This is a genomic window from Limosilactobacillus portuensis, from assembly GCF_014838735.1.
Classification (GTDB): domain Bacteria; phylum Bacillota; class Bacilli; order Lactobacillales; family Lactobacillaceae; genus Limosilactobacillus; species Limosilactobacillus portuensis.
The window spans coordinates 1-57671 of sequence record NZ_JABUXQ010000003.1 but is presented as its reverse complement, the minus strand read 5'-3'; the positions used below and the strand labels follow the sequence as shown (position 1 = coordinate 57671).

At 41.7% G+C, this 57671-nt stretch carries 44 protein-coding genes, 1 tRNA gene and 3 pseudogenes (1 of these 48 running past the window's edge); 9 read left to right on the top strand and 39 right to left on the bottom strand.

Going from position 1 to position 57671, the window contains the following annotated elements:
- The 9 genes from rnmV to trpS form a co-directional block, all read right to left on the bottom strand.
- On the bottom strand, positions 1–436 hold the 5' portion of the coding sequence (rnmV, locus tag HUK49_RS01570) for a ribonuclease M5 (RefSeq protein ID WP_191912401.1). 125 nt of this gene lie to the left of the window's left edge; 436 of the gene's 561 nt are visible here — the first part of the coding sequence; its start codon is at positions 434–436; its stop codon lies off the left edge, out of view.
- Positions 423–1241, bottom strand: coding sequence for a TatD family hydrolase (locus HUK49_RS01565; protein ID WP_191912400.1), 819 nt, complete (start codon positions 1239–1241; stop codon positions 423–425). Before HUK49_RS01565 ends, rnmV begins: the two co-directional genes overlap by 14 nt.
- Positions 1242–1253: 12 nt before the next feature.
- A complete protein-coding gene (metG, locus tag HUK49_RS01560) occupies positions 1254–3281 on the bottom strand; it encodes a methionine--tRNA ligase (RefSeq protein WP_191912399.1) in 2028 nt (675 codons plus the stop codon).
- Between the two features lie 77 nt (positions 3282–3358).
- Positions 3359–4207, bottom strand: coding sequence for a DUF72 domain-containing protein (locus tag HUK49_RS01555; RefSeq protein WP_191912398.1), 849 nt, complete (start codon positions 4205–4207; stop codon positions 3359–3361).
- 441 nt (positions 4208–4648) lie between these two features.
- A complete protein-coding gene (locus HUK49_RS01550) occupies positions 4649–5350 on the bottom strand; it encodes an NAD-dependent protein deacylase (RefSeq protein WP_102168269.1) in 702 nt (233 codons plus the stop codon).
- Between the two features lie 4 nt (positions 5351–5354).
- Positions 5355–6308 (bottom strand): IpaB/EvcA family protein, encoded by a 954-nt coding sequence (locus tag HUK49_RS01545; protein ID WP_191912397.1) that lies wholly within the window; start codon positions 6306–6308, stop codon positions 5355–5357.
- Positions 6301–7569: a hydroxymethylglutaryl-CoA reductase, degradative gene (locus HUK49_RS01540; protein WP_191912396.1), complete on the bottom strand. Its 1269-nt coding sequence runs from the start codon at positions 7567–7569 to the stop codon at positions 6301–6303. Before HUK49_RS01540 ends, HUK49_RS01545 begins: the two co-directional genes overlap by 8 nt.
- Complete coding sequence (locus HUK49_RS01535) at positions 7562–8512, bottom strand: Ppx/GppA family phosphatase (protein WP_191912395.1); 951 nt, start codon at positions 8510–8512, stop codon at positions 7562–7564. The genes HUK49_RS01540 and HUK49_RS01535 overlap by 8 nt, the downstream gene beginning before the upstream one ends.
- 592 nt (positions 8513–9104) lie before the next feature.
- The gene (trpS, locus tag HUK49_RS01530) at positions 9105–10130 is read right to left on the bottom strand and encodes a tryptophan--tRNA ligase (protein WP_148444475.1); all 1026 of its coding nucleotides are present in this window, start codon (positions 10128–10130) and stop codon (positions 9105–9107) included.
- Positions 10131–10476: 346 nt separating this feature from the next.
- Between trpS and HUK49_RS01525 the strand changes: the two genes are divergently transcribed.
- The gene (locus HUK49_RS01525) at positions 10477–11385 is read left to right on the top strand and encodes a DNA-methyltransferase (RefSeq protein ID WP_206705585.1); all 909 of its coding nucleotides are present in this window, start codon (positions 10477–10479) and stop codon (positions 11383–11385) included.
- Between the two features lie 119 nt (positions 11386–11504).
- On the opposite strand, the gene HUK49_RS01520 is transcribed toward HUK49_RS01525, so the two are convergent.
- Positions 11505–12845: an FAD-dependent oxidoreductase gene (locus HUK49_RS01520; protein ID WP_191912393.1), complete on the bottom strand. Its 1341-nt coding sequence runs from the start codon at positions 12843–12845 to the stop codon at positions 11505–11507.
- Between the two features lie 125 nt (positions 12846–12970).
- Between HUK49_RS01520 and HUK49_RS01515 the strand changes: the two genes are divergently transcribed.
- Positions 12971–13621, top strand: coding sequence for a Crp/Fnr family transcriptional regulator (locus HUK49_RS01515; RefSeq protein WP_191912392.1), 651 nt, complete (start codon positions 12971–12973; stop codon positions 13619–13621).
- A gap of 226 nt (positions 13622–13847) precedes the next feature.
- Here the strand turns inward: HUK49_RS01515 and HUK49_RS01510 are convergent, their stop codons facing one another.
- Together HUK49_RS01510 and HUK49_RS01505 are read right to left on the bottom strand one after the other, a co-directional pair.
- Complete coding sequence (locus HUK49_RS01510; protein ID WP_191912391.1) at positions 13848–16073, bottom strand: alpha-galactosidase; 2226 nt, start codon at positions 16071–16073, stop codon at positions 13848–13850.
- A gap of 58 nt (positions 16074–16131) precedes the next feature.
- A pseudogene (locus tag HUK49_RS01505) lies at positions 16132–18096 on the bottom strand (glycoside-pentoside-hexuronide (GPH):cation symporter).
- Between the two features lie 257 nt (positions 18097–18353).
- Between HUK49_RS01505 and HUK49_RS01500 the strand changes: the two are divergent.
- Positions 18354–19190 (top strand): AraC family transcriptional regulator, encoded by an 837-nt coding sequence (locus HUK49_RS01500; protein WP_102168260.1) that lies wholly within the window; start codon positions 18354–18356, stop codon positions 19188–19190.
- A gap of 355 nt (positions 19191–19545) precedes the next feature.
- Here HUK49_RS01500 and ndk read toward each other — a convergent pair whose 3' ends face one another.
- The 4 genes from ndk to HUK49_RS01480 form a co-directional block, all read right to left on the bottom strand.
- On the bottom strand, positions 19546–19986 hold the full coding sequence (gene ndk, locus HUK49_RS01495; RefSeq protein ID WP_102168259.1) for a nucleoside-diphosphate kinase: 441 nt from the start codon (positions 19984–19986) through the stop codon (positions 19546–19548).
- 94 nt (positions 19987–20080) lie between these two features.
- Entirely contained in the window at positions 20081–22393 is a 2313-nt protein-coding gene (gene helD, locus HUK49_RS01490; RefSeq protein WP_413230859.1) for an RNA polymerase recycling motor HelD, read from the bottom strand.
- Positions 22394–22435: 42 nt separating this feature from the next.
- Positions 22436–23980, bottom strand: a complete 1545-nt coding sequence (locus HUK49_RS01485; RefSeq protein ID WP_191912390.1) for a gluconokinase — start codon at positions 23978–23980, stop codon at positions 22436–22438.
- 80 nt (positions 23981–24060) lie between these two features.
- Entirely contained in the window at positions 24061–25224 is a 1164-nt protein-coding gene (locus tag HUK49_RS01480) for a cation:proton antiporter (protein ID WP_102168257.1), read from the bottom strand.
- Positions 25225–25360: 136 nt separating this feature from the next.
- Here HUK49_RS01480 and HUK49_RS01475 point away from each other — a divergent pair.
- Positions 25361–26713: pseudogene (locus tag HUK49_RS01475) on the top strand (ClC family H(+)/Cl(-) exchange transporter).
- A gap of 494 nt (positions 26714–27207) precedes the next feature.
- Here the strand turns inward: HUK49_RS01475 and HUK49_RS01470 are convergent.
- The 7 genes from HUK49_RS01470 to HUK49_RS01440 all read right to left on the bottom strand — a co-directional run bounded on the left by HUK49_RS01470 (position 27208) and on the right by HUK49_RS01440 (position 34843).
- A complete protein-coding gene (locus tag HUK49_RS01470; protein WP_191912389.1) occupies positions 27208–28326 on the bottom strand; it encodes a trans-sulfuration enzyme family protein in 1119 nt (372 codons plus the stop codon).
- A gap of 12 nt (positions 28327–28338) precedes the next feature.
- Positions 28339–29487: a trans-sulfuration enzyme family protein gene (locus tag HUK49_RS01465; RefSeq protein ID WP_191912388.1), complete on the bottom strand. Its 1149-nt coding sequence runs from the start codon at positions 29485–29487 to the stop codon at positions 28339–28341.
- Between the two features lie 360 nt (positions 29488–29847).
- Positions 29848–29920 (bottom strand) — tRNA-Thr (locus HUK49_RS01460).
- 41 nt (positions 29921–29961) lie between these two features.
- Positions 29962–31344 (bottom strand): MFS transporter, encoded by a 1383-nt coding sequence (locus tag HUK49_RS01455; protein WP_191912387.1) that lies wholly within the window; start codon positions 31342–31344, stop codon positions 29962–29964.
- The gene (locus HUK49_RS01450; RefSeq protein WP_191912386.1) at positions 31331–31762 is read right to left on the bottom strand and encodes a MarR family winged helix-turn-helix transcriptional regulator; all 432 of its coding nucleotides are present in this window, start codon (positions 31760–31762) and stop codon (positions 31331–31333) included. The genes HUK49_RS01455 and HUK49_RS01450 overlap by 14 nt, the downstream gene beginning before the upstream one ends.
- Before the next feature lie 86 nt (positions 31763–31848).
- The gene (locus HUK49_RS01445; RefSeq protein WP_191912385.1) at positions 31849–33195 is read right to left on the bottom strand and encodes an aspartate aminotransferase family protein; all 1347 of its coding nucleotides are present in this window, start codon (positions 33193–33195) and stop codon (positions 31849–31851) included.
- A gap of 220 nt (positions 33196–33415) precedes the next feature.
- Positions 33416–34843: an APC family permease gene (locus HUK49_RS01440; RefSeq protein ID WP_191912384.1), complete on the bottom strand. Its 1428-nt coding sequence runs from the start codon at positions 34841–34843 to the stop codon at positions 33416–33418.
- Positions 34844–35598: 755 nt separating this feature from the next.
- Between HUK49_RS01440 and nth the strand changes: the two genes are divergently transcribed.
- Both nth and HUK49_RS01430 read left to right on the top strand, forming a co-directional pair.
- On the top strand, positions 35599–36240 hold the full coding sequence (nth, locus tag HUK49_RS01435) for an endonuclease III (protein ID WP_191912383.1): 642 nt from the start codon (positions 35599–35601) through the stop codon (positions 36238–36240).
- A 258-nt stretch (positions 36241–36498) separates the two neighbouring features.
- Entirely contained in the window at positions 36499–37671 is a 1173-nt protein-coding gene (locus HUK49_RS01430) for a mandelate racemase/muconate lactonizing enzyme family protein (RefSeq protein WP_191912382.1), read from the top strand.
- Between the two features lie 53 nt (positions 37672–37724).
- On the opposite strand, the gene HUK49_RS01425 is transcribed toward HUK49_RS01430, so the two are convergent.
- The 12 genes from HUK49_RS01425 to HUK49_RS01370 form a co-directional block, all read right to left on the bottom strand.
- Positions 37725–39050: an MFS transporter gene (locus tag HUK49_RS01425; RefSeq protein WP_191912381.1), complete on the bottom strand. Its 1326-nt coding sequence runs from the start codon at positions 39048–39050 to the stop codon at positions 37725–37727.
- Between the two features lie 149 nt (positions 39051–39199).
- Complete coding sequence (locus HUK49_RS01420; RefSeq protein ID WP_191912380.1) at positions 39200–40042, bottom strand: zinc ribbon domain-containing protein; 843 nt, start codon at positions 40040–40042, stop codon at positions 39200–39202.
- Between the two features lie 78 nt (positions 40043–40120).
- Complete coding sequence (locus HUK49_RS01415) at positions 40121–40987, bottom strand: PPK2 family polyphosphate kinase (RefSeq protein ID WP_191912379.1); 867 nt, start codon at positions 40985–40987, stop codon at positions 40121–40123.
- Positions 40988–41040: 53 nt separating this feature from the next.
- Positions 41041–42228: an MFS transporter gene (locus HUK49_RS01410; RefSeq protein WP_191912378.1), complete on the bottom strand. Its 1188-nt coding sequence runs from the start codon at positions 42226–42228 to the stop codon at positions 41041–41043.
- 147 nt (positions 42229–42375) lie between these two features.
- Positions 42376–42642 (bottom strand): SemiSWEET family transporter, encoded by a 267-nt coding sequence (locus HUK49_RS01405; protein ID WP_102168244.1) that lies wholly within the window; start codon positions 42640–42642, stop codon positions 42376–42378.
- A 151-nt stretch (positions 42643–42793) separates the two neighbouring features.
- Positions 42794–43813 carry a zinc-dependent alcohol dehydrogenase family protein gene (locus HUK49_RS01400; protein ID WP_191912377.1) on the bottom strand — a complete coding sequence of 340 codons (1020 nt, stop codon included), beginning with the start codon at positions 43811–43813 and terminating at the stop codon, positions 42794–42796.
- 71 nt (positions 43814–43884) lie between these two features.
- Positions 43885–44295, bottom strand: coding sequence for a VOC family protein (locus HUK49_RS01395; RefSeq protein ID WP_191911820.1), 411 nt, complete (start codon positions 44293–44295; stop codon positions 43885–43887).
- Positions 44296–44522: 227 nt separating this feature from the next.
- Complete coding sequence (scrK, locus tag HUK49_RS01390; RefSeq protein WP_191912376.1) at positions 44523–45401, bottom strand: fructokinase ScrK; 879 nt, start codon at positions 45399–45401, stop codon at positions 44523–44525.
- A gap of 12 nt (positions 45402–45413) precedes the next feature.
- The gene (locus HUK49_RS01385) at positions 45414–46772 is read right to left on the bottom strand and encodes a glucose-6-phosphate isomerase (RefSeq protein WP_191912375.1); all 1359 of its coding nucleotides are present in this window, start codon (positions 46770–46772) and stop codon (positions 45414–45416) included.
- 222 nt (positions 46773–46994) lie between these two features.
- Positions 46995–48272 (bottom strand): MFS transporter, encoded by a 1278-nt coding sequence (locus HUK49_RS01380; protein ID WP_191912374.1) that lies wholly within the window; start codon positions 48270–48272, stop codon positions 46995–46997.
- Positions 48273–48688: 416 nt separating this feature from the next.
- Positions 48689–49678: a LacI family DNA-binding transcriptional regulator gene (locus tag HUK49_RS01375; RefSeq protein ID WP_102169523.1), complete on the bottom strand. Its 990-nt coding sequence runs from the start codon at positions 49676–49678 to the stop codon at positions 48689–48691.
- A 154-nt stretch (positions 49679–49832) separates the two neighbouring features.
- Positions 49833–51224, bottom strand: coding sequence for an MFS transporter (locus HUK49_RS01370; protein ID WP_102169522.1), 1392 nt, complete (start codon positions 51222–51224; stop codon positions 49833–49835).
- 244 nt (positions 51225–51468) lie between these two features.
- Here HUK49_RS01370 and HUK49_RS01365 point away from each other — a divergent pair, with 244 nt between their 5' ends.
- From HUK49_RS01365 to HUK49_RS01355, 3 genes are read left to right on the top strand one after another with little or no spacing between them, the layout of a single operon-like run.
- On the top strand, positions 51469–52437 hold the full coding sequence (locus HUK49_RS01365) for an efflux RND transporter periplasmic adaptor subunit (RefSeq protein WP_191912373.1): 969 nt from the start codon (positions 51469–51471) through the stop codon (positions 52435–52437).
- 1 nt (position 52438) lies between these two features.
- A complete protein-coding gene (locus tag HUK49_RS01360) occupies positions 52439–53122 on the top strand; it encodes an ABC transporter ATP-binding protein (protein ID WP_191912372.1) in 684 nt (227 codons plus the stop codon).
- A 1-nt stretch (position 53123) separates the two neighbouring features.
- A complete protein-coding gene (locus tag HUK49_RS01355; protein WP_191912371.1) occupies positions 53124–54359 on the top strand; it encodes an ABC transporter permease in 1236 nt (411 codons plus the stop codon).
- Positions 54360–54451: 92 nt separating this feature from the next.
- On the opposite strand, the gene HUK49_RS01350 is transcribed toward HUK49_RS01355, so the two are convergent.
- The 4 genes and pseudogenes from HUK49_RS01350 to HUK49_RS11120 form a co-directional block, all read right to left on the bottom strand.
- Entirely contained in the window at positions 54452–55384 is a 933-nt protein-coding gene (locus HUK49_RS01350; RefSeq protein ID WP_191912370.1) for a DMT family transporter, read from the bottom strand.
- A 482-nt stretch (positions 55385–55866) separates the two neighbouring features.
- Entirely contained in the window at positions 55867–56367 is a 501-nt protein-coding gene (locus tag HUK49_RS01345) for a phosphatase PAP2 family protein (protein ID WP_191912369.1), read from the bottom strand.
- A 7-nt stretch (positions 56368–56374) separates the two neighbouring features.
- Positions 56375–57328, bottom strand: a complete 954-nt coding sequence (locus HUK49_RS01340) for an aldo/keto reductase (RefSeq protein WP_191912368.1) — start codon at positions 57326–57328, stop codon at positions 56375–56377.
- 221 nt (positions 57329–57549) lie between these two features.
- A pseudogene (locus HUK49_RS11120) lies at positions 57550–57671 on the bottom strand (IS3 family transposase); the annotation flags it as partial.

Below are 57671 nucleotides of genomic sequence, written 5' to 3'. Positions count from 1 at the left end.
CAAGACGCTCACGCCGGTAACGAGAATTTTGCTTCCCGGTTAAGCCAGCTGCTTTTAAATCAGCGCTAGTAATCTCGGCATCCGCTACTGTTCCCTGAGTATAAAGTTTTTCTAGGGCACTCCTAATCACTTCCGGTGTTGCATGCTCAACGCCAAGACTTCCCTTAAATTCAGGAACGCCCTGATCACGACGAATAAAGGCATGCTTAACCCCTGGGATTGCGTTGCTAATCATTTTACGAATTCGTTCGCCATTAAAGTCTGGATCAGTAAACACGATTAATCCTCTTGTTTCCTGAAGCTTTTTCAACCGGTCAATATCAGCTGCCGATAATGCCGACCCGTTAGTCTCATAGGTATCGGCATTAACCGCTTTTAGGATTTGCTTGGTATCGTCCTTTCCTTCAACGACGATTACTTCTTTAATCTTCTTCATTTGGCTCTCTCTTCGTTAAAAATAGTCTTTCAGCATTATGAAAAGTTTTGTAAGCAACCAATTCCGCATCAACATTCTTTAACTTTGCAATTGCGTCAACCACAAACTTATTAAAGCCGGGCTCGTTTTCCTTTCCCCGGTACGGAATCGGTGTTAGGTAAGGAGCATCGGTTTCAACCATCAACCGATCTAACGGAACCGCTAATGCAGCTTGGTGAACCTCTTCAGCTGTTTTGAAACTAACAACCCCGCTAAAAGAGATTGCCATCCCTAATTCCATGAACTTTTCTGCCATTTCAGGCGAACCATTAAAGCTATGCATTACCCCGCCAAATTCATCAATATGAGAATCACGAAGGATTGCATAAGCATCTTCAAGAGCGTCCCGGACATGGATTGAAACCGGGAGCTTCAATTGACGGGCAATTTCTAACTGTCGGGCAAAAATTTCTTGTTGACGATCATGGGGTGATTTTTGGTCATTAAAGTAGTCCAACCCAATTTCACCAATTCCCACAACTAGAGGATCCTGCAATTGCTCAATTAGTTTTTTCTCAGTCTGATCAGTATATGAACGAATATCTTCTGGGTGCCAGCCGATAATTGCATGAAGATTATCGTATTCATGGGCCAGCTTAATCGCCCGTTCATTCAAGACGGTATTTGAACCTACAATATTCATTTGGGTGACCCCATAATGGGCAGCTCGGGCTTCAAATGCTGGAACATCATCATAAAAGGCGTCATCGTTTAGATGCGTATGCGAATCATAAACTTGACGCCAGTTTTTATGTTGTTTACTCATTGGGTAACCTGATTATTCAACGCCCATCCCAGGAACGAGTGAGTCAGGAACAGTCACAACAGTTACGTTACCATCCTTTTCCGCAGATAGAAGCATTCCTTGGCTAACTTCTCCACGCATCTTCCGTGGCTTCAAATTAGCAACAATCAGAACCTTCTTGCCAACAAGAACAGATGGATCTGGATACCATTCGGCAATTCCCGAAAGAATTTGCCGGCCATCTTCAGTCCCATCATCCATGTGGAACTTCAACAGCTTGTCTGCTCCTTCAACATGATCTGCTGAAGTAATTTGAGCAACCTTTAATTCAACCTTATCAAAAACATCAATCCGAATTTGCTTCTTACCAGTTGTTTCTTCTTCACTCATTGTTTTTTGCGCTTCTTTCTTTGCTTGTTCCATTGCTTTACGTCCCTTTTGCTTTTGGTTAGCACTCATTTGGCTCTTAATGAACTCAACTTCTTTCTTAACATCAAGTCGAGGGAAGATTGGTGTTCCCTTAGCAACCACTTGGGCAGTTTCAGGGAAATCGTTAAATTGTAAGTCAGTCAATTCAAGGTTCGTTCCTTCAAGGCCGAGCTGGGTCACAATCTCCTTTGGTGCGTGGGTCATTACTGGTTGAATTAATGCAGCGATTATCCGTAAACTCTTGGCAAGGTGAGTCATAACATCAGATAACTCAGCCTTCTTACTTTCGTCCTTAGCTAATACCCATGGCTCAGTCTCGTCAATGTACTTGTTAGCCCGAGCAACTAATTTCCAAACAGCTGATAAGGCATCGGCAAAGTGAACCCGATCCATTTCTGCTTTAAATTCAGCAATTGCATTAGCGGCAGTTTGTTCAAGATCATCATCATATTCAGTTGTGGCGTCATTTTGAGCAACTAGCTTACCATCTTGATACTTATTAATCATGGCAACGGTCCGGTTCAGTAAGTTCCCCAAATCGTTAGCTAGATCGTAATTGACCTTATCAACAAAGTCTTCTGGACTGAAGACCCCATCATTACCAAATGGCATTGCTTTTAAGAGGTAGTAACGGGTAGCATCCAGGCCGTAACGATCAACTAACGTTTCAGGATAAATGACGTTTCCCTTTGACTTAGACATCTTCCCGTCTTTCATCGTCAACCAGCCGTGGCCGATAACATGCTTGGGTAGCGGTAGTCCAAGAGCATGGAGCATGATTGGCCAATAAATCGTATGGAAACGAACGATTTCTTTTCCAACCATGTGAACATCAGCTGGCCAGTACTTCTTAAAGAGGCTGTCATCATCAGAACCATAGCCTAAAGCTGTAATATAGTTGGATAACGCATCAATCCAAACATAAACGACGTGCTTAAGATCATTAGGCACCTTAACTCCCCAGTTAAAGGAGGTCCGGGTAACAGCAAGGTCTTCAAGGCCCGGCTTTAAGAAGTTATTAACCATTTCGTTAACCCGAGTGTGCGGTTCAATAAAGTCAGGGTGTTCTTTATAATAGTTCATCAACCAGTCAGAATACTTGCTCATCTTAAAGAAGTATGATTCTTCTTCAACCAGTTGAACTTCGTGACCAGAAGGAGCCTTCCCCCCGATTACATTACCATCGTCATCACGGTAAACTTCAGCTAATTGGCTTTCAGTGAAGTATTCTTCATCATCAACTGAATACCAGCCCTTATATTTACCCTTATAAATATCGCCCTGGTCAATAAACTTTTGGAAGATTTTTTGGACAGCTTTCTCATGATAGTCATCCGTTGTCCGAATAAACTTATCATTAGTGATCTCCATTGTCTTCCAAAGCTTCTTAATTCCGGCAGCCATTTCATCCACGTATTCTTGTGGCTGTTTGCCCAGTTTTTCAGCTTTCTGTTCAATCTTTAACCCGTGTTCATCAGTTCCGGTTAAGTAGAAAACATCATAGCCCATTAAACGCTTATAACGCGCTTCAGCGTCACAAGCAACGGTCGTATATGTATTACCAATATGTAATTTACCAGATGGATAGTAAATTGGCGTTGTAATGTAATAAGTTGGTTTTTGTTCAGCCATATGAGGCCCCTCTTTCTTATTAATTCCTAATTTTTAATTAATCTTTAGTATAGCATTATCCGCAACCCACTCCAACCTCAAAAGAGATCTAGTTGTTGAGGATCCCGCGGGGCAAGGTCGCTAAATTTAACTCCCATTAACTTTTGCAATTGAAGAGCATTAGGTGCGGCATCCCCACCAGAATTGTTATTAAAGATTACGCAGAGTTCCTGCGGTTGAGGATTAACCTGACTAATCTTTTGAGCAAAACCGGCTAGCTCTTCTTGCGTATAACGATAAAGCGTCCGCGTCTTCCGCCATTCTTTTCCCGCGTTATCCCAGCCTTTTCTGTTACGGCCATGTAGCCTAATCATTGCTAGTTTAGGATTGGTCGTTGCGAGGTAAAACGGAACGGACGTAACTGTATCATGAGGTTCATCCGCGGCAACTAGGGTAAATTGCAGATCCTGGCAATATGAGACTAACGAATCAACCACTCCCGGTCGATACCACGAATTGTTACGGAGCTCAATTGCAATTGGTAAGTCACCAAGCCAGTCACGAACCAGCTTTAAATATTCAATATCCTTTACTTCCGCATCGAAGTACGGTGGAAATTGGAAAAGAATTGTTTTTAACTGCCCAGTAGCAATCAATGGCGCAATCGTTCGTCGATACTGCTGAAATAATAGTGCTAATTCACCCTTTTCCTGATTTCGCTGATGGAGAGTCATTCCCTGATGAGCCTTAATAATGAACTGAAACTCACTTGGTACTTGGGAAAGCCAGTTCTGAATCGTCGCCATTTGGGGCAACGCGTAGAAAAAAGTATCAATTTCAACCGTTGGCAGGTGTTGGGCATACTCGTTTAGCGTCACTGGCCGTTGCTCGCCATTGATTAACGCTGGGTGTTCAGTCCATGTTGTCAACCCCATTGTAATTTTCATTTATTTTCCCTCCCTTGTATTCTCAGCGATTTCTTATTTTCTCAAAAATAAATCTATACTCATTTATTCTGGCAATTAATTGCCGCCATCATCACTTTTATGCACAATTTCCACTAATTCCACGCAAAATATACAAAAATAGCCTTTTAAGAAATGAGACGTCTTCTTAGAGTTGTTCCATTCTGTGATCGTTCATGATATCTTGAAGGTGGAAACAATGAGTGTCCAAAAATGAAAGGAGCGATCAAAATGTCATTAACTACAAAGACTATTCGGAACGTATTTTCACTAAAGAAGAGTGGTAACGAAAAACGTCATCAGGGGATGCCATTTAAGGTCGCTGGCAAAGTGATCTACTTCAATTAATTACCTCGTTTCAATAAAAAGAAGCTGCTAGTTTGCGTTTAGTCTTGTTGATTTGCGCACGGCAGCTTCATTTTTTTATTTTACTTGTAATTCCTTGAAGAATTCAGTTGCATCAGTCTGGATCATTTCAAAATCACACGGTAACTGAAGGGCTTCCTGATTAATCGCTACTACCTTGGCAGTTGGGTTTCGGTATTCAAGAAGGCCAGCAAATGGGTAAACCTTCATTGAAGTTCCAACAATGACAACCAGATCTGCCTGTTGCATTGCGCGAACGGAATTAATAATGTTTTCCTGCTTAATCCCTTCATCGTAAAGAACAATATCAGGACGCAGTGCCCCGCCATCCTTTTGGTGAAGCCGACTCTTTAAATACTCGTCTACCGAAACAGTTTCATGGCATTTTTCACAGTAGACATTAAAAAGGTTCCCGTGAAAGTCGATCAAGTGTTTAGTTCCTGCTTCTTCGTACAGGTTGTCAATGTTTTGAGTGATTACCGTAGCCCGATCTTGCTGGGTTAAGGCTGCCTGTTTTTGGTGAATGATATTCGGCTTAGCATCAGGGAAATATAAATTTTCCTTGCAAAACTGATAAAAGCCTTCTGGATCACTGACAAAATAACGGTGACTTAAATAATACTCCGCATTCCGGTCCTTAGTATACAATCCATTTGCAGAACGAAAATCCGGAATCCCGGAGGCAGTTGAAACCCCTGCTCCAGTTAAAAACACAATCCGTTGAGCATTATCAAATAATTGCTGTACTGCTTGTTCCATTAAATTACTTCCTTATGATATATGGAATATGATTTTGTTCTAAGAATTTCTTTACGGGCTGATCATAAATCTGCTTAAACTCTTCTGGCGAATGCTTAGCAGTAGTAAATGAATTTTGACCAATATTCCGTCGAAGGCCAACATAGGCGGGCTTCCCGGTCTTCCGGTCCTTCATTCCAGAATTAAAAATTTCAAATACCTGACGAACTTCAAGACGTAATTGACGTTCACTTAATACTGGTGAAAGGGTCGTAAATTTATCATTATTTAATGCTGGAAGACCCCATTCTTCCATTTGCTGATCATACAAGGAATAAATTTTGACAATCGATCGCCACATGTCAAAGGCGTTCTTTATTGGCTTTTTTGTAATTTCAGCATATATCTTTTTGGCTGCTGCCAATGCCTTAGGATAATTATTCTGTAATTGTTCCTCGTATCTTGCCAAGTGGTCACCAAAGAATACTAATGCATCAAGCAAGGTCAATAACCGCAAAGCTCGTTCATCATCGTCTTCGCTTTCAGGAGTTAATGTATGTTCAACCCCCTTAAGATACTCTTCTTCTACCCGCTCATTAATGAAGCCATGCTTCCGTTGTTCCGCAACCACAACCCGGTGCATTGCAACGTTATACAGATCCGTCGACATGATCATCATTTGTTCATCAAGTTCTCGGTCACCTAAAGAAAGCTGGAAGAAAATTTGCGGAAATCCCCGAAGAAGCATTAATAGGTGCAGCAATTCGTGGGAAGCTGTATAGTTTGGTTCCGTTAAATCAGTTACTAAAATTACCAAAGCACCTGGAATCGTCTGCTGGGTAGCTTGATCATGGCGAACATAACCAGCCCGCTTGCCCTTAAATTGAACAAAGACTGACCCCTCTGGATACAGTTCATTAACCTGGTCGAGGAGGGCTTTATTTGCATCATTTAACTTGATTTCTTGTTCTTCACTCATTGGTGGACCCCTTTCGTAACGTTGTCAATAATTGTTTAGCAACTTCACGGTCAACATATGGTTGCTGCCGAAGTTCTTTTACTAGTTGTTCGATTTCTGATTGTTTTGCGCCAACGCTAATCGCCAAAGACCGGTATTGAAGTTTCATATGGCCTGCTTGAATCCCAGTAGTAGCTAATGCCCGGATCGCTGCCAGATTCTGTGCTAACCCTAAGCTAGTAATCACAGCGGCTAATTCTTGAGCAGTCCGAATTCCACTCAAATGGTAATTGAGGCTCGTCAAAGGATTCAGCCCGATTGAACCACCAACTACACCAACGGGCATTGGCAGAGTTAATTTCCCTTCAAGGTGATTATCACTAATTTGCCATGTGCTCAGGCCGCGATACTGGCCATCACGACTAGCATAAGCATGAGCGCCGCTTTCAATTGCCCGCCAATCATTTCCACTCGCAATCAACGCAGCGTCAATTCCGTTCATGATGCCCTTATTATGGGTTGCTGCCCTGTATGGATCGACCTGAGCCAAATCACTTAAATCAGCGATCCGCTTGGCAACTCCTTCGCCCCTCATCTGCTTCGTCGCTAATTCCGCGTAATCAACACTACAAGTTACGGTTTGCAAACTATCCGTGGCGTAATTACTGAGAATAGCAGTAACAACATGAACACCATTTTCACGCAAGTAATGGGCAACTGCTTCTGCCATCGTATTAACTGTATTTGCGCCCATTGCCTGACAAACGTCAATCAGCAAATCAATACTAATGAACCGTCCAACTTGACGAATACGAACTTGCTTAGCACCGCCGCCCCGCTTTTGCATTGATGGGTGAGCGGCATTTGCAATTGTAATTAATGTTGATTCCTGATTCTTTAGCCAGTTAATTTTAGCTTCTGGATCATTAGGCAACTCAACAACTACTTGGCCTACCAGCGCTCGTGAAGCTTTTTCTGCCTTAAAGCCACCAGACTTAGCTATCCGCTGCGCCCCATTATTAGCTGCCGCAATTACTGAAGGTTCCTCAATAACAAGCGGTACAGTATAATCCTTGCCATTAACTACTAGATTAGTAACTATCCCCTCTGGCAATGGGTAATCAGTAATGTAATTTTCAACCAAGTCATTTCCTAAATCACTTGTATGCTGTTCGAGTAATTCCTGTTCCGACCGGGAAAGCCGATAACGATCGGCAAGTATTTGCCGTCGTTGTTCAGGCGTTAGCCGATAAAAGCCGTGTGCCCATTGCATTTTACTCATGATGTTTCTTCCTTTGGTTAACGTACTCGGTGATAATTCCTTCACGAACACCACTTTCGGAGAAGATCACCCGGCCATCACTATTCCGTTGCAAGAGTGAAACAAGTGGCAGCATCCCGCCGATAATAATGTCTGCCCGTTCTGGTTCTAATCCTGGCATACGTTTGCGTTGGGCAAGGTTCTTACTTAAAAGTTCCCGATAAGTTGCAAAAACAACTCGTGAAGACAATTGATATCCATGAATCGACCCTGAAGAATGGCGCCGTCCATGATGATGGTAGGCCCGAGTCATTCGTGCAAGCGTTCGGTTAGCACCACCCAAGAGGACAATTGGTACCCGAGTAGCATAACGAAGCCACGGAATTTTCGTCAACCGTTCATTCATCGAAACCTGTGCCCGAAACAGGTCAGTGGCGCGAACATACCCTCCTAAGTGGAATTGTTCGGATAAGTTAACTGCACCAACAGGAAGTGAGATCAGGTCCCGTGCCCGCCGCTGCTGAACTAAAATCAACTCACAACTTGCGCCACCAACATCTAAAATTAAACAGTGGTTGAGTTTGAGTGTCCGAATGACACCCAGGTAATCGTAATATGCTTCTTTTTTCCCCGAAAGAACTTGCAAGTGAATACCAACTTCATTTTCGACCCGGTTTAAGAATTCTTGACGATTCTTTGCCTGACGAACTGCTGCCGTTGAAATTGCTCGTACCTGAATATTAGGTACCGTCGAATAAATTTTCTTGAACCTTTTTAAGGCAGCAATCGTTCGATCCATTGCATTTTTCTGAAGCACTTTCTCCCGGCCCATTCCTTCTGAAAGACGAGTATTCTCTTTGACCCGTTTGATTTCACGAAAACGACCATCAGGTGCAATTTCGGTAATTGCCATCCTTGTCGAATTGGAACCAAGATCAACAATCGCGAGGTTTTCTTCCACCATTTTCACCTCCGATAATCTGTATTTTATTTAGAAAAAAGCGAAATTTAATATCCTCTTAATAATACCATGTTCTTCAACAGAGTGTGAACCCGTTAACTATCGGAAGGACGGAAGATTATTTTTTATGGTTAGTTCTTGGTGAAATTTGACCAGATAAAAAACGACCCATATTTGTTAGGGGCTGGGACTAACAATTATGGGTCGTGTTTGAATGTAAATGTGGCTAACTTATTCACTCGGGACTTGTTAGAATTAGTGTTCTAGGTAAAACTGAGCTGAAATGTGTTCGCCGTGACCGCAACTTCCGCCTAGATGACATCCTACTACAACATTCGCCAGGAACTTGCTAGAGCTAACAGCCTCTCTGCTAGGCAACTTAGTTGAAACGTGCTCGCCCTAACCTTCCTCGAGCTAACGACCTCCGACTCCGACGGCAAGACGTCGTTCGTCGGAGAAATCGTTATTAATGCAACATAGCCAAAATCGGTTCGCCGTGACCGCAACTTCCGCCTAGCTATCCCGTCCTTGATTGTAAACAATCATCGTCCGGGATTTTCTAGTGCTCAGTTGCTAATTCGTCACGGCTCACACTCTAATCAAAATAATTAATCCCAATTGCGTCGCGGACTTGTTTGAGGGTTTGGTTAGCGACTTCATTGGCGTGGGCGGATCCTTCTTGAAGGATTTGGTCGACGTAATCAAGGTTCTTTGCGTATTCTTCACGACGCTTTCGGATTGGTTCAAGTTCGGTTTCAAGAACATCGTTTAAGTAACGCTTGATCTTAACATCGCCAAGGCCACCAGCTTGATACTGTTCCTTTAATTCAGCAACCTTTTCCTTATCCGGATCAAAAATATCAAGGTAGGTAAAGACAGTGTTTCCTTCAATATGACCTGGATCGCTCACCTTAATGTGTGTTGGGTCGGTATACATGGACATTACTTTCTTTTGAACCGTATCAGCATCGTCTGAAAGATAAATTGCGTTACCAAGTGACTTACTCATCTTTGCATTACCGTCAAGACCCGGGATCCGTCCTTCACCCTTTGGCGGAAAGACTCCTTGTGGTTCAACCAGAATGTCTTCATTGTAAATCCGGTTGAATGACCGAACGATTTCCCGCGTCTGTTCAAGCATTGGTTCTTGATCATCCCCAACCGGAACCGTATCCGCCTTAAAGGCAGTGATGTCTGCTGCTTGACTCACCGGATAAATAAAGAAACCAGCTGGAACACTCTCACCAAACTTTTTCTGTTGAATTTCGGTCTTAACAGTTGGATTCCGGTGAAGACGGGCAATCGTTACTAAGTTAAGGTAGTGCATCGTTAATTCACTTAAAGCAGGAATTTGTGATTGAACAAAAATTGTTGCCTTTTTAGGGTCAATGCCAACTGCCAAGTAATCTAACGCCACTTCATGAAGACTCTTCCGGATTTTTTCTGGATCACGGGCATTATCAGTCAACGCCTGTTGGTCAGCGATCATGATAAAGGTATTGTAATCACCAGTATTTTGTAAACGGACCCGATTCTTTAATGAGCCAACATAGTGACCAATATGAAGCTTCCCGGTTGGTCGGTCACCCGTTAAGATTGTGTGCTTTTTTTCTTCAGCCATTGTATTTCCTCCTTAAATCAAAAACGCCCTACTAGCTATTCAAACTAATAGGACGCATCAACTGCGCGGTACCACCTAAATTGCAGCGAACCACTGCCACTTTAATATCATTTTTAATTGTAACCAGTTCGTGCTTTGGGGATCTTTTCATCAACCATCCCTCGCTGTTACTCACACTACTTATTTACCGACTATTTTAAGCTATTCTCCCAGGAAAAATCAAGATTAGGTCATGGGATCTTGTATAATGGAACTATGATTTAACATTAGTACGGGAGTGAGAGTCGTGAAATCAAAGCGCAATAAAACGATTGATTTTAGCCTAGCGGACGCACCAGCAGATGTGATGGCAAAGATCATTCAATCTAAAAAGGAAGAACCTTTTTCTCTTGATCAGGTTACCGATAAGGTGATCAACGGCGATTCATTTCGGGTAATGGACCAACTGCCAAGTCATTCAATCGATCTTGCGCTTGTCGATCCTCCGTATAACCTAAATAAAAAGTACGATGGCATGACGTTTAAACAAATGAAGCCAGCTGAATACCAACAATACACTGAGGGCTGGATTAATAAGCTAAAGCCACTATTAAAGGCTAGTGCTAGCGTCTACGTCTTTGCGGATTGGGAAACCAGTATCGTCCTCGCTCCAGTATTAGAGCAGCACTTCACGGTCAAAAATCGAATTACTTGGCAACGGGAAAAGGGTCGGGGCGCGCTAACCAACTGGAAGAACAGTTCCGAGGATATCTGGTTCTTAACCGTCAACCCCCATAACTATGTATTTAACGTTGATCAGGTTAAACAGCGACGACCAGTAGTAGCACCATATAAGGAAGATGGTCACGCTAAAGATTGGCAGGCAACTAAAGCCGGCAACTTTCGTGATACCATGCCCAGCAACCTTTGGGATGATATTTCAATTCCTTATTGGTCAATGCCTGAGAATACAGATCACCCGACCCAAAAACCCGAAAAACTAATGGCCAAAGTTATCCTTGCTAGTTCTAATCCTGGTGACCTAATTCTTGACCCCTTTGCTGGTGCTGGTTCAAGTCTGGTTACGGCTAAAAAACTGGGACGTCATTTTATTGGTATTGAGCAAAGTCTTCTCTACTGTGCATGGGGACAATATCGGCTTAACAAGGCTAATAATGATTCACATATCCAAGGATACGCTGATGGCGTGTTTTGGCCACGAAACAGTTTATCTCTCCAAAAAAAATATTTGAAGGAAAAAGATAATTTAAAATAAAGAAAGAGTCCAGGGAAAAGCAAAATGCTTTCTCCTGGACTCTAATTATTATTAATAGTTTCAGTCTAATCACGGCTTGCTTCGAGTTGTCAGCAAAGCACAAGTGCTAGTTCTCGTTCCTACTTATTTGCCTTAGCGACAGCAGCTTGAGCTAAAATGTTCAGATAATTAAATGGTCGATCAAAGTTTGGTTGGAAGAGCATGTCAACAAAAGCGAGGTAATCAATTGTGTGCTTATCTTGAATGCATAATGACAAGACACCAGCTGACTGAGCAACATCATACTTACTCATCAATTGACCACCAATGATTTGCCGAGTCTTCTTATCCCAAACAAGGGTCATCAAAACTTTTTCAGTCGTTGGCATAAATTCCGGACGGTAATTATCTTCAATCGTTACTGAGTCCGCATCAATTCCTGCTTCCTTAGCATTTTCCAACGTTAAGCCTGAAGAAACCATTGTCGTCCCATAGAGGTTCAAGCCAGAGCTAGACTGGGTTCCCATGTCACGCATCTTGTTGCCAAAAATGTTAACACCGACCATCGTTCCCTGACGAATTGCGTTGGTTGCCAACGGAATGTAAGCATCCTTACCAGTTGGGTTGTAGTGAACACTGGTAGAATCTCCAGCAGCATAAATATCGGGATCGGATGATTGCATGTATTCGTTAGTTACGATTGCTCCATTATCATGCATCTTAACTTTGCCCTTGAGAAGATCAGTGTTTGGTCGGAAGCCAACACAAAGAATCGCAATATCAGCATCAAAACTTCCCTTATCCGTCTTCACGGTTACCCCATCGTCATGTTCTTCAAAGGCAGTTACTCGCTGATTAAAAGCTAGGGTTGCTCCATGATCCTTAAATTGCTGTTCAATTCGGTCGGTATATTCCTGATCGAAGTACTTGTGAAGCATCCGTGGTGCCCCATCAATCAATGTTACATTCTTGTTCTGGCGAGTATAAGCTTCAACCAATTCAACACCGATATAACCACCACCAATAACGACTACTCGTTGGGCATCCTTAGCAGCACTAAATAGTTTCTTAGCATGATGGTAATTCTTGCATAAGTATACATGCTCACCGTCAACACCCTCAATTGGCGGAATAACTGGCCATGAACCAGTGGTATCAACTAACTTATCGTAGTGGTCGATCTTTTCTTCACCAGTTACTAAATCAGTTACCTTAACCGTCTTTGTTTCGGGATCAATGCTGGTAACATTATGTTGCATGTGAACTTCAGCACCTAGTTGACTTAATTGCTCAGGACTGGAGTAAAACATTGCATCTGGATCACCAACATCCCCGCTTAGGTAAACAGCAATTCCGCATGACAAGAATGAAACATTATCGTTCCGCTCATAGATAGTCACATCAGTCTCCGGATGATCCTTTAAAATCTGGGTAGCAGTAATCGTTCCGGCATGGGTACAACCAACAATAATAACCTTCATTTTGATAGCCTCGCTTTGTTCAATAATTAACTTAAATATTTAAACAAGTACCAAAACTTGTTGCTTTGATTATATGCAGAAGTATGTATAATTAAATTGATTTAAATCAAGAAAGGATGGTTAATTTGTCTAAACATTCTGAAGTTGCCTGTCTAAGCAAAGCCTCAATTTTTAAGAATTTGCCACTCTCCCTTAAAAAGAAGTTAGTGACAATCACCTCTCACCAAGACTTTTTTCCGAAAGGAAGTCTAATCCGTCAACCATTAGACGGTCAGGATGGAATGATCGTGATTGATTCAGGACACGCCAAAATCTATTCATTAAACGAAGATGGTAAAGAAACGGTCCTCGGCGTCTTGGCAAAGGGTGATTCGACCGGGCAAGAAAATCTATTTAGCCAAAAAGATCACGAAAACTTCATCCAGGCGACAGAAGATTGTCTGGTGTGTTCTATGAACCGACAAGATTTTCAAAAGATGTTAAATGAAACACCCGATCTTTCCTTGACGCTTTTAAATGATTTTGGTCAGCGCTTAATAATGGCAGAGAAGAATACCATTCGGCGAAACTCAATGAACGCTCAGGATCGGGTCCTTGATTACCTTAAGGAAGAAGGAACCCGAGCAGGAAGCGTCTCATTTACCCTCCCCTTTAAGAAAAAGGACTTAGCTAATTTTCTCGGATTAACTCCAGAGACGTTAAGTCGACAACTAAACTCACTTCAGTCGGCTGGAAAAATTACCGTTAACGGCCAACAAATAACGCTGAATAATTAAAAAGATACGAAGCTGGGAATTAACTTTCTCGGAGGGACGGTTGACTAACCTAGAACGATGAATGATGATGAAATCATCAGAGTCGTTCGTAGTTAGGCTCGAGTCCCTCAGTTAATTCCCGCGATTAGACTCTCTAAGTTCGGAGATTAATAAGTATATATAGAGGGCGGGAAAAAACTTAACGTTTTTCCCGTCCTCTCATCTTTAAATTTTAACTATGTTAATCCTATTTAACTTTCTTCGCGATGAACAGCCGACTGCTAAAGTCTGACGGATCCTTTTCGGGCTTCGTGCGGTCCATAATCCGCGGAACAAAGTAACCAGCATTCATTAACTCAGCTCCAGAGATCCGTTCTTGACCATCATTAACAGTGTAGGTAGCTTCTGGATCTAGTCCAGCAAAGTATACCCGAATATAAGCAGGGTTAGCACCGTTGAGGATTTGGAACCGGGCAAGAATTGCTTCACTCCGGTCCTCGTTAACTACTTGCCAACCATAGACATTATCATTATTGGTGTCTGGATTATCAAGTCGGTAGAACTTCCCGAATTGGAAGAGGTGCCGGTACTGCTTGTAGAAAGCCACCTGCTTCTTAATCGTGGCTAGTTCATCTGCAGCCATCTTGGTAATGTCCAATTCATAACCAAAGTCACCAAAGTAAGCAACCGCTACCCGCGTATCAAGCGACGTTAACCGCCCAACTTGATCATTTGGAACAGCCGAAACATGGGCTCCCCACATATTCTGGGTATAACCATATGAAGTTCCATCCTGAATTTTAATCCGTTCAATGGCATCAGTATCATCACTGCACCAAGCTTGTGGAGCATAGTACATCATTCCAAGATCGAACCGGCCACCACCTGAAGCACATGATTCAAAAAGAACCTTTGGAAAGGCCTCGGTTAACCGAGCATATAATTGATAAACACCCAGGATATACCGGTGAGGGAATTCAAGTTGCTGGTCAGCAGGTAACTTTGCACCGTACATTTCAGTGATGTTGCGGTTCATGTCCCACTTAATGTAGTCGAGCTTCGTTTGCTTAATAATTGCACTCATATGCTCGAATAAGTAGTCAACGACTTCTTGCCTGGTCATATCAAGGACATACTGGTTTCGGGCAGGAGTCCCTTGACGACCAGGAGTTGCAATCATCCAATCAGGGTGCTTTTCATAAAGCTTACTATCAACTGAAATCATTTCTGGTTCAAACCAGAGACCAAATTTCATCCCCTTGTCGTGAACCCGATCAGCAAAGCCACTGATTCCATTACTAAACTTCTTTTGATCAACAAACCAGTCACCTAAACTTGATTTATCATCGTCCCGGTGGCCAAACCAGCCATCATCAAGGACAAACATTTCGATCCCAAGCTTGTCAGCCTGCTCAACGATCTTCATTAATTTTGCTTCGTTAAAGTCCATGAAAGTAGCTTCCCAGTTGTTGATCAGAATCGGCCGATCTTGGTGGGCAAAATGCTGGTTAATCAGGTGATCTTGATAGAAAGCACCTAACTGCTGACTCATTTGGTTTAAGCCATCGCTAGTATAAGTCATCACGGCTTCTGGAGTTTGGAAACTTTCACCATTTGCTAACTTCCATCCAAAATCATCTGGATTAATTCCCACTAATACCCGAGTGGTGTCAAATTGATCGACCTCAACCGAGTCAATGAAGTTACCAGAATAAATGAAGTTAAACCCAAATGCTGCTCCCTGATGGTTATCAGTATGTGGTCGGGCCAAAGCAAAGAATGGGTTTTGTTGGTGGCTTGAGGCAACCCGCAAGCTACCAATACTTTGAATTCCGGAACGGAGCGGTGTCCGAATTAAGTGGCGTTCCCGAGCCCAACTTCCTGAGAATTGAAGCATGTCATAATCATGATCTGGCAAGTCTAATTGGAGACTGAGAGCTCGATCAAGAGTTACGGCTTCTTGGCCACGATTAATGAAGGTTGCACTCCGAACGATGACATCTTCTTTTTCAAAGACGGTGTAGTGAAGTTGGAGAACAAGGTTAGCTAACTCATCTTTAAAAGTTACTGTCAGAGTTTGTGAATCATCACCCTGGTCATCAAATGCTGATGGCATATTCTTAAGTCGTTCCTTGCCATCTGCAACTTCATAACCTGTATATTCAAATTCTGAAGTTCGTGAACCGTTTGGATAGGTAATTTGGTAAGCAGGATAACGGTAATCCCCTTTTCCAAGGCCCGCATATTCCTGCTTAATGAGTTCCAACTGGAAGTCGCTTTGGTCAACAGTTAACGTGTTTGTACAATCATGTTCTTCACGACTGGCAAGGTTAGGGTAATCCTTTTTTACAGGAATCTGGGGACCGTAATATAATTGTCCCGCATTCCCATTTTCCAGAATTTTGAAGATGTAACTTGTCTTTGCCGTTTGCAAATGGAATAACTTGTGCTCTTCATTAACGTGGATACTCATTGTAGATAACTCCTTTAATTAGTATTGTAAGCATTTACATTATCAATTATAACCTTGTTTACGCTGGATCACTAGTCAATTTCAACGCTGATGGATCGTTTTCTGGTTTAGGATCTGTTAGATCAACTTCTATAACTGGGTCCCCTGAATTAACCTGCTTACCCGCTTTTTTCATGATTGTAATTGGCCCAAGCTTCTTAGCATTCGTAACCGTAACAATCACCGTATCATCAAGCCCAGCTTTCTTAATCACTGGATCCCAAAATTCGATTAACTCTTGACCCTTGTGAACTCGCTGACCATTTTCTACATATGAAACAAAGCCAGTACCTTTTAGTTTAACCGTCCCAATTCCGACGTGAATCAAGAGGGCGACCCCGTCATCACTTACAAGACCAACCGCATGACGAGTCGTAAATACCTGTTTAACGGTTGCATCAAATGGAGCAAATACCCGACCATCAGTTGGCTTAATTGCAAAGCCATCACCAGCCGCTCCAGATGAGAACGTCTCATCGTTAACATCAGCGAGCTTAATTAGCTGACCACTAATTGGTGCTGGAACAACAACCTGGTTTGGTGTTTCTTCCCCTTTATCCAAGTGTTTTCCCCAAGTCTTTTCGAGCTGAGCAACGATCTCCGCGTGCTTTTCTTCACTCAAGAAAACTTTCTTACCAAAAACAAAGATTGAAATAACAACTAGGACTGCGGGAACCGCAAACATCAGTAATTTAAAATTGTGGGCCTGAGTAACCGTAATGGTTGATGCTGATGCACCGGTTGTCATTCACGCAATGATCGCTACTTGACCAACAACACCATTAGCTACGGCACCACCAAACTTATCCAATAGTGGCCGCACAGACAGGGCAAGCGATTCATCACGGTGTCCCAGCTTTAATTGGCCGTATTCAACGGAATCTGTAATTACCATTAGAACAATTAAGAAAACAATTTGCTGTGGTAAACCAAATAATGAAGCTGCTAAGAGAACTAATGCCAAGTTATCACCGGCAACAGCAAAGAGGCCAAGTCCACATAAAAGGCAAACTAACGCACATGTGAATAACGTTTTTCGGCTAAACTTCTTTGAGAGAATCGGAAATAGTGATGTTGCAACAATCCCTAAGGCAATATTAATCGTTGAAAAAATTGAGAATGCCTTCGGTCGTCCCATAATATATGTAAAATAGTACACTTCCAGCGAGTTAACGATATTAATTGCAACACAGTAAAAGAGGTATGCGCAGCCAACCCACATTAATTGATCGTTCCCCGAAAGGACTTTGAAGATGCCAACAATCCCAACTGTATCCTGCTTGTTCTTTCGAATTGACGAATTAACTTCACGGGTAAAGATCCCAACGCCCCATGCTGAAATCAGGGCAAGAAAACAGATAATTAGTGCAAACATGAACCACCCACGGTCATCTCCCGTGCTAGTTCCCTTAGCAGAAAAGAAAAGGACGGCTGGCATAACCAAGATACCAACTAATCCACCACCAATTGCGGAACCAACTCGTGCATAGGTCGCTGTTTTTTCCCGCTCACGAGAACTGGTGGTTAACGATGGCAACATTGACCAAAAGCCAACGTCCTTAAATGAATAGAAGATATCCATTGTGATGTACAATACCGCGAAGAGAACCAAATAACCGATCGCGCTCTTTTTATATAGGCCACCCATATTGGTGAAAAGCAATAGAAGAATTACCGCTGAAACAGTCCCACCAATTACAACCCATGGGCGAAAATGTCCCCAGCGTGTCTTCGTCCGGTCAATTGCATTTCCAATAAAGGGATCAATGAATAATTCAATAAAGCGAAGACACATAATGATTAGCGTTACCGCACTAATCATTTTGTTATCTAATGCCTTGTTACCAGTATCAAAAAGGTGCGAAGTAATAAACATGATTAGGTACCCACACAGCAGCCCATAAAACGAATCATTACCAAATGCACCAAAACTATAGGCAAGACGCTCGCGCATCGTCATTTTGCCATTATTACTAGTACTCATAATTCTTCCTTCTCTCTAGTTATAATAAAAGCGTTTTCTGTATCCGCTTTCAGAATTTGCATTCATTATATTTGATAAGCGTTTATCATTCCATGGTTAAGTGTACGAAAAAAATGCCATTTATCTTATAAGACAAATTGACATTTAATATTGATAAATTGTATTATAGTACTAATTCTTTTGGCTTTTTTTATCAACAAATTACCATGTCATATAAAAGTTTTAACAATTCAAAGTAGCTTTAAAGGAGTGTCAGGATGGACGGAGAATATAAAAGCTTAACCGGGAAGAGTTTGGAAAGTAACATTCTTTTTATTGGACAGTATAATTGTCCACCAAATTACTTTTTCCGAGGAAATAATGTTCGGGATAATTACGTTATCCACTATATTCAAGATGGCTGTGGGAGCTTTTCATCTGCAAACCATCCTGCAGTAACCTTAAAAAAAGGGGATATTTTTATTCTTCCAAAAGGCGTCCCCTGCTTTTACCAGGCCGATGGTCAGGATCCGTGGAAATACTTTTGGATCGGTTTTTCTGGTACCAAGATAAAAACAATGCTTGCTGGCTCGGAATTGAATAAAAAGCGTTATTTACGTCAAGTCCAGGATAGTCAATTCTACTCCAGCCTACACAAATTATTTACCACCCTAAAAAAGCCGAGTTCGCTTGGAAATGATATCCTAGTTGAAGCACTTACCTATCAAATGTTTTACCAGCTTGTTACTGAGTACCCTGATAAAGCGCCCCACGCTAACACTAAGGCTCAGCAAAGACTCCAGCTTGCTAATTACTATTTAAGAGAACATTACCAGGATAGTAACTGCAACATCGAAGATCTTTGCCATCACCTTAATATCTCCCGAAGCTACCTATATAACCTGTTCAAATCACAAATGAACGTTTCACCGCAAAAGTTCCTTACCCAGTTACGAATGGAAGATGCCCAACAGCAGCTTGTAAATACCGATGATCCTATTCAGGTAATTTCCCGTCGTGTTGGTTACAAAGACGAATTCACCTTTTCTAAAGCATTCAAACGTTATAGTGGTTTCAGCCCAAAGTTATACCGAGCAGGATCACACTCTAATTAGTTTCGTAAATAAAAATGGACCGGAAATTCCAGTCCATTTTTATTTATGAAGATTTTTGTGAAATTATCAGATTAGCTAATGGTTTAGGCAACCGAGTCGAGATCTGCGCAGTAGCTGATTGACTTCTTTTATCAACAAGTTGATAGCAAGAAGTCTAATCAGCCTTGCGAGGGTTCACAGACGAAAACAAGTTTTCTGGTTCACTCCTTCGTCAGGAACTTGCATGTTCTACTGCAGCATAGTCGAAACGTGTTCGCCCTAACCTTCCTCAAGCTAACGACCTCCACCTCCGACGGCATACCGCCGTTCGGTGGAGAAATCGTTAGCCACCGGAAGGTTTTAACAGGCTCACACTCTAGCCCTGTGTAAATTCAAATTCTGGGAACCAGATTTTGATTTCTTTAGTAGCAGAGGAAGGTTCGTCGGAAGTGTGAACAATATTCCGGAGGTTACCATCTGGCCATTCACGACCGTAGTCACCACGAATAGTTCCCCATTCGGCTTCAACTGGGTTGGTAGCACCAGCCATGTTGTGAATTGCCTTGATAACATTTGTTCCAGAAACGACAATTCCCACGATTGGCCCTTCTGTCATGTATTCAAGCAATTCAGGGAAGAATGGCTTATCAACCTTATCAGCATAGTGTTGACGGAGCAATTCTTCAGTTGGTTGAATCATCTTTAAGGCTTCAATCTTGTAGCCTTTTCGTTCAATTCGGGTAATAATTTCCCCAATATGGCGGGTCTTAACACCATCGGGTTTTACTAAAACTAATGTGTATTCGTCTTTTACCATGGCGAAACATCTCCTCACATATCAATCTAACATACCTAGACTAACATAAGTCGTTTTATAATGAAATCGCTTTTTCAATTATTTTACTAGTCTTTTACCTTATTAATTCATGTTCAATCGTTAGTTGTTGACTAGCCTTTTCGTTAATTGCCGTACTTACTTGCCCATTACTAATCATCGTCAGATCATGCATTGCCCGAGTAGCCATTGTGTAGAGCATCCCAATTTCATCGGTGCCCTTAAGGTTTGCTTGCGAAACATCATAGGCAATCACTGAATCAAATTCAAGTCCCTTAGCCAGATAAACAGGAAGAACTAAGATTCCGCTCGGCAGTTCTGTATCATTCATATCCAGCAAATAAACATTGGAAAATTGACGATGTAACTGACGGTAGGCTTGCTGAGCTTGCTCCTGATCCTTAGTAAGGATCGCAACTGTTTCATATTGTTCATGATACTTTTCAACACTGTCTTGTAGCGCCTGTTCAACAGCATCAGCTGAAGAACGAACCAGAAGCGTTGGCCGTTGTCCATGACGGGTAAATGACACTATCTGATCACCATCAGGCAACAGCGCTTTAGCGAAGTCCGTAATTTCCTTTGTTGATCTGTAGCTTCGGCGTAACGAAATTAGATTAGGATGCTTAGCTACTAGCGTTTTGCTCAGACGTGCCAATAATTGCTCAGGTAGTTCCAATGGTTTAAACAGTGCCTGTTCGCTATCACCGAGAACAGTAAACTTGGCTCCTGGAAAAGCGTGACGCAGGTAGATCATCATTGCCACTGAATAATCCTGCATTTCATCAATAAAGACATACTTAAACGAATGGTTCTGCCCACTCCCCATTAATAAATCGCGCAAGTACATCAGCGGGGCCGCGTGCATCATTGCCAAACGGTGCATTTCTAATTCATTACTATAATTATCAATCATCCGTCGCCACTCTTCCCGGTGAATCTCTTCAGGCAATGGCAACTGTCGCAGCCAATTTGCGTACTGACTATAAATATCAATGAAATAGTCATTATAAATTGCGTCAGCGACAATCCTTAGTCGTCGTTTTGCCCAGCGATATGCAAGGTAAGCATATTGCTCATCTTCATCCCGAAAATCGTCAATTGTCTTTTTACCATATAAATTATGAAGTTGCTGAGTATCAAGACTATCAAGTTCCTTAGCTCCCCAGTCCTTTTTTGCTTCTTCTTTTACTCGTCGCTGAAGTTCGCGGATTAACTTATTCTTTAACTGAACCATTCGATTAGCGGCCTTCATTGCGGTTGGCTGTTTTTGATAGAGTTCTTGAATATGTTCCGCAGTGAAAAAGACCCGTCCTTCAAAAGTAATATTACTAAATTGAAGCTGCTCATCCATTAGATAGGTTGCATACCGATGAATATCATTCATTGCCGGTTGACTTTCTAAGAAGTCGGCAATTCGGCGATCTTGGTTCGATGCCTGTTGACGCTTTTCATATCTCTCAAAAATATTTTCTACTTGTAAACCTTCAAACCGGCGCCGAACAAAACCTGACATCGTCACCTGACGCATGTTTCGTTCCCCAAGGCTCGGTAAGACTTGAGAAATATAGTGGCTAAAGAGTCGATTGGGACTAAAGAGGACAATCTGATCGGCATTTAATGCGGTTCGACTATGGTAAAGGAGGTAGGCAATCCGTTGTAAAACTGCTGAAGTTTTCCCCGATCCAGCAACCCCTTGTACTAGTAAGAGATCACTATGAGTATCGCGGATGATGTCATTTTGTTCCTGCTGGATCGTGGCAACAATGTTATGCATGTATTGATCATTTTGCTCACCAAGAGCGGCCTGGAGTAATTCATCTCCCACCGTTTCATTAGTATCAAACATGTTAACGATCCGCCCATCTTTAATGGTAAATTGGCGTTTCTTAATTAAGACCGTTTCTCGAATTCCATTCGGTGTTTCATACCGCACCTCACCTAACGTTCCGTTGTAGTAAACACCCGAAATCGGTGCCCGCCAATCATAAATGAGGAAGGCAGTTTTATCATCATTCATTAGCGAAGCCGTTCCAATATATAACGTTTCCGGCTGATCTTTACCAGGATCCTGGATATCAATTCTCCCGAAATACGGTGTCCGCTTAAGATTTTGCAGTGTCTTTAACTGCCGGCGAAGGATCGTTTCACTTTCAGCTGCTCGTGACACTAACTGCCGCTGCTGTTCGATCATTGCTCGTGATTCAGCAATGTCGTCAATTTCATACCGGTTAATTGAGGCATTTTCACTGTAATTCTTTTCAACCGCTCGAGTTTCCTTATGGGCATCAGCAAGTGCCTTCTTAGTTTCAGCTATTTGTTTGTCGATCTGCTTCATTACTAAATCGACCCGCTGCTGCTCCATGTGTCGTTCCTGTTCTTCGTTCACATAAAAGCCTCCTCTGAATCAGTCTAACTATTGTAGCACTATTTAATTGTCACCATGAAGTGAAGCGAGCTCACTCTGAAGATTAGCAATTGTTGGATAAGATGGGGCCAATAGCTTTTCAACCTGGCAGAATACGGGAAAGAGTTGCTTGTAAACCGCAACTGCTTGTGGTTGTGGATCATATTTTGTTTTCTCACCGAGATAAGTTGTTACAACATCATAGTTACTAGCAAGGCCGCTACTCTGCATTATCAAAATAGCTGCTCCAAGACTTCCTGATTCAAAAGAAATCGGGACATTAACCTGGCAATCTAAAATATCCGCTAGCATTTGCCGCCAAATTTTCGACCGAGCAAAGCCACCTGTAGCCGTAACTGATTGCGGTTTCCCCACTAACTTGATTACTGTCTCAAAAACACTCGCAATATTAAAGTTAATCCCCTCAAGAACTGCCCGAAGCATGTCGGCTCGGGTATGCAGTGCAGTCAGACCAAAGAAATCGCCCCGGGCATTTGCATCCCAAATCGGTGCCCGTTCACCTCCTAAATAAGGATGAAATAACAGGCCGTGACTCCCAGTCGAGGTTCCCTCAATTATCCGGTTTGCTAATGTATAGCGATCGACTTGTTCGTTCTCTAAGGCTCCTTGATCAATTAGATGGTGCACTGCCCATTGAAAAACGTCTCCACCATTGTTTAGCGGACCACCAACAATCCAGTGCTTTTTGTCTACCATATAACAAAATAGTCGTTTTTGTGGATCTATCACCGGTCGATCCGTAATTACCCGAACGGCGGCTGATGTTCCAATCGTAATGGCAACCTGATTAGGCTTAATCGCGCCAACACCAATGTTAGAAAGGGCGCCATCAAAGGCACCATATACAAACGGCGTGCTGCGTGGGACATCCATTTTCTGGCGTTCACTTTCCACCATCACTGTCTCTTGGGAAGTTGGCTCAGTAACAATCGGTAATTGCTTTTCACTAATTCCAGCTAATTTTAGAGCAGCTTGGTCCCACTTTCCGGTATGAATATCCAATAAACCTGTACAACTCGCAACAGAAAGATCAACCTTGAACTTCCTAAATAAGCGCCAAAAGATGTATGACTTGATATCTGCTACATGACGTATTTGGCGAAAAAGCTCCGGGTGTTCTCGTCTAATCCAGATTAACTTAGCTAAGGGCGTCATCGGGTGAATTGGCGTTCCCGTCGTCTGATAAAGCTGCTTTCCTTCTGGTGTCTCTTTCAGTTTCAAGGCATCTTGACGAGCACGGGTATCAGCCCAGGTAATAATTCTGGTCAAGGGATGGTAATGTTCATCGAGTAACAGTAAGCTTTGATTAGCCGTTGAAAATGCAACACCAAGTAATTGTCCCGTTTTTAAATCAGCCCGATGAGTTGCCGCCCGAATTACCGTTTCAACTGCTTGAAAGATTTCTTCTGGATCTTGTTCCGCCATCCCCTGTGGGTCGCGGTAAATGGGGTAATTCTTAATAAAATGGCCGATGATCGTTGCATTTTCATCATACAGCACTGCTTTAGTCGCGGTTGTACCAACATCAACCCCAATTAGATACTTCATTATTTTCATCCCTCTCAGCATTCAAAGGAGGTCGGCAAATTTTATTTCTCACCGACCTCCTTTATTTACAAAATATTCTCCTATTCAGCAACTTCATTTGCTTTCACTAAAGCATGTTTCAAGATAAATGGTGCTAAAACGGTTGCCACAATAATTACTGTAATTACATCAGAATAATACATTGATGATAAGAGATGTGCTTGATAACCGATTTGCGCGGTGATCAGCGCCATTTCGCCCCGGGCAATCATTCCGCTACCAACGACATATGAACTGTTAAAGTCAAATCCCGAAAGATAGGCTCCGGCACCACACCCGACTAACTTAGTCAAGCAGGCAAGAACCGTCATCACAATCACAAAAACAAATGACTCATCTAGCCGATCAATTCGCATGTTTAAACCGACGCTCACAAAGAATAACGGGATAAACATGGCATAGCCAATTGGAATAAAGCTTCGGTTAATCGTTTCCTTTCGGTGGGTATTAGCAACAGCGATCCCGGCAAAGAAAGAGCCAACTGCCCCACTTAGACCAACATAATCAGCAATTGCCGCCATTCCTAAACAGATGATCATCGCCATTACGGACGGTGACGCAACAGTCAATAGCCGCTCACTAAGATGCATCATGTATGGAGCAAGCCATTTAACAACCAGGTAAGTCCCACCAAAGAACAAGACTTGGAGAAGCAGGACTGCCCATAATGGCTGCCCCCCAGTCTTTCCTTCAGCCTGATTAACCACACTGATCATAATACTTAAGAGGATCACGCCAATAATATCATCAGCCACAGCAGCCCCTAAAATCGTCGCTCCCTCACGGCTATCCAATCGTTTAAATTCTCGCAGGACCGCAACTGAAATACTCACCGAAGTTGCGGAAAAAATAACCCCAATGAAAATCGATTCAAGAGTTGTGAAGCCGAAAAAGTAACTCGCAGGAGCCATAATTGCAATTGGAACCACAACACCAACAATTGCCACAACCACTGCTGGTTTGAGATATTTTTTCAATAATGAAAGATCACTTTCCAAGCCGGCAATGAACATTAAAATAATTACCCCAATTTCCTGAAACTCGTTCATCATTGAATTGAGGTGAACCCAGTTTAATAGCGCCGGTCCGGCAACAATTCCAACCAGAATCTGCCCAATAACCTCGGGAATTTCGACTCGTCGACAAAGATGCGCTACTAATTGGGTCGCCAGCAATAGTCCCGCTAGCGTTGCAATAAATTCCATTAAAAGACCTCCGTTCCCGCTCGTACTTAATTAAAACCATATTGTAACATATTAATCCTAATGATAGCGCTTCTTTAGAATTGTGAAAGGATCTTGAAAAGAATATAATTGGGGCGTGTAGATTGGAAGTGAAGAAATGAATTCATCGACTGACACAGGAACAGTCCTGCGCGCAAAAGATCTTTTACGAAAACCCTTTACCGCTGAATTCTTACGCTATGTTATTCCCGGAATTTTAGTAGGGGTTATCACCGGATTAGTCGTCGGTACCTTTCGTTGGATTATTGATCAAACACTGATCCTTTTAACAATTGTGTATCCTTATTTGGGTAGCCACCCGCTGATGATTATTCCATATATTTTAGGAACGTTAATCGTTGTTTGGCTAATCGCAAAGATAATTCGTCCTGAACTATTCGATATTGTTGGTTCTGGCGTTCCTCAGATTGAAGCAATTCTAATTGGCAAGCATCAAATGAATTGGTGGAGTGTCCTCTGGCGAAAGTTTGTCATTGGTCTCCTAACTATCTGTCCAGGGCTTTTTCTTGGTTGAGAAGGTCCTTGTATCCAAATTGGTGCCTGCATTGGGCAAGGATTCGCGGAAGACGTATACCACTATCAGAATACTGAGGAGCGCGATCTGTTAATTAAATGCGGGATCGCTGCTGGATTATCAGCTGCCTTTAGTGCCCCCATCGCCGGAACTGTTTTCCTGCTTGAAGAGGTTACTCGTCATTTTAATTTTAAGGTAATTGCAGGAGCCTTAGCCGCTGCTATTTCTGCCGACCTAATGACAATCCTCTTTTTTGGGACAAAACCATGTCTAGCCATGCCAATCTCAATGCGGTTACCACTCTCGTCATACCCATAGCTAATTCTAGTTGGCATTGTTATTGGCGCCGGTGGGTACCTTTTTCAATACGGAATACTTAACCTTGGTTGGTGGTACCGTAAATTTACCATTCTCCCTAACTATTATCACAGCATTCTCCCCTTACTTCTTGTTATTCCTGTTGGTCTATGGAATTGCCATATTCTTGGTGGAAGTCATAATTTTATTATGTATATTACGCAAATGTCATTAAAGACTAACTGGCTATTAGTTTTAGGGATGCTCATCCTCTTTTTTGTCCTGCGATATACGGGAACAATGATTGCCGCTGGTGCTACTGTTCCTGGTGGTATCTTTATGCCGATCTTCGTTCTTGGTAGTCTTCTTGGCGCAATCGCCGGAATTATCTTGATTCACTTCAACATTATCCCAGCAAGCTGTTACCTGAACTTGATTGCAATGGGAATGGCTGCTTACTTTGGCGCCACTGAAGGAACCCCCATTTCCGCAATTCTTCTCGTCACCGAAATGGTTGGCTCAGTTAACCAAATCCTCCCAATGACTATTCTCACTTTTATTGCTTACTTTACCAGCATGACCCTCGGTGCAAAGAACTCCATTTATGAAGCATTAAGAATGGAAATACTAGCAAAGTAGAGTGCGAGCCAGCAGAGGACTTGCGGAAAGCTAACAATTTCTCCCGACTGGATGCTGAAAGCATCTGGGAGGGAGGTTGTTAGCTCTAGCAAGGCCCTGGCGAGCAGATCTCGACTTAGTTGTCTAGAAATTAGCTTGAGGAAGGTTAGGGCGAACACATTTAAAAGAGTATGAGCAGGGACGAATTAGCAACTGAGCACTAGAAAATCCCGGACGATGATTGACTTACAATCAAATCCGGGATAGCTAGGCGGAAGTTGCGGTCCCTGCGAACACGTTTAAATCAGAGTGTGAGCAGGTACAGAAGACCCGTAAGGCAACAATTTCTCCCGACTGGATGCCGAAAGCATCTGGGAGGGAGGTTGTTGTCTATAGGGGCTTCCCTGCGAACACATTTCGACTCAGGTGCCTAGAACGTTAGCTTGAGCAGGTACAGAAGGCCCGTAAAGCAATACTAAACAGACTAAGACTAATTTCACGTCTGAGCCTGTTTTTTATTCTCCTAATGCCTGCTTGATATCATTAATCAGGTCTTGAGGTTTTTCTAAACCAACAGATAGTCGCAATAAGCGTGGTGTGATCCCTAATCGTTGTCGTTGAGCAAGCTCCACATCAGCATGAGTTTGATAATACGGAATTGTAATCAAGCTTTCAATTCCTCCAAGACTTTCCGCAAAGGTAATCAGTTTCACATTATCTAAAAGCCTAGCAACATCATCTTCAGCTTTAAGGTAAAAACTAATCATCCCACCCTTCCCGGGATATAATACCTTCTCGACTCTCGGATCCTGTTTAAGATATTTAACCACCGCTTGAGCATTCTTAGTATGCTGTCTTACCCGAACATCTAATGTTTTCAAGCTTCGTAATAACAGCCATGAATCAAAAGAATCCAACGTATCACCAGTCGTAATGTAATATTCAAAATATCGTTCAGCGAGTTCTTGTTTCTTACAAACCAAAATACCACCAAGCAGATCATTGTGTCCTGATAAATATTTTGTTGCGGAATGAACAACAACATCCGCCCCTAGTTCAAGTGGCCGTTGATAAACTGGAGTATAGAACGTATTGTCCACAATCACTAAAATTTGAGAATTCTTTTTATGAACTGCAGTAGCAATTTCCGCAATATCTAATTCTTTCATTGTTGGGTTTGAAGGTGTTTCCAGCCAAACAACTCTAGTCTGCGGAGTAATTTTAGCTAGCAAATCTGCGAGTCTTTCACCATTCCACTGATCAAAGTTAATTCCGACATGCGAATGAAGATAACGAAAATATCGAAAATCACCACCATACAGGTCATCAAGAGAAATCAAATGATCGCCAGTTTTTAGGATACTTAACGCTAACTGAATTGCGGCCATTCCTGAACTTAGAGCAAATCCTCGCCGACCGGCTTCAAGGTTCGCCATTGTTTGTTCAAGTGCTCGACGATTAGGGGTTGCTATTCGAGAATATGTGTATCCCTTGTTCGGATCAAAATTCTTAGCTTCTTCAAGGGAATCATGGCGATAGTTCGAAGAAAAGTACAACGGTAGAGCAACCGCTTTTTTGTCATCAATATGGTTTCCTGCTTGTGCCGCAATTGTTTCAACTGAATATTTACACATAGTAATTACCCCCTATTTTCTTGACTTTGCGATTGCCTGCTGAATATCAGCGATTTGATCATGAAAATCTTCAATCCCAACTGACATCCGAATTAATCCAGGCTTGATTCCAGCAGCTAACTGCTCCTCTTCGCTTAATTCTGCATGGATCATTTTGCTTGGCAATTCAACCAGGCTTTCTACGGCTCCCAAACTAACAGCCAGCTTGAATAAGTGAAGAGCATTGACAAACTTAACCGGATCTACCCTTTCTGTTAATTCAAACGAGAACACACCGCCAGCCCCCTTAGCTTCTTGATGTAGCTCCTGATATCCTGGTTGCCCCTCAACCCCAGGATAATAGATCTTTTCAACCACGCTTAATCCTCGTAAATAGTTGATCAGCTCCTTAACATTAGCAATTTGCCGATCCAACCGTAAACTTAGGGCCTTAATTCCTCTTGCTAGTTCATTACTATCCTCAGGTGACAAAATACTACCAAGAGCGTTTTGAATAAAATAAACCCGCTTAGCTAACTCACGATTTTTAACAATCACTGCTCCTGCTGAAACATCAGAATGTCCTGATAGATACTTAGTTGCACTATGGATTACAATATCAGCTCCTTGTGCCAACGGCTGTAGTAAATATGGACTTAAAAATGTGTTATCAACGATCGTCAGTAGGTGGTGTTGGTGCGCCAATGTAGCAACCTTTCTCACCACTGTTACTTGCAATAGTGGGTTTGTTACGGGTTCAAAGTAAATTGCTTTGGTATTTGGCTGAATCGCTGCTTCAACTGCCGTGAGATCACGGGTATCAACAGCGGTAATTTCCAGTCCCCAACGCTCAAAGAATTGGTGAAGCAATCGAAAGGTTCCGCCATAAATTTGCTTACCAACAATTATGTGATCTCCCCGTTCAAATATTGCCAATGCAGCATGAATAGCGGCCATTCCTGAAGAAAAGGCAAAGCCAGCTGTTCCTTCCTCTAACGCTGCCAATTGTTCTTCCAAAGCACGCCGGGTTGGATTGCCAGAACGTGAATAATCATCCTTTACTGGTGCACCAATTTTGGGATATGCAAAGGTAGTCGCTTTATAAATAGGAGTAGTCACCGCTCCAGTATTATTATCATGTTGTGCTGGTGCATGAACCAGTTTGGTGTCAAATCTTGTCATTGCTCTCTTCCTTTCGTTATAACCAAAAAACGCCCCTAAGTAGTATTTAAACTACCTAGGGACGTCAACAACGTGGTACCACCCAAATTCACTGAATTAATCAGCCTCAACAGCACTCAACTAGAATGCCAGGGATGGTAACGGATCCTTCCGGAAAGCTAGCCATTACTGACCGCCTTTCAATTGCTCCGAGCTCATCTTCAGAATGATTACTCTCCCGCCTTCTCACCATCAGCGGTCACTTTCTGAGAGCGCCTATTCCTACTCTTCTCATCAATGCATTATTATAAAATCATTAGAAAAATTAAATTATGGTTAGTATAAAAGGTGATTGTTAGGTTGTCAAGAGGTAAATTATTAAGCCGTCTGGCGGAGTTGAACCGCCGTGTCACCCTTACCATGGATGTGCTCTACCTATCTGAGCTAAGACGGCTATTAAAGTATAACCGAAATTGTTGATAACTTGCAAGCAGGCTAATCTTTAACACTTCGGTAATAACTTAACCAAACAATGACACTAAAAATTGTCAGAACAATAAACGCGTGTTGAGTTCCAATTGCGGTTGATAGTGCCCGATTAACTTTAAGCTGTGCTTGACTACTTGCAACGATCATGGCAGCGATCGATGTCCCCATTGCACCAGCAAACTGCTGAAGGGTATTTAGGATTGCATTCCCCTGTGCCGTTTCTGAAGAACTAATAGTCCTGAGCGCGCTTGTCATTACGCTCCCCATGCACATCCCCATTCCTGCCATATAGAAACAATAAACGATTGCAATAATAACATTACTCATTTGTCGACTAATTACAGCAAAAACAAGCAAGGAAAGGAAACAAAGAGTCATTCCCAAAAGAATCGGCCGTCGCGCACCAAATCGATCAAGGATTTTACCACCAAGCGGCGCAAAGACTGCTCCGGCAACCCCTGCCGGTAAGACAACTAATCCGGCAATCGTGGAAGTATTACCGTTAACTAACTGGATATAATTTGGTAAAAGAAAGGCAAAGCCAAGCGACATAATCTGAGTAAGAAAGAAGCCTAGAACATGACCGGTAAACCGGTGATTCTTAAATAGGCGCAGATCTAACGTTGGCGTTGCGATTGTAAGTGAACGCCACGTTAGGCCAATCATTCCAATAATTCCAAGACAAAAGGCTCCCAGAACATTAATGCTCATAAACGGGACGCTCCCTACATTACTAAAACCGTCAACCAATCCGCTAAACATAAACACAATCATCAGAAGGCTAACGGAATCAACCCGCTGTTTTCTAATCACAGATTTTTGTTGAATCCCCCACCGTCCTAAAATAAACGAAACAACCATCAACGGGAGGAGAATGTAAAAGATCCACCGCCAGTTCAATTTACTAGCAATGATCCCACCAAATGTTGGTCCCACTGCCGGAGCAATTCCGGTGATTAAATTACCAATTCCCATCATAAAGCCAATTTTACTTTGGGGAACCTGTTCCATAATGATATTAAACATCAGCGGCAGGGCAATTCCAGTTCCGACACCTTGAATCGCTCGACCTAATAGTAACAGGATAAAACTTGGCGCAAAGGCATCAACTAATAAGCCACAGAAGAAAAATAGGTTTGCTACGGTAAAAAGGGTCCGTGTTCTATACGAACTCTTAAGAACTGCCGAAAGTGGAACAATAACCGCAACAACCAACAGGTAGATTGATGTCATCCACTGAACCTTATTCGTTGTCAGACTAAACTCATTCATCAGAATTGGGAAAGTAACATTCATCGCAGTTTCAACGATCACTCCGCAAAAAGACATTAACCCTGTCGCAATAACGGCAGCAACAACCCGAGGCGGAATTCGATCATTTTGAACCATTCTCTTCACCCTCCCCAATCATGAATTTCAGAATTTCTTTGAACTGATGAAGATCCTCAGCAGTAAAGTTGGCTATTAGTTGTTCTTCAGATGCTAAAATATACTCCCTAACTTTAGGTGCTAATTCTCTTCCTCTTGCTGTCAACGTAACTATCTTTTGCCGGCGATCAGTTGAAGACTGCCGTTGCTCAATCAAGCCCTTTTTCACTAATCGCTGGATAATTACTGTCGTTGTTGACCGCTTAATATTAAATTCCTGTTCGATCATCTGTTGGTTACACTCCCGGCTTCCACAATTAGCCATAAAATCAATTAAAGACATCTGTGTCCCGGTCAGGTCATACTGCTGAGCAAACCGGTTAAATTCTTGATTCAGGCTATTCGTTGCCATTTTTAACAATCGCCCAATTAATTCCATCAAAAAATCTCCTATAGCATTTAGTTAGTTGTCTAACAAAATATTATAGGAGATTTTTTTCGATTATTAAAGTAACAATTTAGGAACTACCAACCTAATTCTTCAGCATTATCTGGAAGGCTTAACTTTCCAGCAGCCTCTTCTGCAAACGCCTGATCAAGCATTTCAAAAGCTCGGTCTAATTCTTCCTCAGTAATTACTAGCGGTGGCTGGAAGCGCAGGATATTTCCCCGAAGACTGATGATAATTGCACCAAGTTCAAATACCCGATACATAATCCGCGTTGTTGCCGCAGTATCGCCTTTCCCGGTTTGCGGATTAACAATATTAATTCCGCCATCTAGGCCGTACATTCGGACATCACCGATAAACTCATATTTCTTTTGTTCATCTTCAAAGAACTGCTTAGCCTTTTCACCTAACTTAGTTGACCGTTCAAGAAGATGTTCATCCTGAATTACATCTAAAGTAGCATTAGCGGCTGCAGTTGTTACTGGATTACCAGCAGTTGTGTAAACGTTAGCGGGAGCACCAAGAGACTCCATAATCTCTTTGCGGCCAACAACAGCACTTAATGGCATCCCAGAAGCTAACGATTTACCAACCGACATCAAATCAGGCTCAATTCCAAAATGTTGGATTGACCACCATTTCCCGGTACGCCCCATTCCTTGATTAACTTCATCAACAGCAAAGAGGATCCCGTTTTCCTTAGCAAATTGATAAATCTTTTCCATAAATTCCGGTGGTGTCTTAACAATTCCACCATCACCCTGAATTGGTTCAATCAGGATTGCGGCCACTTCATCAACTGGTAAGTAGGTTTCAAACGGCAACTTAAACATTTTGAAATAGCGATCAACAAATTGCTCTTCTGATTCATCAGGAAGTTTATCCCATGGATCGGGAAATGGTACTTTAACAACCCCAGGGAGTAATGGTCCCATCTTCCGTGCCATATTCAGCGAGACACTGGATAGGGTCATTGAACCATACGTGGACCCGTGATATGCTCCCGTGAAGGAAACGATATACTGACGACCAGTATATGCCCTGGCAAATTTAATAATCGCATCGTTGGCGTCCGAACCAGAATTACCCCAAACAACCTCAGTCGGTCCTGATATTGGAGCTAATTCCGCTAAGCGTGGTGCTAACCGCGCTGCTTGACTATTTGCAAAATAAGCTGGTGTATACTGAATAATTTGGGCTGCTTGATCCTGAATTGCTTTAACAACTTTCGGGTGACAATGCCCGGTATTTGTAGAGCTAGCACTTGCTAAGAGATCAATGTACTGATTACCATCAACATCAGTCAAAATAGCTCCCCGCCCACTGTTAATTACGATATCGTAATACTTAACTCGTGCTGCGGTGGCAAATGCTTCATTTTCTTTTGCTAAGATTTTGTGGTTATTTTCCATTGAACCCATTAGCAATCCCCCCTACTTATGCTTTTTATTGTTAATAATGATCAATGTGAATCGAAATGTGCTTGCCAGTTAGAAGTGTTCTAGGCAACACAGTCAAAACGTGCTCAGCCTAAGCTCCCTCAAGATAACGACCTCTCTCCTAGACGCTAGTCGCCTTCGTCGAGAGAAATCGTTATCATCCGGGAGCTTTTCACGGCTTCACACTCTCACGGCTCGCACTCTACTTTTTCTTATTCAAATACGAATGCTTCATTCCGTAGACAAAGTAAATAACTAAACCAAGAACGAACCAAATACCGGCGTACAGTTTAGCCTGGTAATCCAAGCCAAGGAAAACCATCAATGAAGCGATAAAGCCAAGTGCTGGTAAAACTGGATAAAGTGGCACCTTAAATGCTGGGTCATTAATATCTTTACCTTCGCGGCGACGTAATGGATAAATCCCGATTGAAACGAACATAAACGCAATCAATGTTCCGGCAGAAATCAACTGTGAAAGGAATGCAAATGGGAAGAACGCCCCAATCAGGATTCCAACAATTGTTAGAGTCCATAGTGCCCGGTTTGGTCGATTACTTTCATCTAACTTACCAAGCCACTTTGGCAGCATTCCATCACGACCAAATGAGTAAATTAACCGTGAGCCGGCCATACTCATCCCAATTAATGCGGTAAACATCCCCACAACAGCAATTGTCTGAACAACGGTTGCCACGCCACCATGGCCGGCAGCCCGAAGTGCCAACCCAACTGGTTCAGCACTATTAGCATATTTACTGTATGGAAGCATGCCGACAAGAACTAAACTAACAGCTACAAACAAGACAACAGCAATTGCAAGTGAACCAAGGATTCCTCGGGGCATTGTCTTTTGCGGGTTAACAGCTTCCGCAGAATTAGCAGCAATTGAATCAAAGCCGATGTATGACAGGAAAATCATTGAAACACCAGCATAAATTCCCTGCCAACCACCAAATGGTCCATTTGCGGTTTCATGATATTTAGGAACAAATGGAACATAGTTAGCAGCATGTAAAGCTGTCAAACCAACTACAATAAATAGCAAAACGGCGAAAACTTTAAGGACAACCAAGACATTCTCAACTCGGGCAGCCCGAGAAACCCCACGAGAAATCAAGGCCGCAACCAGAGCAATAACTACTACCGAAACCAGGTCAACAATTCCGCCATCAGTCCCAAACGCATTTGACAATGATGCCGGGAGCTTCAACCCTAACGGTGCAATTAATGCCCGAAAGTTAGCCGAAAGACCAGAACCAACAAAGGCTAGTGCGATAAAATATTCCGCAAGAAGTGCCCAACCGGCAATCCAACCAAAGAATTCACCAAAAACAACGTTAATCCACGAATACGCTGAACCGGCAAATGGCATCGCTGCAGACATTTCTGCATAAGAAAACGCAACTAATCCTGCAACCACTGCAGCAAGTAAGAATGAGATTGCAACGGCTGGTCCAGTATGCATTGCTGCCACTTCACCAGGAAGAGTGAAAATAGAGGTGGAGACAATTGTACCGACCCCAAGTGCTAAGAAGTCCCGCACCTTCAACGAACGAACCAGATGGCCGTCTTTATTGGCATAGACGCGCGGATCTTCTTTTCGGGTAATTGTTTTCCAAAAACTCATAACCATTCCTCCTTATCTATTAAATTTAGATTAGAATAATAAGAAAACATTAACTTATTCTAACAACCGATTGCACATTGGTCAATTGTTAATTAAATAAATGTTTTATTTTTATTTATTGTCCCGTTTATGAAAAAATTTTAATTATTAAAACAAAAAAGACTTTTCAGAAATGGGGAATTCTGAAAAGTCTTCAATAGAGATCAATCTAGCAGGTCTCATAGGGCATGTTTAAGCATCATTAATTCAATTAGGTCGGTTGAATGCCAATTACGACTCAGGTTAATTTAGGGGGTAAGCGTTTAGATAGTGTGTACCTAAGTCATAACATCAACCTAGCAAATTATTTGCGAAATCACAGTCATGGGGAGGCGACAATGATCTCAATTTGAGGATAAAGTATCAACCAATTAAATTAAGTTCAGTTCAAACATGATAACTGAAAAAATTATCACATACATAATGAAATCTAGTAGGACTACTAAATCGTTAAATAATTTCAGTTATAAACCAAGCAATAATATTACTTATCGCTTGTTCACCTTTAGTTATACATCATTATCGCAAAAAGGTCAAATAAAGTCCGATTCAATATTTAAATTTATTTATTATAAAAATCCCGTAATCCCGCGCCGCCGTATATATATATATATATATCTTCTAGCTCATTATCAAATGATAATTAAAAGCAGATATTTTTTGGCAGTTAATTTATTTGTTTTATAATAATGATAGAACTACAGGAGGAAAAAACAATGCTGACAAATAGTGAAATCGTAAACGCAATTCATCAAATGCGGGAAATGTTTCCAGACGCTGGAACAACGTTAAATGCTGATACAACCTTTCACTTTCTAATAGCGACAATCCTTAGCGCTCAGTCAACAGATAAATCAGTTAACATGATTACTCCAGCACTCTTTGCCCGTTTTCCAACTCCAAGATCACTAGCTAAGGCTGAGCCCGAAGACGTTGAGCCCTTTATTCAATCACTCGGGCTTTACCATAACAAAGCTAAATACCTCGTTAAAGCTGCTTGGGGAATTATGAACGATTTTAATGGTAAGGTTCCCCATACGATGAAGGAGCTAACCAGTTTAGCAGGTGTCGGTCGTAAAGTCGCTAACGTTGTCCTTGCAGAATGTTTCAATATTCCTGCCTTCCCTGTCGATACACATGTTAGTCGAGTTGCACGACGCTTAGGAATGGTTAAACCAAACGCAACCGTTTTGCAGATTGAAAAACGCCTAAAAGAGGCAGTCCCCAAAGATGAATGGCTCGATGCTCACCACGCAATGATCTTCTTTGGTCGCTACCAATGTACCGCTAAGAATCCTAAATGTACTAAGTGTCCCCTCCTCCCCATCTGTAAATATGGCCGAGATAATGTCTTTTAAGATGACTAATACTAAATAAATTGAAACTTAAAAACCGAGAATTGTGATAATTTGTCATGACTCTGGACTTCATTGCAAAAAACAACAGCCACCCGGTTGGTGAATTAATCATCAATTGGGTGGCACTTTTTTAATTTTTCTCAAGTTTTTCCTCAAAAACTTTTTAGTAGCTTAATCGTTTTTGAAAATATTCATTTACTATTAGCAATCATTTATGCTTAAGGTGATTTTAGAAATCGTTAATGGGAGATAACAATCGTGAAAATAAAGAAAATTGATTTGTTGTATAGCGATCCGGTAGAGGATGGCTGGCGACCATCTTTTTGCCGAATTTATACTGATACCGGTCTGTATGGGGATGGCGAAGTTGCTCTTTCCTACGGTGTTGTTAGTCATGCTGCATTTGCAGAAATGCATGATTTGGCACCATTGCTAATTGGGATGAATCCGTTAGAACACGAAGTAATCTGGGAAAAACTATATCGGCAGAGTTTCTTTGGGTTAAACGCCGGGCCTGTCATCTTTGGTGCTATTTCGGCTTTTGATATTGCTTTATGGGATATTAAGGGTAAATATTATCATGCCCCTTTACACGAATTATTAGGCGGTGAGCAGCAACGACGAGTACGTGCTTATGCTAGTCAGTTACAGATGGGCTGGGGAGTTGGTCGCCATCACGCTGGCCAACCGGCAGACTATGCGGCTAATACCCGGATTGCGGTAGAAAAGGGATTTGACGCTGTTAAAATTAACTTTTTGACTTTCGATGAAGAGGGCCAGCCAGTTAACCATATCGACCAGGAGAATCTCTTAACTAGTGACTACCTAAATTTGGTTCAACTACGTCTACATGCAGTTCGTCAGGTACTTGGCCCCAATGGCGATTTAATATTGGAGAACCACGCACTGACTGGTAAACTGGCAGCCATTCGTTTCGGCAAACTAGCTAAACAGTATTCACCATTATATTACGAAGAACCAGTCAAACCAGATCCTCAACTCTTAGCCACCGTGCACCACGAAACTGGTCTCCCAATCGCTTCCGGAGAACGTTTATATTCTCGCTGGGATTTCAAACGGGCATTTGATCAGGGAGCCATTCAGGTTGCCCAACCGGATATTGGAACTGCTGGTGGGGTAACGGAGGTCAAGAAAATCTGTGACTTAGCAGCAATTTCTGATATTGGTGTCCAAATCCACATTACTGGTAGTAATTTGATGACGGCAGTTTCCTTAAACTTAGAAGCAACCTTACCTAATTTTGTTATTCACGAGTATAACATTAATACAGCAATGCCAAAAATGTTAGCATTGACAAAGTATGATTATGAGCCAGAAAACGGTCAACTAACTGTACCAGATCGTCCCGGGATTGGCAACGAACTTTCTACAACGGCCTTTAAAAATAGTCATATAATTACGGTGAAATAAACCAAAGCCCCAGTATCCATCGTTTGAATACTGAGGTTTTGATCTATCTAATACTATTTAGCTTCTGCGTGACGTTTCTTTAACGAGAAAACGTGTAAGGCAGCAGAACATACTAAGCAAAGAATGGTTGCGATAATTAAGAGAACTAATCCCGTATTCCAGCCGTAATGATCGACTGCCACTCCGAGAAGGCTCGTTCCCAGCGTTGAACCAAGGACATAACTCATGAAGCCTCGAAGCCCAACAGTTGAGCCCACAGCAAATGGTGGAACAACTTCCATCGTTTGAACGGAATCAAGGAATTGTGGAATGTAAACTAAACAACCTGCCAGCGCAGCATAAACCGTTACTGCTGTCACTGATTTACTATTCCAGTAACCAAAGATACAGAAAATAATTAGAACCAGGGCAATCATTGCTGGTGGCATCCGATAGCTCTTGAAAAGCTTATCAGAAATAATCCCTGCTAGTAATGTAGATGGGATAGCGGCCCATTCAAAGAACGCAAACGCAATCATCATTTGACCATGGGTGAAGCCTTTAGCCTGAATTAAGAAGATTGGTAACCAGGTTAAAATTCCAAACCGAATCATGTAAACAAAGGTATCCATAAACGAAACTAGCCAAGCACCAGGATTATTAAAGACGTACTTAGTAAGAATTTGCCAAGAGCTTAAATCGTGGTAATCAATGTTGCTTTGTTCTTGCTTCGTTTCTTCCAGCGGTGGCAGACCTTCTTCTTCAGGTCGGCCCTTAACAAAGATCAACACAATTAGGGCCACCGCAATGGCAACTAACGCTGGGAAAACATAGATTGCAAACCGCCAGTGGCTTGCACCAACAATTCCCAACATAAATCCAGCAAGAGGTGAAATTAGTCCTCCACCAAGATTATGTGAAGTGTTCCAAATCGACGTTATAAAGCCCCGTTGCTTCTTATCAAACCAGGTTGAGAGGATAATGAATGATGGCCCAACACCCATTCCTTGGAATAAGCCTAAGAGAATTAAAATAATAGCTAGTGACCATAGGCTAAAGCCAAAGAAGGCAAGGCACATACTGAGCAGCGCACAAATAATCAACCCGGTTGCCATGAACCGCTTTGGGTTAGCTTTGTCAGACCAAGCGCTCATGACCCCTTTTCCTAGCCCATAAGCAATCAGTAAGCAACTAGATAACATCCCAATCTGTCCCTTAGAAAGATCCAATGATGCCTTTAGTTGTGGCGTTGATAACGTAAAATTATTCCGGACAATATAAAAAGCAGCATAACCAATGAAAACTCCAAATAAGGACATCCATTTATACCGCTCAAATAAACCGTGAGCCTTATCAGGTGGTACTTGCTCCTTATGCCGCGGTTTCAAAAAACTTAACATCTTAATAACAACTCCTCCAATATAAACTCTCCCCAAATAAATAAGCGCTTACATAATTAATTATACACTATCTAAATATAGAAAAAGGAAAAACGTGGTTAAGATTAGTGGGTTCTTAATCACGTTTTTATTTTGTCATATTCTATTCTTTATTCATGAGCAATTCCGACTTTTTTAGCCATTTGCTGAACATTCTTGGCTTGCTTATGACTATTTAGGTACTTAACCAGATCTTGTTGTGAAACTGTCTCAACTGGATTGTAAATATTCCCTGTATGCGGTGCATCAGGTGTCCCGAATTCGTAGATATTTACACTGCCATCCTGATTGATGGTATATGCAGAGTAGACAACTTCATTGTTGCTATCTTTACTGTTAAAGGCGACGTAAACCGTTCCATTTCCCTTAGCAGATAAGTAATTAACAATATCCGGTTCGGTTGTTTCCTTGATCAAAATACCGTTATTTGAATTATTAACAACATCTTTCCACTTTGAAACATTCTTTTGTGCAGCATATTTGGCAACTGCTGCAGCAAACTCAGTTGGCTGCATATTGCTCTTTAACTGGTCGCCATTACTCTTCTTTGTTACTTGCTTCTTTACAGCAGGCTTCTTCTTTGCAACTTCGGTACTACTCTTCTTCGTTGCCTTTGAAGATGAAGACTTAGCAGCACTTTCACTAGAACTACTTGAAGCAACACTACTATCCGCAGTCGATGATTCAGAAATGGTCTTAGTCGTTTGTTGGATGTTTTGACGAGCTTCGGTTTGTTCCTGCTGGTTATTAAAAATATAACTTCCACCAGCAATGATCGCTAATGTCGCAACGATTACCATTTCATTCTTATGGCGAATCTTACTCTTAGCTTGTTTTTGTTGGCGTTGATCATAAAACGAACTCATCTCGCCACGGCTAAAATCATACCCACAGGAAGGACAAATCCGATCTTCTGTTGGTACGTTTTTCCCACACCAAGGACATTTCTTCATTTTTATCCCCCCAATCATAAATCACTTCACTAATCACATTATAACTCTAATTTACAAAAAAATGAATTTTTTTGTAAATTACTTTTCGTTTAGTAACTCCGCTTTAGCTGCATCTAGCTTTGCTGCTTCATCAGGAGATAACTCAGGATAGGCTAATGGCAATTTTTCAATTTCTTTCGTTAAAATATCCGACACGATTAAGCGTGAATACCACTTATCATCGGTCGGAACAACATACCACGGATTTTTCTTAGTAGCAGTTGCGTTAATTGCTTTTTCATATGCTTTTTGGTATTTATCCCAGTATTGCCGTTCTCGAATATCCGCTGAAGAAAACTTCCAGTGTTTCTTTGGCAGGTTAATTCGCCGAAGGAACCGTTTCTTTTGCTCGTCCTTTGAAATGTGAAGGAAGAACTTAAAAATTACAAAGCCGTTCCGTGATAGGTATTTCTCATAATCGCGAATATCCTGATACCGCCCCTTGAAGAAATGATCATTGACATCACTTAAGGAGTCAACCTCTGGTAAATTAGCATTCAGGATAATTTCAGGATGAACACGAGAAACTAGGACGTCTTCGTAATATGACCGGTTAAAGACGCCAATTTCTCCTCGGGATGGCAGTTGTTGATTAATCCGCCAAAGATAATCATGGCGTAATTCCGCAGAAGTTGGTTGTTTAAAGTTAGCCACCTTAAAGCCAACTGGATTAACCCCAGAAAAAATATGAGCAATCATACTATCCTTTCCAGCGGCATCCATTGCTTGAAAAACAACCAAAATCCCGTACTTATGTCGTGCATACATCATTTTTTGGGCGTGGCGAAGATGACGGAGGTTTTCTTCAATTTGTCCCTTGATTTTCTCCAGTTCATCAGCACTATCCTTAACCTTTGTTGGTGCTTTTTTGATGTTGAAGTCATCGCCTGTATATTTATAGTCCATTTTTTTGGCCTCCCAATTAAGTTACCTCTATTCTAGCACTGTTCACCAGCTAATTAGTCTTGGACGTCGAGCTTCCGAAGACGAAAACCAATGATCAAGGCGATCAGCAAGAAGAGAATTACAAACCAATATGGATACTGATAGTTAACGTCTAACAACGCTCCAGTGATTAATGGACCAATAATATTTCCGATACTAGTCAACGACATGTTAATCCCATTAAGGAGTCCTTGATTTGTCTTGCTCATCTTGGTTAACAGAGTTGTAATAGCAGGACGAAGAAGATCGAAAGCCTCAAAGACAAACAACGTTGCTACAATCAGCTGCCAGTGTGAATGATCATAAATCACCAAAATTGTTCCAACAATACTCAAAAGAAAACTATATTCCATTAGACGGACCTCACCTAACCACTGTACAAGTCGTTCAAAGAAGAACACCTGAAGAACCAGTGAAATGATCCCGTTTAATGTTAGGACAAGCGCAATTGCTCCTAAATCAAAGTTATGGACTTCATTAACGTACAAGCTATAAATGCTCTCAAATCCTGCTAATCCGAATGCAGCGACAAAAATCATCCCAAAAAGGACTGCTAGCGTTGGCGTCATAATTTGCTTTATTTGCTGCCAACTACTACCGAGAAGTTCGCCCTCCGGATCCTTTGTCTCACTTTGGAACCGTTCATCCTCATCGCGAGGAAGAAAACGCCAAGCCACTAATGTACTGATCAAGCCAAGCACTCCAGCAACCCAAAACGGGAATTTATAACTAACATGAGCTAATAGGCCCCCAAGTCCTGGTCCTAAAATCAAGCCACCACTAAAGGCTGCGGATAACCAACCGATTACCTTAGCACGATCACGCTCAGTTGTAATATCAGCCGCTAATGCCATTGAAGTAGGGACAAACATCGCTGCTGAAAGACCGTCAACCGCCCGTGAGAGATCAAAGACCCACAAATGCTGAGCTAATGCAAAAACAAATTCCGCAATGGCAAAAATCAAGAGTCCCCAAACCAGCATCGGTTTTCGCCCAATCTTATCTGAAAAACGGCCAACAATCGGTGACGCGACAAATTGAACGAACGCAAATAATGATGACATCACTCCCATGTCGAAAGCAGTAAAGTGATATTCATTCTTAATAAATGGCTCTACCGGAAATACCAAACTCATCCCTAAGCAGATTAAAAATTCGCAAAATAGGACCACCGCAATGATCCGCTTTACTTCTTTTGTCATTTTCTGTTCCTTTCCATAAAAGAAAGCGGCACCCGTTTGATGGCACCACTTCAATTGATATTTTTTCTTATACTATCAAAAAACTGACAAGAAGTACAATTTCTTGCCAGTTAAATTGAATTAATATGTGGAGTTATTTGACCTATTTTACCAAGGGAAACAAGTCAAGAATGTTGCAAAACTAAAGAAGATTCCCGGAAAGTTAGCCCAGAACACTGGCCAGTCACGATCTTTCTTAAAGTATGCATAGATACTCCAAAGAGTACAGTTTACTCCCGCAACAAATGGTTGAAGCGGTGCAGCGTAATTACCATGTAAGTTGTTGTAAATCTGTGCAATGTAGGACACGTACATTAAGATAGCAATTATACTGGCAATCCGTCCGAGCCAGCTGATAAACTTTGATTCATTCATTCTCGTTCCCCTTTTCATAAAATAAATTTTCTATACCTAACCAATAAAAGCTCAAATTTGGAAAGATTTGCTTACTCACTTCAAACAGTGAAAAAGCCTTGGAAAAAATTTGAAGTAAGATGTAGAAAATATGCTTACCCGCCTAGATAACTTAGGCTTCTTCGCCAGCAACCTTTACGATCGCCTTAGAAATATTACCTAACTTACCACTTACAAAGTCTTCAACATGAGCAAAGTCCAAAACATTTGAAATTAATGGAAGTGGATCAACGTCACCTGATTGAAGCAAAGCAATTGAATCTTCGAAAGTGTAAGGGTTGATGAAGGTTCCTTGAATTGTCAGTTGCTTTTGGTAAACCTTGTAAGTATTTACCTTAAACTCTGAATCAGGGTTACCAACACCAAACATTAATACTTGACCACCACGACGAGCAGCTTCAACTGCTTGTTCTTGAGTCTTTGGCAGACCAACGGCTTCAACAACAATGTCGTATGAGTCTTCCTTGACTTCTTCTGGGTGCGTCATGTTGTTAATGGTCTTAAAGCCGAAATGCTTCCGGTTATTTTCAAGCTTTTCGTCAACGGTTCCGGCAAGAGTAACTTCACGAATTCCGCGAGCCTTTAAAATTTGAGCAATCAATTGCCCTTCAAACCCGTCACCAATAATTAATGCATTTTGGTATGGGTGAGTGGTCAAAAGGTCAACCGCGTGCATTGCGCATGAAATTGGTTCAATTACGGCTGCAGCTTCAAGTGAAACATTGTCAGGAACATGGTAGACAACTTCTTCAGGAGCGGTGAAGTACTCTTCAAAGCCACCATCCCGAGTAACACCAACAGCATCCAAGTGTTCACAAAGTTCTGGACGAGATGTCCGACAGTAGTAGCACTTGTGGCAGTAAATGTTTGGATCAACGCTGACCCGATCGCCAACCTTGAAATCCTCAACTTCACTCCCAACAGCTGCAACGACACCGGAATTTTCGTGTCCCAGTACAATTGGCGGAACAGCATCTGCTGAACCAGGAAGGCCATTGTACAATGCCTTATCAGTTCCGCAAATACCAGCCCAGGCAGTGTGTACTAAAACTTCATTGGGCTTAACTTCTAGCTTCTTGTAGTTGTCATCAATTTCTAACTTCTTCTTACCAGTCATTACTAAAGCTTTCATCAGATATTCCTCCTACACTAACAAAGTGCTTTAGGGTCGATCTGGACTAAAGGTTAATGCCTCTAGCGGGATTAATCCTTAACAACTTCACAAAATTCAATAGTTTCATCGTTTGGACCAACAATGTTGAAGAACTTGATTCCATGTTTCCAGAAGTCAAGGTGTTGTACTTCGTCTTCCTTAACATCGAATCCTTCTTCTTTAGCGGCCTTAAATGCATTATCTGCATCTTCAACGTTCAATGAGATATGGTTAATTGCACCAGTCTTGTGAACAGCACCATCACTGTCCCAGATCTCTAACATTAAGTGGCCAGCCTTCATAAATACCACTTGGTGACCTTGATCATCAGTATCGAATTGACCTTGCTTCTTGAAGCCTAACTTTTCCCAGAAGGCAATTGTCTTCTTCAAATCATCAGTTGGGATTCCAACGTGCGCCAAGTCGTCATAATAACCTGCCAAACTCTTGTTAAATGCCATAAGTCTCACCTCCTTTAAGTGTGTTTTAATATCTAATTTATTAAGACGAGAACGTTCTAGGCAACTGAGTTGAATGCGCTCGCTGTGACCTAGCAATTCTACTGCAGCATTGTCGAAACGTGCTTCGCCCGAGTTCCCGGAAAGCTAGCAACCTCTCTCCTAGGCGCAAATCGCCTTCGTCGAGAGAAATTGCTAGCTTTCCGGGAACTCTTTGGGGCGAAGGCACTCTAATTTGTTGCCGCCTTTAATGCTAAGGCAAAGTCGCCGATGGTTGCGGAGCCGTTGTGTTGGGCTAATGGCATGGTGATGTATTCATCAAGATCGCCGACCTCAACGTAATCATTAAGGAGCTTCTTAAATTCCCGGCGGACCTTCTTTAAGAATTCTTCGCTAACGACACCGCCACCAAAGACAATTTGTCCTGGACGGAACATCAGTGTTGCATCGACAGCAGCCTGGGCAACATAGTAAGCCATGATATCCCAAACGTGGTCAGTCAACGGAACATCTTTCCCTTTCTTGCCTAACCGCGCTTCAAAGGTTGGTCCACTAACTAATCCCTCAAGACAATCACCATGGAATGGACAAATTCCCTTAAAGTCAAGGTCATCAGGGTGCCGCTTCAATCGGATATGTCCCATTTCTGGGTGACCTAGCTCACCAACAAACTTACCGTCAATTACTGCACCAGCACCAACACCGGTCCCAATAGTGTAGTAAACCAGTGAATTGATCCGCTTGTTAAATAACGTTGAAAGAACATATTCACCATATGCGGAACCGTTAACGTCTGTCGTCCAAGCAATTGGAACGTTAAAGTGCTTCTTGAATGGCCCCACAAAATCAGTGTCTTGCCAACCTGGCTTTGGCGTATTGGTAATGTAACCATACTTTGGTGAACTCTTACGAATCTCGATTGGTCCAAACGATGCAATCGCAATTGCGCTTAAATCATTCTTGTATTGGTCAAACCATTCAATACACTTTTGAATCGTTTCTTCAGGAGTCGTTGTTGGGATATGAATTGAATCTTGAACTTGGTAGTTAATATTACCAACAGCACAAACGAACTTTGTCCCTCCTGCCTCAATACTTCCTAGTAGCATCGCAATTCCTCCTTACTTATTCTCGTCCATTTCGGCCCGCAGCTTCTTGCCGATCTCTTCGTAACCTGGCTTGCCTAACAGGCCAAACATGTTAACCTTGTATGCTTCCACGCCTGGTTGGTTGAATGGGTTGATCCCATTAAGGTAGCCGGAGATTCCCATGGCCACTTCAAAGAAGTAGATTAGGTAACCAAGGGTGTATTCGTCTTCCTTTGGAATGTGAACGGTCATTACCGGTACACCACCAGCGGTATGGGCAGCGACAACCGCTTCGTATGCCTTGGTATTGGCAAAGTCCATGGTCTTGCCTTCCAAGTAACCTAAGCCATCGAGGTTATCCGGTTCGCTTGGGATTTCCATATCATGGTTTGGCTGGTCTAATTTAACAACGGTTTCCATCAAGAACCGGCGACCTTCTTGGATGTATTGACCAAGGGAGTGAAGGTCAGTGGTGAAGTTAGCACTGGATGGGTAAATACCCTTGTGATCCTTTCCTTCAGATTCACCGGCTAATTGCTTCCACCATTCGGCAAACATCGTCATGTTTGGTTCGTAGTTTTCCAGCAATTCGGTTTCAAAGCCCTTCCGGTAAAGAATGTTCCGGTAAGCAGCGTATTGGTAAGCTTCGTTGTTTTCTAACTTTGGATCCGTGTAGTCCTTTTCCGCTTGGGCAGCCCCGGCCATTAACTGGTCAATGTCACCGCCAGAAACGGCAATTGGTAAGAGACCAACTGGGGAAAGAACAGAGTAACGACCACCGATCCCGTCTTGGATGACAAAGCTTTCATAGCCGTGGGCATCGGCTTCGGTCTTTAAAGCCCCCTTAGCTTTATCGGTGGTAGCGTAGATCCGCTTGTTAGCTTCATCTTCGCCATACTTCTTAATCAAGAGGTTCTTGAAGATCCGGAAAGCAATTGATGGTTCAGTGGTGGTTCCGGACTTGGAAACGACGTTGACGGAGAAGTCCTTGTCGCCAATTAATTCGATTAAGTCATGAACATAGGTTGAACTTAAGGAATTGCCAGCAAAGAGTACTAATGGATACTTCCGGTCTGCAGCTTTTTGGGCTTGGTAGAAGGTATTGTGCAAGAAGTCAACTGCCATCCGGGCTCCAAGGTAAGAACCACCAATCCCGATGACCACTAAGATGTCTGAATCTGATTGAATCTTCTTGGCAGCGGCTTTAATCCGCGCAAACTCTTCCTTATCATAGTCAGTTGGCAAGTGGAGCCAGTCACGGAAGTCCGCCCCGGCACCAGTACCGTTGCGTAATTCGTCATCCACCGCATTTACCATTGCTTGCATTTCACCTAATTCGTTATCGTTAACGAACTTCTTTAAGCCTGTTTGATCAAATGAAATATGAGCCATGATTCAAGTCCCCTTTTTTACTAATTAGCTTACTTCGTTCATTTGGAAGTGCTTAACTATTCAACGACTATTATGTTAGCGCTTTCTATTTTATATGTCAATCGGTTGACAGAAATTTTTCAATTTTATTTTTAGGTTAAATTATCGGCCTAATTTAAAACAAAAAACGTGATCCAACAACTATTAAAAGTTATTCGACCACAGTACTTTTATTTAAATCTGTTACTTGGTATATACGTGAACCGTTGCAGGTTGCTTCTTTTCAACAGTATTATCCATCCGTTTAAGTTCGTATAGGTGCTTCCCCATAAAGAGCAAGCCAGCAATAATCAGCATCATTACTCCATAAATCCGAAATGGTGCCGCTAAGCCTAACCCACTTAGCGGTTGGCTTAATAAGTGGTTAAACCAAGCATCGGCTGTTGGTGAGAAGAAAGCCCCAAAGTTAAACCCAATTAGTACAAATGATGTAACCTTGGTTTGTAGCCTCATCGGTGCCATAAATGGCAGAATATTGAAGATCAACGGTGTAAGAACTTGCATTGGGAAGCCAACCAAAAGGATCCCGGCAGCGATAATTGGAAAACTGTTTCCACCGAAGCCAAACAGGAAGTTAGCAATTGCCAGAAGAATTAAGCCAATGTAAATCGTCCCTACATAGCCGAAATGCTTCTGCAAAATTCCATAACATGCACCGCCAAGGGTCGCGCCAATTAGCATTAATGAAAGATAGGTTCCAGTGCCCGTGAAAGTCTTACCATTAATTGCAACGGCTAATCCAGGAAAACGATCTTCCATTCCGATAAAGTCCATCTTGATTAATAGAACAAATGCCAAAATTGCTATTACTAACGGACTAATCTTAGTTACTGGTTCATTAGTAATTGGTGAAATGGTTTCTGTTACTTGTTGGTTATCACTAGTCGTCGTGTTACTGTGAGCATCATTTGGTACCCGCCATGCAAAGAATGCCATTACCGCAAAAGCCAATCCGTAAACCAGGAATGCTGCGTGCCAACCAGCATAAATCAGCAACAAGCTTGAAATTGTTAACGTGCAAGCATTCCCGATTTGTTCAAATGCCGACCGCCAGCCCTGCATACTTGTTCGTTCGTGACCTTGATACCAAACAGAAATCAATGAAATTGCTTGGGAATTATAAAGACCATATCCAGCACCAAGGAAGAGCCGTGAAATCAAAATTACCATGTAGTTGCTAACAAATGAAGGAATCAATCCAGCAATCCCAACAATTGTAATTCCAGCCATAATAATATGTTTATCAGAAATATTAAACCAATCCTGAAGCAATGGTGAAAGAACCACGAAGAACATTACCGCAAAGGATGGTGCTGTGACTAGGTATTCAACTTGTGGCTGACTAACATTCAGTGCTGACTTGATCTGCGGCAAGGCACTTTGAATTGCGTAGGCGCTCGTAACCATAAATGATGCGGACAAGAACGCAAGTTTAGTTGCCAGTGACTGACTTTGTTTCATAAAAACAACCTCCAAACTTGCTAATACAAAGTAACGAATTTTATTTCATCTAATTTCATTCAACATCTTTATGGTAACCGGTAAACATAAGTTAGTAAAGCGCTTACATTTAGTGATTGATTTCACTCTTTCCCGCTTAAAACCAGTAGTTAACGGTATCTTCGCTCCAAAATATAGTAAGCGCTTACATTAGACCGTTTGCTAATTTACTAATTCTTTTACTTGTTAACTGCTTATGTGCAACCGGTTAACAGGATCTTTTTAAAAAAAACCAATTATTAATAGAAAATAACGAAATTAATGACAAAATAGCTATTTTTCTACCAGATTATTCAGCAATTAACAGGTAGCTTTATAACACTATAACTGAAAAAGCAAGAAGCTGAAAAATTTTTTTCTAGCTTCTTACTTTTCACTTATGCTGTTGTACTGTTAATCATCTTTACCGGAAGAGTAACTGACTTAACGTTTGTCTTGCCTTCAATCAATTGAAGAAGCAACTCAACTGCCTTAGTTGCCATTTCAGGAATTGGCTGTTGGATTGTAGTCAATTCTGGTGATAAAGTTCGGGTAATATTTGCTCCATCATAACCAACAACCTTGAGATCATCAGGAACATGACGATTAAATTCTTTCCCCACCCGAATAATTAAGCTTGCGTTAGTATCATTATCGGCAAAAATTCCGTCAACCTCAGGATGTTCTCGGAACATTTTACGAAAAACCCGTTCCTTCTCCTCATCAGATACATCAAATGAAACACTGTAGGTAATCGGTTTTCGGTGATGCTTATTCATCAGATCTTCATAAGCCTGCTGACGTAATTCATTAGGCGATACTAAATTAATCGGGTAATTAGTATGAATGATGTGCTTACAGCCATCGTTCAGTAAGCGTTGAACTGCGAGGAGTCCTCCCTGGTAATTGTCAGAAGAAACAACCGGAATCTGTTTCCCAACAAATCGTTCAATTGAGACAATTGGCCTGGTTGTCTTCTGGTATTCAGAAATCCCCTGATTATGGGACCCCACAATCAAGCCATCAACCTGATGATTCAATAGCAGTTTTAAATAATCCTGTTCTTTAGCAGGATTATTCTGACTATTCCCCATCAGAACTCGATAGCCTAATTGATCAAACCGTTTTTCCAATTCTGCTTCAAGTTCAGCAAAAAACGGGTTGTCTACCGTCGGAAAAACTAAGGCAACCAGGTTGGTCTTTTGTTTAAATAACTGTCGAGCAATTACGTTTGGTCGATAGTTTAGCTTATCCATTGCATCGTGGACCTTTTTAATCGTCTTGTCGCTTAAGTATCCCCGATTATTTAAGACCCGCGAAACGGTTGTTTTTGAAACACCTGCTAATTCCGCCACGTCATCTAACTTGATTGTCTTTTTTTCTACCATAATTACTCCTCTTACTTGTCACTAGCTATTATAGCATAAGAAAAAACGGGGAATAGATCCTTCTCAAGGCCTGAGCAGGCTATATTGCTAAAAATAAAAACACCAAACCTTCAGCTTTCGAGAAGACCCGGTGTTTATCAAAATTTATTATTAATTAGTTTTGAGCATTTTCCCCATTATTTTCTTTAGCATGATCGGCCGCATTAACTTTAGCTTCCATCCGAAGAATATGGCGTTCCTTGAAGACAAGGTAAACAAGAAGCAAGAAGGCAGCTCCAGCAGCAACATAAATCGTAACTGATGATGCGCCCCAGCCAAAACGGTTAACTAATTGACCAATTAAAGCGGTGGCGGCAGTTTCACCAAAAACATACTGGAAGAAGCCCATGAATCCGGTCGACAACCCAACCGCGTAATTTGGTACAGCTTCATTAACCATTAAACCAACTAGTGAAAGTGGTGCATAAATCAAGCTCCCCATAATAAAGAGAACCGCAACGATAACTGCATGACTCGTACTAGTGAAGTAAGTGATCAAACAGATGATTAAGCAGATTACGCAAATTAAACAAACTAGTGACCGCCGACCCTTCAAGAGGTCAGAAACACCACCAAGAATAATAACTCCTGGAACAGCTGACAATTCAAAAATTCCGACTAGCCACTTAGCCCAATCAACACTGAAGCCCTTTGTTGGCAAGTAACTCGGGATCCAACTCATGATCCCATAACGTACAATGTAAATTGACATGGAAGTTAACGTAACCGCCCAAACAACCTTATTGCACAAAATATCTTGGTAAAGGATTTGCCAGAAAGTCTTGTTAGACAGTTCTTGAGCAGTTGAATTACCATTTTCATCCAGTTCAACGTGACCAGAATAAACGGCCATGTTCGGCAAACCAGCTACTTCTGGACGCTCCGAATTAATCAATAACATAATAGTAGCAATAATTGCAGAAACTACAGAAGCGGTTAAGAAGACAGCTGGTAATGAACCAGAGAAGAGGAACGTTGCTATTTGAATACAAGCAACACAGGCAAAGGCTCCGGCATTGTGCGCTGAGGCCCAGACAGCAAAGACAACTCCCCGGTGCTTTTTAGCAAACCATAACGAAATTTCCCGCTGACAAGCAGGTGCTCCCATTGCTTGGGTAATGGAAATAAGAAGCATTAGGAATAAGATCAGATAAAAGTTCTTAGTAAATGCTAAGAAAGCATTGAAAATACAAGAAAGATAAAGACCAAACGCAAGGAAGACCCGCGTATTTGACTTATCCGCTAAACCTCCCATGAACAGCTTAGCAACACCATAACCAATCCCAAACGTTGAAAGAATCAACCCAATTTGACCAATGTTAAAGCCGTATTCTTTCATTACCGGCTTCTGTTCGGTCGTAAAGATCAACCGAATAATGTAGTAAGCCAGGTAAGTAAAACAGGTTGCTAAGATAACCCCCGTCTGCTTGCGCCGATAAACACTAGGTATTTTATCTTTTGGTACAAGATTGGTTGCATCCGGAGACGGTTTCAAAAACTTAAACAAATGAAACACTCCCTTATAAAAAAAAGTAAAATAGGTAAACAACTAAGTGAAATTTAATCACAGTTAACATTGTAAGCGTTTTTCATGAAAATTTAAACAAAAATTTTGAGATTTTACTTTTATTTATGTTTTAGCTGGCTAAATTCTTCTTAATCGTAATTATAAATTGTTCTTGCAATTTAAATTTCCACCCTATACACTTAGTTACATAACTAATTAACCTAAAATTGGGAGGAATTCTTAAATGACCGCGAAACGAACCAGCCAAAAGCAATCACGATGGCGAAAATTGCTAGCAACCAAACGGCGTCGACTGGCAATGATTATTAGTGTTTTCGTAATCCTAATTCTTCTTATTATCGGTATTCAACACTCAACCGCTAAAAAGAATCAGTCGCAAGCTACATTTTCTACGATGAGGGTTACTTCTCAACCAAGTTTTAACCTTACCGGGAAAATCGAGCCAGTAGAAACACAAGTGCTAGCTTTACCTTCTGGGAAGCTTCAAAGTCTCGCCGTTAAAAATGGCGATCACGTGGTTCAAGGACAAGCAATCCTAACGATGCATAATGATGATTTACAAAATCAAGTTGCGAATTTACAAAATCAACTAGACCAGTCACAAAGCACTTCTTCAGCTGATCAGACTAATGGTCCCTCAATGCAGCAACAATTAAAGAATATTTCGGGAAAAGTTAATCAAACTCTTGTGGCTCCATATTCCGGATATGTATCCATCGACCAATCTAAAGAAGATGCCCCAGTAGTAACCCTCTATTCAGATAATCTTCAATTTGTCGGCCAGGTTTCTGAATACGACTACGATAAATTACACCAAAGCACGGATTTAAAGGTTAAAGCACTAGCAACAAACCACATAGCTAACACCCAGGTTAATTACCTAGCCACAATCCCAACAAAGGGTACCGGCAACAACACTCGCTATAAAGTGACCGCAAGCGTTAATGCCAATCAATTCATGGCCGGTCAAACCGCTAAAGCATCAATTAAACAGGATGGCGTCTTGATTCCTAAAAAGGCTGTTTGCAACGGAAAAGTATTCATTGTTGATGCCAACGGACGAGTACGGAAAACTAAAATTAGTGGTCACGCCGTTAATAGCTCCTATGTTGTTACGAATGGGATTGATGAAGGCGATAAAATCGTGATTAATCCTAGTAGCAAATTGAAGAACAATACAAAGGTTGATTAAAATGATCACTCTGAAGAATATTAATAAGTATTATCATCAAGGCAGCCACCGTTTCCATGTTCTGCATGACATTAATATTGAAATCGACCAAGGCGAGTTAGTCGCTATTATTGGTGAATCCGGGTCGGGTAAATCAACCCTCATTAACATTATCGGTTTCTTAGATGATGATTTTGAGGGGACCTACTTTTACCAGGATCATCCCATCCATGATTACACACGGAAACAATTTTCAAGTTTACGAAACCAGAATGTTGGCTTTGTTTTCCAAAATTTTAAGTTATTGCGGGAGTCAACGGTAGCGGATAATGTTGCCTTGCCATTACTATATGCAGGAAAATCCCGTAAAGAAATTAATGGCCGAGTTTCTGAAGTACTTAGGCAAGTAGGTCTAGCAAGCTATGAGGAACAATTACCGAAAAACATGTCTGGCGGTCAACAACAACGAGTCTCGATCGCCCGGGCAATTTCAACGCATCCCAAATTCTTGATCGCCGACGAGCCGACTGGTGCCCTTGATAGTGAAACAAGTCAAGAAATTATGAACTTATTTAAATCCCTCAATCAACAAGAGGGCACAACCATCATTATGGTTACTCACGATCCCCACGTTGCTGAACAATGTGAGCGAGTAATAAAAATCATTGATGGTCGGGTAATCAGTGATAGTAAGGAGGGAGAATAGCGTGCAGGTCATTGAATTATTTAAAACGGCAATCCAATCACTAAAAGCAAATAAGAAGCGAAGTTTTCTGACAATTATCGGGATTATGATTGGAATTGCGGCTGTGATTGCAATCCTGGGAATTGGGGATGGAATTACCCAGACGATGTACGATAAATTCGGTAACAACGCTAAGCAAGGACAGCAAACGACTGAAATTGCCTTTAATCCTGACAACATCACTTCCAATACCTATGGCTTTACCCAAGATGAAGTCGACAACATTAAAACTCAATTTGGTGGCGAGATTAACAATATCAAGATTGAGCGCGAAACCGATAACCTCTCAACACAAGCTCAGATTGGTGATACCACTAAAAATACTAGCGTCAGTCTTTTGAAGAAGCCGAGTCACCAAATTCACCTGATTGCCGGAAAAAATTTCACGAAAAATAATTTAGCGGTAGGTCAAGCAAGTGCTTTAATGAGCGATAAAGTTGCGAAAAAGCAATATGGTACAGCCCAAAATGCTCTGGGAACAACAGTGACAGTTAATGATGTCACCTATAATATAATCGGAGTATATAAAGCGCAGGGGCAATATACAAGCGATGGCAATCAAAACCCATATGGTGCCGATCTCTTAGTACCAGATTCACTATATTATCATGGTGAAGGAGCTACTCAGGGAAACACTCTAAAGCTGACTTTTAGCCAGGGCGTCAATGCTAGTAACATTTCACGCAAGGTTGCTAAGTATTTAACGAAAAACGGCCCGGCAAGGAATCAAGGAACTTATGAATATATTGATATGGAAAAAGCCTTGAAGCAATTTTCTTCACAAATGAGGATTATTACTACCTTCATTAGCTTTATCGCTGCTATTTCACTGTTTATCGCTGGAATCGGGGTAATGAACATGATGTATATTTCGGTTTCGGAACGAACTCAGGAAATTGGGATTCGTTTAGCAGTTGGTGCAACACCGTTTAATATTATGATGCAATTCTTAGTTGAAGCGGTAATTTTAACGGTGACGGGAGGATTACTAGGTTTCCTTGGTGGCGCAGGATTAGCGCATTTATTGGCACCTTTGCTATCAAACGCAATTGGCGGTCAGGGAATCCATATTCATGCCCACATTTCGCTGAATGCTTTCTTCCTCGCATTCGGGACATCAGCAGCAGTTGGATTAATTTTTGGTATTCTTCCAGCTCGCCAAGCTGCTAATAAGAACCTCATTGACATCCTAAGATAATAATAAAATTGGACCTCGACATTCGCTATGTGGTTCCACCGACTAAAGAGGAACACATCAATACCGAATGCGCAGGTCCATTTTCTGACTATTTAGTTTTTTGGCTTATGGTGATTAGTAAAAAATAAAATTCTCTGATAGTAGTTTGATGGGATTGATTGAAGCACAGTAGTTAACAAGATTAATACCGATCCAATAATTGCCGCTCCCGTTAATTTCGTCCCGAGTAGTGTTACTGCCAAGAATGTTGCAACGAGTGGCTCAAAAGCACTAAGAATTCCCGTAACTGCTGGACTAATATAGCGCATGCTCTGCAAGAACATTGTGTAAGAAAACATTGTGCCAAAAACAACAATATAGGCAACCAAGATCCACCCCAGCAGATTCAACGATGGCACCCGCTGAATGATGATTTCTGGTAATATTCCGAGCCCACTTAAAAGCATTGCAAGTCCGCAAACCGCTAACGCATCGAAATTTGTAAGTAATGGCCGTGGTAATAAGGTATATAGTGCAGCGGCCACAGCACACCAAAGCCCCCAGAAAATTGCGGCTGGCGTTAACGCTAACGTTCCAAGATGACCCCCAGTAACTAACAAGAAGGTCCCAATTAGCGCAATGATGATTGAGATGCAATCAATTCGCCGTGGCCACTGTCGCTGAGCAATGGCTAGCCAAATAATAATAATTACTGGTTGGAGATATTGAATTACAGTCGCTGTTGGTGCGTTACTATATTTTACTGCCAAAAAATACGTCAATTGTGAGTTAAGCATCCCCAAAAGAGCAAAACTAATTAACGAAACTAAATGGCGGCGATGACTGACTATTCGGCGGACTTGTTGGGGCATCTTAAGTAAACTAACCATCGTTAAGACAATTCCCGCCAAAAGCAACCGCACTGCCACCAACCATGGAGTGGTGATGCTCGTTTGTTCAAATAAGTATTGCGCCGCAGCTCCCGATCCGCCCCATAACGAAGCGCCACCGGCTGCCAAGAGGATTCCTTTCATTTGTTTTGACATTTTCTCACCCGCCCATCTAGTTATCAATAATTAAATTTAACATTTATTCTTTTGCGGCGATAGCATTTCCAATCTTAAATTAAAAAACTTAAGCTGATCACGCTAAATTAGAGGGTTGTCATGTAAGCGCTAACAAATACTAAGAATTTGTTAATAAACTCCCCTGATTTTTAAGAAATTCGCTTAGCAAAAGCTTATCTAATTATTATCATCACGGGCTTCAAAACATGTTAATATACTTTGTGGAGGGGTTGTTGAATCCCGTTAGAAGAAAAACAATTATGTTAAAAGGAGTTGTTCAATATGATGTCTATTATGAGTAATGTTATCGCTGCTGTAAGTTTTGTAGGGCTGATTATTGCGACAAGCGCCCACATAATGAATAACCGGGCATAAAGCAATTATTTATAACGTTTCATTATTAAGAAAATGAGGTAACGAATCACGAGTTGATTCATTGCCTCATTTTTTGCTATTAAAATTTAAATTACTAGTACAATGCCGCACGCCAAGCCACAGAAGAACCCAGCAATAACGTCCCGAGGATAATGAATTCCGCCAATTACACGGACTATGGCTAGAATCACCGCAAGCGTCAATAAGATTAACCCGAACACTCGCGAAACACTCATCATACTCATTGCAATCACAGTTGCCGAAAATACATGACGACTAGGTAAAGAATCGCCACCGCCCTTTCGCGGAATCAGTGGTTTAATCGGCCATTCCTCATATGGTCGTGGGTAATTAAGGCGGTTCCGAATTAACGATAAAAGGACAAACCCAACTCCCGGAATAAACACTAACGGAAGAAGCTCATTAATACCACCTGCAAAAAGGGCAACCCAAAGCAATAATAGAATATATGAAACGTACATTCCCACCACAATTGCTCTATTTAACCAGCGAAGACCATGAATTAGCCAGGGATGTTGAATAAGTGGTCCAGTAATTCGTCGATAAAAAGTTTGGTAGTTTTTCATAAGTCTTTTATGGCAAAGTATTCCCCGCAGCATGGTATAAGTCATACCACTCTTGGTTAGTCAGTGTAATATCGCTTCCTGCTACACTATCTTGAATATGTTGCGGATTCATTGTTCCAATTAGGACCTGCATATTGGCTGGGTGTTTCAAAATCCAAGCCACCGCAATCGCATTCTTGCTAACACCATACTTATCAGCCAGCTTAGCTAATTCAGCATTTAATTTTGGAAATTGCTCATTGTTAATAAATGTTCCCGCAAAAGTCCCGTACTGAAATGGCGACCATGTCTGAATAGTCATTTTTTTCAATCGTAAGTAATCAAGAAGACCGCCATCATGGTTAACTGACCCATCATCTGTCATATTTGTGTGCAGACCAAAATCAATCATCCCCGTGTGCTTCAAGCCAAATTGAAGTTGATCGATCAATAGCCGTTGATCTGTTACTGATTGTAGTAGTTCTATTTGTTGAGGATTAAAATTAGAAACACCAAAATGACGAACCTTACCTGCAGTTTGAAGTTCATCAAACGCCTCAGCAACCTCACTAGGGTCCATTAACGGGTCTGGACGGTGAATTAGTAAGGAATCTAAGTAATCAACCTTCATCCGGCTGAGAATACCATCGACGGCCTTAAGGATATGAGACTTGGATGAATCGTATCGCGTGATTTGATTATCCGCGTTTGCAAACAACCCCACTTTAGACTGAATAAAGAAGTTTTCCCGGGTTAATCCACTCTGTGCCAGAGCCTCGCCAAAATGGATTTCTGATGAACCTCTTCCTAACTCCGGGTCATTACCATAAATATCTGCCGAATCGATAAAGTTAATTCCAACTTCATGAGCAGCTTGTAAAGCATTGACTACTTTAGAAACCGCCAAGTTTCCCATTCGCATCGTTCCTAATGCAATATTCGATACTTGCCAGTTTGTGTTCCCGATTTTTACCGTTTTCACCTTAACCACCCTTTATTTGCGATTTCTTCTATTTTAATCCAACTAGTTTCCGTTGACTAGTGCTAATATTCCAGCAATGAAAACGCTTTATAATCAATTTAACAATTATATGAGGATTGTCTAATAATCATTTGCTTATTAAATCAATTATGATAAACTAAAAAGTAGGTAGCGATAACTGGTACTGTGCCCTGTCAAGTTTACACATTAAATAATAAAAACTAGTTGGCCTTGCCAAAGCGGTATTCCGCTGCGGTAAGGTCATTTCTCTTCGCTGAGATAAATTTTTCAGTGAAATAGGTAATTCCTTCTCTAACTTGTTCTTCTAGTTCTAATAATGTTT

What these genes read in the sequence shown, in the direction of transcription:
- HUK49_RS01565 (WP_191912400.1), bottom strand. Translation starts at nt 1,241, where the DNA reads ATGAGTAAACAACATAAAAACTGGCGTCAAGTTTATGATTCGCATACG.
- metG (WP_191912399.1), bottom strand. Translation starts at nt 3,281, where the DNA reads ATGGCTGAACAAAAACCAACTTATTACATTACAACGCCAATTTACTAT.
- HUK49_RS01555 (WP_191912398.1), bottom strand. Translation starts at nt 4,207, where the DNA reads ATGAAAATTACAATGGGGTTGACAACATGGACTGAACACCCAGCGTTA.
- HUK49_RS01550 (WP_102168269.1), bottom strand. Translation starts at nt 5,350, where the DNA reads ATGGAACAAGCAGTACAGCAATTATTTGATAATGCTCAACGGATTGTG.
- HUK49_RS01545 (WP_191912397.1), bottom strand. Translation starts at nt 6,308, where the DNA reads ATGAGTGAAGAACAAGAAATCAAGTTAAATGATGCAAATAAAGCCCTC.
- HUK49_RS01540 (WP_191912396.1), bottom strand. Translation starts at nt 7,569, where the DNA reads ATGAGTAAAATGCAATGGGCACACGGCTTTTATCGGCTAACGCCTGAA.
- HUK49_RS01535 (WP_191912395.1), bottom strand. Translation starts at nt 8,512, where the DNA reads ATGGTGGAAGAAAACCTCGCGATTGTTGATCTTGGTTCCAATTCGACA.
- trpS (WP_148444475.1), bottom strand. Translation starts at nt 10,130, where the DNA reads ATGGCTGAAGAAAAAAAGCACACAATCTTAACGGGTGACCGACCAACC.
- HUK49_RS01525 (WP_206705585.1), top strand. Translation starts at nt 10,477, where the DNA reads ATGGCAAAGATCATTCAATCTAAAAAGGAAGAACCTTTTTCTCTTGAT.
- HUK49_RS01520 (WP_191912393.1), bottom strand. Translation starts at nt 12,845, where the DNA reads ATGAAGGTTATTATTGTTGGTTGTACCCATGCCGGAACGATTACTGCT.
- HUK49_RS01510 (WP_191912391.1), bottom strand. Translation starts at nt 16,073, where the DNA reads ATGAGTATCCACGTTAATGAAGAGCACAAGTTATTCCATTTGCAAACG.
- HUK49_RS01500 (WP_102168260.1), top strand. Translation starts at nt 18,354, where the DNA reads ATGGACGGAGAATATAAAAGCTTAACCGGGAAGAGTTTGGAAAGTAAC.
- ndk (WP_102168259.1), bottom strand. Translation starts at nt 19,986, where the DNA reads ATGGTAAAAGACGAATACACATTAGTTTTAGTAAAACCCGATGGTGTT.
- HUK49_RS01485 (WP_191912390.1), bottom strand. Translation starts at nt 23,980, where the DNA reads ATGAAGTATCTAATTGGGGTTGATGTTGGTACAACCGCGACTAAAGCA.
- HUK49_RS01480 (WP_102168257.1), bottom strand. Translation starts at nt 25,224, where the DNA reads ATGGAATTTATTGCAACGCTAGCGGGACTATTGCTGGCGACCCAATTA.
- HUK49_RS01470 (WP_191912389.1), bottom strand. Translation starts at nt 28,326, where the DNA reads ATGTGTAAATATTCAGTTGAAACAATTGCGGCACAAGCAGGAAACCAT.
- HUK49_RS01465 (WP_191912388.1), bottom strand. Translation starts at nt 29,487, where the DNA reads ATGACAAGATTTGACACCAAACTGGTTCATGCACCAGCACAACATGAT.
- HUK49_RS01455 (WP_191912387.1), bottom strand. Translation starts at nt 31,344, where the DNA reads ATGGTTCAAAATGATCGAATTCCGCCTCGGGTTGTTGCTGCCGTTATT.
- HUK49_RS01450 (WP_191912386.1), bottom strand. Translation starts at nt 31,762, where the DNA reads ATGGAATTAATTGGGCGATTGTTAAAAATGGCAACGAATAGCCTGAAT.
- HUK49_RS01445 (WP_191912385.1), bottom strand. Translation starts at nt 33,195, where the DNA reads ATGGGTTCAATGGAAAATAACCACAAAATCTTAGCAAAAGAAAATGAA.
- HUK49_RS01440 (WP_191912384.1), bottom strand. Translation starts at nt 34,843, where the DNA reads ATGAGTTTTTGGAAAACAATTACCCGAAAAGAAGATCCGCGCGTCTAT.
- nth (WP_191912383.1), top strand. Translation starts at nt 35,599, where the DNA reads ATGCTGACAAATAGTGAAATCGTAAACGCAATTCATCAAATGCGGGAA.
- HUK49_RS01425 (WP_191912381.1), bottom strand. Translation starts at nt 39,050, where the DNA reads ATGTTAAGTTTTTTGAAACCGCGGCATAAGGAGCAAGTACCACCTGAT.
- HUK49_RS01420 (WP_191912380.1), bottom strand. Translation starts at nt 40,042, where the DNA reads ATGAAGAAATGTCCTTGGTGTGGGAAAAACGTACCAACAGAAGATCGG.
- HUK49_RS01415 (WP_191912379.1), bottom strand. Translation starts at nt 40,987, where the DNA reads ATGGACTATAAATATACAGGCGATGACTTCAACATCAAAAAAGCACCA.
- HUK49_RS01410 (WP_191912378.1), bottom strand. Translation starts at nt 42,228, where the DNA reads ATGACAAAAGAAGTAAAGCGGATCATTGCGGTGGTCCTATTTTGCGAA.
- HUK49_RS01405 (WP_102168244.1), bottom strand. Translation starts at nt 42,642, where the DNA reads ATGAATGAATCAAAGTTTATCAGCTGGCTCGGACGGATTGCCAGTATA.
- HUK49_RS01400 (WP_191912377.1), bottom strand. Translation starts at nt 43,813, where the DNA reads ATGAAAGCTTTAGTAATGACTGGTAAGAAGAAGTTAGAAATTGATGAC.
- HUK49_RS01395 (WP_191911820.1), bottom strand. Translation starts at nt 44,295, where the DNA reads ATGGCATTTAACAAGAGTTTGGCAGGTTATTATGACGACTTGGCGCAC.
- scrK (WP_191912376.1), bottom strand. Translation starts at nt 45,401, where the DNA reads ATGCTACTAGGAAGTATTGAGGCAGGAGGGACAAAGTTCGTTTGTGCT.
- HUK49_RS01385 (WP_191912375.1), bottom strand. Translation starts at nt 46,772, where the DNA reads ATGGCTCATATTTCATTTGATCAAACAGGCTTAAAGAAGTTCGTTAAC.
- HUK49_RS01380 (WP_191912374.1), bottom strand. Translation starts at nt 48,272, where the DNA reads ATGAAACAAAGTCAGTCACTGGCAACTAAACTTGCGTTCTTGTCCGCA.
- HUK49_RS01375 (WP_102169523.1), bottom strand. Translation starts at nt 49,678, where the DNA reads ATGGTAGAAAAAAAGACAATCAAGTTAGATGACGTGGCGGAATTAGCA.
- HUK49_RS01365 (WP_191912373.1), top strand. Translation starts at nt 51,469, where the DNA reads ATGACCGCGAAACGAACCAGCCAAAAGCAATCACGATGGCGAAAATTG.
- HUK49_RS01360 (WP_191912372.1), top strand. Translation starts at nt 52,439, where the DNA reads ATGATCACTCTGAAGAATATTAATAAGTATTATCATCAAGGCAGCCAC.
- HUK49_RS01350 (WP_191912370.1), bottom strand. Translation starts at nt 55,384, where the DNA reads ATGTCAAAACAAATGAAAGGAATCCTCTTGGCAGCCGGTGGCGCTTCG.
- HUK49_RS01345 (WP_191912369.1), bottom strand. Translation starts at nt 56,367, where the DNA reads ATGAAAAACTACCAAACTTTTTATCGACGAATTACTGGACCACTTATT.